Below are 57,671 nucleotides of genomic sequence, written 5' to 3' on the forward strand. Positions count from 1 at the left end.
TATCATATATATGTATTTTGGCTTTAAGCTCAAAAGCTTTATCGATTATTAATAAACAACAAAAACATGTATTAATTGACAATAAAGAGATATAATATTTTTATAAAATTATCACTGTTTTAAGTCTATTTAGTGATTGTAATATTGGAAGTTTTTTTATTATTTATAAATATTAAAATAAAAGGAAGATAAGATGCAACAAAAAAATAAGACAGGTTTTTTTATTTTAGGAGTATTTATATTCTTAGGTTTGAGTACTTTGGGATATTTTTTTAAAAGTGCAGTTGTTGAGTATAAACAATATGATAGAAGTGTAAAAGTAAAAGGTTTATCCCAAAAAGAGTATAAAGCAGATATTGTAATATGGCCTATTTCATATACTGAAGTTAATAATAATCTTGAAAAAATGTATGATTCTATAGATAAGAACAATAAAAAAATTTATAATTTCTTGATTTCAAATGGTATAGAAAAAAGTGAAATAAGTTTTTCTGCACCAAAAATAACAGATAAAGTTGCACAACAATATGGAAATGAAAAGATAAAATACAGATACAATGCAAAGCAAACAATTACAGTATATTCAAAAAATATTGATATTGTTCGAAGTGTAAAAAAATCTATATCAAAACTTGGAAAGCAGGGTATCTTATTTGCAGGAAATAATTATGGTAATAGAACTGAGTATATTTTTACAAAATTAAATGAAATAAAACCTAAAATGATAGAAGAAGCCACAAAAAAAGCTAGAGAAGTAGCTCAAAAGTTTGCAATAGATTCTAAAAGTAAATTAGGAAAAATAAAAAAAGCCTCACAAGGTCAATTTTCAATCTCACAAAGAGATAAAAATAACCCACAAATTAAAAAAATAAGAGTTGTTTCAACTGTTGAGTATTATTTAACTGATTGATATTGTAAAAATTTAAGGAATAAGATGAAAACTATAGGATTACTTGGTGGAATGAGTTGGGAAAGTACTGCTTTGTATTATAAAAAAATAAATGAAGAGATTAAAGAGCAATTAGGTGGCTTACACAGTGCAAAAATTGTGCTTTATAGTGTAGATTTTGAAGAGATAGAAAAACTTCAACATCTTGGAAAGTGGGATGAAACAGCAAAGATATTAAGTAATGCAGCCAAAAACTTAGAAAATGCAAGTGCTGATTTTATAGTTATTTGTACAAATACAATGCATAAAGTTGCATCTATTATTGAACAAAATATAAATATTCCTATACTTCATATTGCAAATGCGACTGGAAAAAAACTTCAAGAAGAAGGTATTAAAAAAGTAGGGTTGTTAGGTACTGCTTTTACAATGAATCAAGAGTTTTATAAAGATACTATCTCAAATAATTTTGATATTGAAGTTATAGTTCCAAATGATGATGATATTCAAATTATTCATAAGATTATATATGAACAGTTATGTCTTGGAATTATAAAAGAAGAGTCAAAAAAACAGTATTTAAGAATAATGCAAAAATTACACAATCAAGGTGCGGAAGGTATTATATTAGGTTGTACCGAAATTGGTATGCTTATATGCCAAGAAGATACTAATATAAAACTTTTTGATACTACACATATTCATGCTCTTGAAGCAGTGAAAGAAGCTTTAAAATAGTTTAACTATTTAAAAGCTTTTGATTTCCAAGTAAAATAGTACAAATACCTACAAATATTATAAGTGTTCCTACAATATCATATTTAGTAAAGCTTTGTTTCTCTACAAAAAATAACCAGAAAAGTGAAGATACAATGTAAATACCTCCATAAATTGCATAGGCTCTTCCTGCAAACTCTAAATTAACTTTCGTAAGTAAAAATGCAAAACATATAAGTGATATCATTCCAGCAAAAAGCCAAAAAGATGATTTTTCAAGTTTAAAAACCATCCAAAAACTATAGCATCCAAATATTTCAAAAAATGCTGCTAAAAAATATATAATGAACTCTTTTATCAAAAAAATCTCCTATTTTAAGTACTTAAAAATACTATAAAAAAAGAAAAAATCTCCTTTTAAAAGGAAATTAATAAAGATTAATTTAGAATATATGCGCTATTAGAAGTCTACAGATAAAATATAGTCTATATTAAAATAATAAAATTCTACAAAAATATTTAATTTAAGTGGCTTACTATCATTTGATTCTTTTGATAGTTCAAAAGATTTTATAGCATAAGGGAGAAAATTTTATGCATACAAATAAATTAGTAGTTATAGGTGCAGGACATGTTGGGTCATATGTTTTAGCAGATGCGATGAAAATCGGATTATTTGGAAAAATTGGTGTAATTGATATTTTAAATAACGTTGCATTTGGTGAAGCAGTTGATCAAGCACAAGCAACTGCTATGACGTATATGAATAATATTGATGTTACAAGTGGTGGGTATGAACAGTGTGAAGATGCAGATATTATTGTAGTTGCAGCTGGTCCTAGTGTAATTCCAGATAAAAATGATTCAAAAGCAGAACCAGATAGAGCACAATTAACAAAAATTAATTGTGAAGTTATAAGAGAAGTTATGACAGGTATTACAAAATATACAAAAGATGCTATTATTATACTTATTACAAATCCACTTGATACTATGGTTTATATAGCTGAAAATGAGTTTGGTTATCCAAAAGGTAGAGTTTTTGGTACAGGAACTATGCTTGATTCTGCAAGATTACGAAAAGTAGTTGCAGATATGTATAATATTGATCCAAAATCAGTAACTGGATATATGATGGGAGAACATGGAAAAACTGCCTTTCCTGTACTTAGTAGATTAAATGTTGCAGGTATTTCTTTTAGTGATTTGAATAAATATTTTGATGAAAAAGATTCAATTATTCATGCTGAAAAAATTCAAAAAGAGATAATTAGTGAAGCATATAAAGTTATGAATGGTAAAGGTTGGACAAATGCAGGTGTTGCGCAAGCAGCAGTTACAATGGCACAAGCTGTATTATTAGATGAAAGAAGTGTATATCCAACTTCAACTACTTTAAGAGGTCAATATGGTCATGATGGAGATGTTGCTTTAAGTATGCCTTGTATCATTGGTAGAGAAGGTGTTATAAAACAAATTGATGTATCTTTAAATGAATGGGAAACTAAAAAATTAGAAGAATCAATTGATTATATTAAACTTGCTATGAAAGATGCAAAAACTGGCTTAGAATTTCTTAAATAACATAAGTTTCTAAAGTTATTAAAATAGCTTTAGAAACTCTACCCAAAAATATTGCAATGGATATAAAAAAACAACTGTAATGATAGCTGTTGCAAATAAGGTTTTTATTACATATTTTTGTTTTATTTTAGAGAGTGCAAGACCTACAATAAGTGGTGGTGCTTGATGTGCAAAAAATATATTTGAATAAGCAGCAACTTCCATCATAAATACTTGATCCAAACTAAAACCTGTTACATTACTTATTTGTTCTGCCATTGGTGTAAATATAGCAGGAATAGTTGGTTGAGTAGTAAATATTCCAGATAAAGACATAAATAAAGTAACTTTAATATAATCAAATACAGCATAAGAAGATGGTGTATATAAATTAATAATATCAGTTAAAAGAGTTTTTATATAGCTATTATGAGCAACAACTGTTCCTAAACCTATTATTGTTGCTACAAATAGAAGTGATGAAAACTTGATACCATTGACATCTTCTGTTTTAATAATACCTACAAATGGAAGAGCTAAGAATAGAACTCCACAAATAGCAATTGTATTTGGTTGTATTTTATGAATAAAATCAGTAGCCCAAAAACATATCATAATTAAGATAGTAAGAAGCAGAATTATCTCATTTTTTGAAAATCTAACTTTTGTTTTATTCTGTTCTATTAATTTTGGGGTGTCATTAAAAAATTTATAAATTAAAGTGATAATTATGATATTTTTTATAATTCCAAATATCAAAAAGTTTGTAATCAAATAGTGAGAATATAAAATTTCTGTATGGTATATCTGAGAAGTTAATCCTGATAATATCATATTTGGTACATTTGCAGGAAGTATAGAAAATCCAGACATTGAAGTAGAAAGAATAAACATAAGCAATATACCAATATATCCTTTATCATGTTCTTTAAATCCAAAACTATTTGCAACAGCAATAGCAATAGGAACCATCAAAACAACTCTTCCTACACTTGAGGGCATAACAAAACTAAAAATAGATGAAAAGATACAAATAGTTATAAGAATATTTAGATAATTAATATTTTTTAAATTTGAAAAGTACTTAGAAAATCTACTAGTTAAATTTACATTTTTTATAGCTGCTGCAATAAGCATACCTGAAAATACTAACCAAAATGCAGAAGATGCAAAACCAGAGAATATTAACTCTTTTGAACTTAATGAAAATACGCTACAAGAAAATAAAAATAATAATGAACTAAAAAAACTAGGAACTAAAGCTGTAGCCCAAAATATAATAGTTGTGGCAACTGTAGTTATAAGAATCAAATCTTTTTGTTCAATTACGAAATTTGAAAGGATAGTATATATGAAAATTGGAATAAAAATAATAGAAATATTTTTTAACATAAAAGTTCTTTTTTTTTAAATTGTATTAGAGTATTATAATTTCTTTTAAGAAACAATATTTTTATTGTTTTGATATAATTTCATCACAACGAAATGAGGTATTTATGAATAAAGAGAAATTAAAAGATGTAGAAGCAGAGTTTTTAGAAGTTTATCCAAAAGCATTTAAAGATGAAAAATTAATACCAATGATAAAAAAATTTAATCCAGAAAAATTAGAAGAAGTAGCAAAAGAGTATTTCAAAGAAGAAAACTTTTCTCAACCACAAATAATATGTGAAGGATTTATGAAAGTAATATCTCGTTCACCTATGGTTTCACTTTTTGATAAAGCAAAATTAAGAGATGCTTTAAAATCAATGGATATTTATCAAAAAGATATGTTAAGTATTGAGTTATATGAATTGATACATGGAAATAAAAAAAATGGATTTAATGGATTAGTTGAGTTTTTAGCAGAATATAATCTTGGAAAATGGACTTTAGTTACACTTATACCTTATGCTTTAAAAAGAAAAAGAGAATACTTTGTAAAACCAACAACAACTAAAATGATTATAGATTATTTAGAGTTAGAAAATTTAACATATAAACCAAGACCAACTTATGAGTTTTATAAAAACTATTCAAAGGCATTAACTTCTATAAAAAAAGAGGTTAAAAAATCACTACTTTACGATAATGCTGCATTTACAGGATTTTTGAAAATGGGAATATCAATCTGCCAAGAGCATTAGTCTTGATTCAAAGATTTTCTTATTCTACTTAAATGTGTAGGAGAAATACCTAAATATGAAGCTATGTGATATTGCGATAGTCTTGATACTATATGTTCAAACTCATTTAAGAATCTTTGGTATCTAGCTTTTGCATTTTCTAATACTAAAGCATTAGAAATATGATCTTTTTGTATTATCCAATGTTTTTCTATATATAAGATATGGTATATTTTCAAATCTTCGTATTTTTCTAATAATTGTCTATATTTGGTGTGATTTATATCAATTACAATTGAATCTTCAATAGCTTGAACAGATGAAGTATTTGCAGTATTTGTGAGTAAAGCAACCATAGGCCCATAAAACCTATTTTCCCAAAAGAAATTGTTTGTGTACTCTTCTGCATGTTCATTTGTTGTAACTGTTCTAAAAAGCCCTTTATATACATATGATATACAATCTACATTATCATAAAGTTCAAATGCATAATTATTTTTCTTTATTTCTCTTATTTTACAGATATTTTTTATATCTTTCCACGTTGTATCAGAAATTTTAGTATATGAATTAAGTGTATCTTTTAAAGAATTAAAAATTTTATTTTTATCTATAGTCATAGTTTCTCGTATTTTTTTATAAAAGCATAGCATAAATTAAAAAAAAATCAACATAGGTAAATGACAAAAAAATATTATTTATATACTATTCAAATAAAAAAGGAAAAAAATGTCAAAAGAGTTAAATGCTCACATGATAATATTACTAGCTACTTTTTTAGTAGGTGGTTCATTTATAGTATCTCAAAAAGTATCAGGAATAATTGATCCTATTTCTATTACATTACTTAGATTTGTTATAGCTTCAGTTTTATTAGCTCCTTTTGTTTTATTAAATAAAAGTTTAAGACAAAAAATAAAAACAACTTTTAAAAGAGCAATGATAATTAGTTTTTTTTATTCACTATATTTTATAGGATTATTTAAATCTTTAGAGTATACAACTGCACTTAATACGGGAACACTATATACTTTGGTTCCTTTACTTACAGCAATTATTTCTATTTTTGTATTTAAACAAAAAATACCGCCAAAATATTATTTAGTATATTTTTTAGGGATTATTGGAACATGTATTGTTGTATTTAAAGGTAACTTACAGATGTTTTTATCTTTGGATTTAAACAAAGGTGATTTGCTGTTTATTGCAGCTATTTTTTGTATGAGTTTATATGCAATAAGTGCAAAATATTTTCATAAAAAAGATGATGAATTAGTGGTATTAGTATTTCTAACTCTTACAGGAGGAATTATTTGGATGAGTATTGCTTTGATTGTTTTTCATATCCCATTAGAATGGAATAAAATTGGAAGTTCACAGTTTTTATCAATAGCATATTTAAGTATTGCTGCAACACTTGTCACTTCATATCTTTATCAAAAAGGTACAATAGTTTTAGGACCTAAAAAAGTTATGTCTTATATTTATTTAAATCCTGCAACTATTTCAATACTTCTATTTGTATTTGAATTTAAATTTATAAATATATGGATGATAATAGGTATTTTAATATCTTCGTTTTCAACATTTATTTTATTAAGAAGTAAAGATTAATTAACAATAGCAATTTTTGGATTGCTTTAATTACTATATTTGGTTAAACTGAATCAATTATAAAATATAGGATTGAATATGTTATTAAAAGTTGCGGATGTTTATGATATAGATGAGGTTTTAAAATTACATAGTAAATATCAAGTTGATACAATAAATCAAGAAGATAAAAAAGATGGTTTTATTACAACTTCTTTTACAAAAGAACAATTAGAAAAATTAGTAATAGAAGAAAAAGGGCTTTTTATTGCAAGAAAAGATGATAAAATTGTAGCTTATGTTATGGCTGCATCTTGGCAATTCTGGTCAGTATGGCCAATGTTTGAACATATGATAAAACAATTAAATAGTGTTGAATTTCAATGTGAAAAATTGACAATAGATAACTCATATCAATACGGACCAGTTTGCGTAGATAAAAGTGTAAGAGGTACTGATGTTTTAAAAACTATTTTTGATTTTGCAAGAAAAAAGATGAATGAAAGATACCCAATTTTAGTTACTTTTATAAATAAAATAAATGGAAGATCATTTAATGCTCATAAAAATAAATTAGGACTTGAAGTTGTAAATGAATTTGATTTCAATAATAACAACTATTATGAGCTTTGTTATGATACTTCAAAACCACTTGTTTTTGAAACTAAAAAATAGTTTCAAAAACACATATAATTCTTAAAAAAATACTTTATTTAATTATTGATTAAATAGTTTTACTAACTTTATGATATTATTTTCCCTTATTTAATTTATTAAATACACATACTTATAAATCTTTGGAGAATTAAATGTTTAAATTTATCAGTGCTTTGGTTCTATTCTTTACAAATGTTGCATATGCAACTACTACAACAGAAACAGCACCAAACTTGACTAATACATGGGTTGGAATAGCAACTCTTGTAATTTTTGTAATAGGGTATTTCGTCATCGCAAATGAAGAAAAATATGATGTAGATAAGTCTTTACCTGCACTTTTTGTAGGTATTTTTACTTTTCTATTAATAGCTTTTTATTTTTATATAAATAATTTGGATATAAAACTTGTACATGAAGAAGCAGAAAGAGTTATATTGGAAATTGCAGAGATTTTCTTCTTCTTATTTGTTGCTATGACATATATCGAATCGCTTATTCATATGGGTGTTTTTGATAAGCTAAAATATAATCTAGTTTCAAAAGGGTATAGTTATAGAAAACTTTTTTGGCTTACAGGTTTCTTATCGTTTTTCATTTCACCAATTGCAGATAACTTAACAACTGCACTTATTCTTTCAACTGTTTTAATTACAATTGAAAAAGAGAAAAAAGAGTTCTTAGTTCCAGGTGCAATTAATATCGTTGTTGCAGCTAATGCGGGAGGTGCGTGGTCTCCATTTGGTGATATTACAACTTTGATGGTTTGGACTTCAGGTAAGGGGCAATTTATGGACTTTTTATATCTATTCCCTGCATCAGTTTTAGGGTATTTAGCAACAGCATTTTTATTATCACTTGTTGTTCCAAAAACAAAACCTGAATTTGATTCAAAAGTTGAAGTTCCTCAAATGAAAGACGGTGCAAAAACTATCATTTTCTTAGGTGTTGTTACAATTGTCATGGCAGTTATTTCTCACCAATTCTTAGATTTCCCAGCTATGTGGGGTATGATGTTTGGTTTAGTGTTATTAAAATTCTGTTCATTTAAATTAAGAAAAAAATATGGAAGTGAACACTTTAATATCTTCTATTCTATGTCAAAAATTGAAAATAATACTTTGATGTTTTTCTTTGGTATTTTAGCAGCAGTTGGAGCTTTATATTTTGTAGGTTGGCTAACTCTTGCTTCAGTAGTATATCATCCAAATCATTTAGGACCAACTTTATCAAATATTGCAGTTGGGTTCTTATCAGCAATTGTAGATAATGTTCCAGTTATGTCTGCTATTTTAAAAGCAAATCCAAATATGGATATTTCAAACTGGCTATTAGTTACATTAACAGCTGGTATTGGAGGTTCTTTAATCTCATTTGGTAGTGCTGCAGGTGTTGGTGTTATGGGGAAATTAAAAGGTGTTTACACATTTAGTAGTCATATGAAATATGCTTGGACTATATTAGTAGGATATTTTGTATCAATTGGTATTTGGTATTTTCAATTTGAGATGCTAAAACTTTATTAAAGTATTTACTCTAACTACTTTTGTAGTTAGAGTAATTTATCAATTATTATTTATTCCCTTTGCATAATTCTCGCCCCATTTAGCCATAACTTCAAAAATTTCAACTAAACCTTCACCATATGTACTTAGTGAGTATAAAACTTTTGGTGGAACTTCTGGATAAACTTCTCTTTTTATTAAATATGAATCTTCTAATGCTTTTAGTTTTCTACTAATTGTTCTTTGTGAAGTATCAGGTATTTTTTGCGCAAGTTCACTTAAACGCAATGCACCTTGTGACAAATTCCATAAAATAAGAAATTTCCATTTATCATCTAATAAATCAATAGGAATTTTGCTTCCACACTCATACTCTTTACCATTTACGCAAAACATTTTTATCCTTTGATTTAGTATAACAAAGTTAATATAATAATTCAATATTGACATAAAAGTCACTATTTGACAAAAATGTCTATAATGTATATAATTTTGAAAATTAAGGAGTAATTATGAAAAAAGTATTAATAAATTTGGTTCATCCAAATATGAAAGAATCAAAAATAAATAAACAATTATTAAGTGAAGCTACAAAGTTAGATAATGTAACTATTAATAATTTATATGAAAAATACCCAGATTTTAAAATTGATTTTGAGAGAGAACAAAAACTTTTAATAGAGCATGATGTTATTATTTTTCAGTTTCCTATGTATTGGTTAAGTTCACCTGCATTGTTAAAAGAGTGGTTTGATGTGACACTGACATATGGTTTTGCATATGGAACAGAATATAATCTTAAAAATAAAGATTTTGTTGTTGCAACTACTACAGGAAGTAGTTCAAAAGAGTTTGCTTCTACTGGTAATAATGAGTATGAAGTTGCGGAGTTTTTAAGACCATTTGAAGGTACAGCAAAATACATACAGATGAAATATAAAAAAGAGTTTGTTTGTTATGAATCATTTGTTATTAGTGATGAAGAACTTGATAAAAGAGCAAAAGAGTATAAACAATATATAGAAGAATTATCAAAATAACATTAGTAAAATTTTATTTGATAAAACTAGCATAAATTTAGTTATGTTATAATACAAGTTAAATAAAATTAAAGGAATTTGATGGAACAACTACCAAATTGTCCAAAATGTAACAGTGAATATACTTATGAGGATGGTTCACTTTTTATTTGTCCAGAGTGTGCGCACGAATGGTCTAAAGATGCTGTAGAAGAAGTTGAAGAAGATGTTTTAGTTGTAAAAGACGCAAATGGAACAGTTTTAGCTGATGGAGATGATGTAACAGTAGTAAAAGACTTAAAAGTAAAAGGTAGTTCTTCTGGAATTAAAGTAGGTACAAAAATCAAAGGAATTAGGCTAGTTGATGGAAATGACGATCATAATATTGACTGTAAAGTACCTGGAGTTGGAGCAATCAAACTAAAACAAGAGTTTGTTAAAAAATCATCATAAGCAAAGAGAGTTTTAACTCTCTGTTGCTTTTCTATAATCTATTATATCTTCTACACTAAGAATTGGCATATTAAATTTTTTTGCAATATTTTTTATATCTTCACCTTTTGCCATAGTTCCATCTTCATTTGTGAGTTCACATAAAACTGCGACAGGTTCTAAATTTGACAATTTCATCAAATCAATACTTGCTTCTGTGTGACCTTGTCTTTCAAACACACCATTATCTCTAGCTCTTAAAGGAAATACATGTCCTGGAGATACAATATGGTTTATTCCATCTTTTTTTATTGCTGATTTGATTGTAGTAACTCTATCTTTTGCACTAACACCTGTAGTAACATTTTCTTTTGATTCAATTGTTATTGTAAAAGGAGTTTGATATTTTGAATTATTTGATTCAACCATCATTGGAAGTTGTAACTCATTTACTTTTTTTGAAGTTAGACATAGGCATACAATACCACTACATTCTTTTATTAAAATAGCCATCTGTTTTTCAGTTATAGTATTTGCATAAAATATAATATCTGCTTCATCTTCTCTATTTTTGTCATCATTTACGATAACACCTTTGCCATTTTGAAGCGCTTTTATAGCAGCTTGAACATTTTGTTTAAAATTTGAATTTGAAATTTTTTGATTCATTTAGTTTATTCCCTTAATTGAATTAACTTATTGAATCAGGGCTTTATATAGTAAGTCATACAAGTGTATATGTATATATTTAATAACAGTAGTAAAACTTTTATATTCTCTTTCATCCAGACTTTAACTGTTGGTTTTGGATTTGCACCAAATCTGCTTGACCTTTACAAATGTAAAGCGCTCGTGGACTTCTATAAAATTATAGTTACCACCAGTAAGGAATTTCACCTTGCCCTGAGAAATAAATTTATAAAATTATAACTGAATCTTACTTATTTAAATGTTATAAATAAGCATCAAAATAATTGACTTTATATATTTGATTTTTGTAATATTTTATTATGAATAACAATATTGAAAAAATAGAAGACTTTTATAAACATAAGTTTAATTCTCTTCCTTTAACATTTGAAAATGAATTAGGGCATTTTAATGTTTTTAAAAGAGGAACAACTAAAATAAAATCCATAAAATTTGGAAGAAGAGATTTTTTTAAAATATCATTATTAAAAGGTAAAATGAAAATTCATTACTCTGAAAAAACTATTCAAAGTGACAAATATGTACTTTTGATATCTGATCCACTTGTGCCTTATTCATGGGAAACATTAGAAGAAAATTTGGGTGGATATTATTGTATATTTAGTAAAGACTTTTTCTTTGATTCTATGGATATTAGGAAATATCCACTATTTAAATTAGATGCTAAAAAAGCTTTTATTTTAACTGAACAAAATGTATTAGAAATTGAGAATATTTATGAAAGAATGTTTAAAGAAATTGAATCTACTTATATTTATAAATATGATGTATTAAGAAATCTAGTTTTAGAACTTATTCATTATACAATGAGGTTAGATCCAAAATTTCTATCAAATAAAAGTGCAGATACAAATATAAATATAACAACAAAATTTAATGAAATATTACAAAGACAATTTCCAATTGAATCGCCTTATCAAAGAGTGGAATTAAAAGCACCTAGTGACTTTTCGTCTATACTAAATATACATACAAATCATCTTAATAAAACATTGAAAAGTACAACTGGTAAAACTACTTCTCAAATTATTGCAAATAGGTTTGCCCAAGAAGCAATAGCTTTACTAAAACATACTTCTTGGACTATAAGTGATATTGCTTATGCATTAAAGTTTGAAGAGACTTCTCATTTTATCAGTTTTTTTAAAAAACATTTTAAACAAACTCCTAAAAAATTTAGAGACTCAATAAAATAAATTATTTGAATTTTACTATTTTTTGATTGAATATTGTATATAAAAAATATAATTTATTTGATAATATTCTTTCAAATAAAATAAAAAGGTTAAATAATTGATTACTAAAAAACAAATTTTTGTAATGTCTGCAACAGCAGGCATTAGTGTTGCAAATATTTACTATAATCAACCAATCTTAAGTGATATTGCAGAAGATTTAAATATAAGTCATTTAGCAGTAGGAAATTTACCTACATTTTCTCAAATTGGATATGGTTTAGGATTATTTTTTGTAAGTCCTCTTGGGGATAAAATGAATAGAAAAAAACTAATTATAATTTTACATATTTTATTAGGGCTCTCTTTATTAGGACTTACTTTTCTAAATAACATATTTGTTTTATATATTTTAAGTCTTTTAGCTGGACTATTTGCAGTTTCAACGCAAGTTGTTATTCCTATGGCTGCAGCGATGAGTGGAAAAGAAAAGGGAAGGGTTATAGGAACTATTTTTAGTGGCTTATTAAGTGGAATATTATTAGCAAGAACATTAAGTGGTTATGTAACTGAGTGGTTTGGGAATTGGCATATGATATTTGCGATATCTGCACTTTTAGTTTTTGTTACAATTATATTTATTTCAAAAACCTTACCAAATATGGAATCACATTTTTCAAATAGTTACTTTTCACTTCTAAAATCATCAATTTATCAGTTAAAAAGATTTTCATTGCTTAGAAGAAATACTTTGCTTATTGCAGTTTCTTTTGGAATTTTTTGTTCTTTTTGGACTACTTTAACATTTAAGTTAAGTCAAGCACCATTTTATTACAATAGTGACATTATTGGACTCTTTGGTGTATTAGCAATAGGTGGAGCAATGTTAGCTCCTTATGTTGGAAAACTTTCAGATAAAATAAATGCAAATGCAATAAAACTAATTTCTGTAGTTATGATTATGATTTCTGTATTTCTAATTAGATTTTTTGATACAAGTTTATATGCTTTTATTCTTGCAACCTTACTTTTGGATATAGGTTTTCAATCAATACAAGTTAATAATATTTCTCAAATTTTTACTTTGGATGAAAAAGCACATAGCAGAATAAATACAGCATATATGTCTAGTATGTTTATTGGAGGTTCAATTGGTACATTTATTGGAGTATTATGTTGGGAAGCTGGAGGTTGGAATTTTGTAACTTTACAATTAATAATATTGTCTTTCATATCTTTAATTATAGTTTTTTATAGTTTGATAAGTAAAAAATAAATAAAAATGTAATTAGATTTATATTTTTAAAATGGCACAATTGCTATAATATTTTGTGCTTACATTTTAATATAAATAAAAGGATATAAATATTATGTTTATTATAAATTTAACATATATAGAGCCACTTGATATAGTTGATAATTATTTGCCATTACATGTAAAATATTTAGAAGAACAATATTCAAAAAATAATTTTATTGCATCAGGAAAAAAAGTTCCTAGAAATGGGGGAATTATTCTTTCTTTATTATCTTCAAAAGAGAAATTAGAAAAAGTATTATCTCAAGATCCATTTTCTATAAATAAAATTGCAGAATATGAAATTATAGAATTTATTCCGAGTATGACATCAAGTGATTTTCAAAATTTAAAACTGAGTTAGCATTTATGCTAACTCTTAATTTTTATTGTTGTTTATTCATGTTGTATTGTAAATATACTACCTTTGTTTGAAGAAACTCTTCAAGGCCGTGTTTACCATCAGCTCCTCCAATTCCTGATTTTCTCCACCCCGCATGAAAACCTTGCATTGCTTCAAAGTTTTCTCTATTTATATATGTTTCACCAAATTTTATCTCTTTGCACGCTCTCATAGCCAAATCAATATTTTGAGTATATATTGAAGAAGTAAGACCAAACTCACTATCATTTGCCATATTGATTGCTTCATCAAAAGTTTCAAATGTAACTATAGGTAGAACTGGTCCAAATATCTCTTCATGAATAATATTCATATCTTGCGTGACATCTGTAATAACAGTAGGTTCATAATAAAAACCATCTTCTCTTTTAGGTATTTTTCCTCCAAGTGCTATAGTTGCACCTTGCTCTTTTGCTTTATTTACAAGTGATTGGACATGATTTACTGCTTCTTGATTTATAAGTGGTCCCATATCCACTTCCTCTTCTAAAGGATTACCATAAGTAGTGCTTTTCATAGCTTTAATCATCTTAGATGTAAACTCTTTTTCTATACTTTTGTGTACATATACTCTTTCTGCACAATTACAAACTTGTCCATTGTTTATAACTCTTGAGTTTTTAATAGCTTCCACGGCTAAGTCAATATCTGCATCAGCCATTACAATTGCAGGTGCTTTCCCTCCTAATTCTAACGATACTTTTGTTACATTTTTTGCAGCTGATTCCATGATTTTTACACCAGTTGGAACACTTCCTGTAAAACTTACAATACCAACTTTTTCATGTCCTGCGAGTTTGTCTCCTACTTCAGATCCTGAACCACTAATAAGATTAAATACTCCTTTTGGTAATCCTACTTCATCTACTAATTTAGCAAATTCAAAAGCATTGTTTGGTGTATCTGAACTTGGTTTTATAACAATGGTATTTCCTGTTACAAAAGCGGGTGCAAGTTTTCTTGCAATTAAGAAAAATGGGAAATTCCAAGGTAAAATACCTGCAGCTACTCCAATAGGAAGTTTAAATAAAAAGATATTTTCATTTGGTCTATCACTTTGTATTATTTCCCCTTCATATCTTCTTGCCCATTCAGCCATATAATCCATATAATCAGCAGTAAAATTAACTTCTATTGTAGCAAGACTCAGAACTTTACCTTGCTCTTGACTTATAGTTTTTGCTAGCATATTAGCATTTTCTCTAATTTTTTGCGCGATTTTTTTGATATATTCTGCACGTTGTATTGCAGGAAGTTTTTCCCAAGAAGACTGTGCTTTGTTTGCAGCTTCAACTGCATTATTTACGTCAGTTTCACTACCTTTTGGAACATAAGATATTGTTTGTTTACTTGAAGGATTAATTACCTCAATATTTTCATTTGTAGATATAAACTCTCCATTTATATAAAGTTTATATTTTTTTATCCCATCACTCATAGTTTCTCCTTTTTAGATTATGTGTAAATTATGTTACTCTTTAAAGATTAATAAAGAGTAAATACATAAACTACTTAGAAAAATTCATATTAAGCTTTTGTTTGTTCTTGAAAAAAGTCTTCTAATCTTTTATCTCCATAGGTAGAAGCAATATTGTCTTTTGCCAAAAGAGTTAAAAAAAATTCAATTGGTCCATATACTTTAGATGAAGTGAAAATTCTAAGAAGTTTTATAATAAGAACTCTAATAAAATCAGGCAAATGTACTATTTTAATCTCTTTGTTCCAAGCTTTTAGTGCAAGTTTAGCTATTTCATTTTGAGTTAGTATATCTGGACCTCCTATTTGTTCCTCTTCATTTCCAGTTGAAATTAGTTTTTTTACACAAAATTTTGCTAAATCTTCTCCATGTATAGGATTAAGTTTATATTGCCCATCTGAGAATAGATATACCTTTCCTCTTTTTGCCATATTTAAAAAATCTTTCATATCTGAAAAAAAGCCATTTGGTCTTATGATACTATATTTTAATGATGAGTTTTTTAATTCCTCAACAAACTTCTCTTTTGCTTCAAATATTTTTAAATTTTTAAATTTATCTCCATCTATAGCAGAGATATATTCAAATTTTGTTACATTTGATTTAATAGCTTCATTTAATAAATTTTTATTCCCTTGATAATCTACATCCATATAAGTTAAACCATCTCTTTGTCTAGTAATACCAATACTTGAAAAAATATAATCAATATTATTAGCTATATTATTTAATGTTTCAGGTTTTGTAACTTCTGCAATAAAAAACTCATCAACATTTGAAAATAACTCTTTTTGTTTTTCCTCTCTAATTAATACTCTTACAAAGTAATCTTGCTTTTTTAATTCTTTTACAATATATTGACCTAAATATCCTGTTGCTCCTGCAACTAAAAATCTTTTTTTCTTCAAGATTCTTTCCTTATATTGATTATTTATTTTGTTTTTATTAGATAATATAATTTTTTTAATTCAAAGAGTATAAAAGAATTTATTACTTGTAAAATATTTTTATATAATATATATTTTACAAGTAATATAACTATTGCATATAATATAAAAAGGAAAAATCATCTTGACTTATGTAGTGCCAAATTATTTTATTGAAAACGAATATAAAAATCTTTTAAAAATAGATGATTTATTGTGTTTAAATTATATTACTAAAACACAAAACTCCAATGTATATGCTAGAACCACAATGCATAGTATGGGTATAGTACTTGAAGGTTCAAAAGTTATTCATCTAAGTAAAGAAGATATTAATATAGAAAAAACAGATATATTTTTTCTTACTCAAAATAACTACTATATGAGTGAAAGATTGGTTAATGATTCTAAATACAAGTCATTATTAGTATATTTTGATGATAAATTTATTTTTGATTTTATAAATAAATATAATATTCAAATCAATATAAAAGATGAAGAAAGTACAGTAAAGTCAAGTTATAAAAGTGATAAATTATTTGAAAATAGTGTGCAAACTTTTCAAGAATATTTAAAAGTTGATTTCAATAAAAATCTTTTAAAACTTAAAATTGAAGAGATATTTCTACAAGCAATAAAACACAATGAAAAGCAAATGTACTCTTTTTTTAACTCCATTTTAGCTACAAGTCAAGATAGAATCAAATATATACTAGAATCAAACATTGATCTTATCCAAACCCTTGATGATATGTGTAAAATCACAAGATTATCAGAAAATAAAATTAGAAGATATATTAAAAAAGAGTTTAATCAAACTCCAAAAATATGGCTTGATACAAAAAGATTAGAAAAAGCAATTTTACTTTTAACTAATACAAATAAAAGTATCTCAGATATATCTACAACTTGTGGATACTCTACTGTATCATGGTTTATTTCCCAATTTAAAAAATATTATAAGCAAACACCTAAAGAATTCCGATATAAAATCTAAGATTTCTTGTACATATATATTTTAAACTCTTGTAAAATACTTATAGATTTACAAAAAGGAAGAGTATGAAAGAATCAAATAGTTGGAATGCAAACAAATATAAAAAACATGCAAAATTTGTATCAAATTTGGCATTAGGGGTAGTTGAATTACTAAATCCAAAAGAGGGTGAGAAAATTTTGGATTTAGGTTGTGGTGAGGGAACTTTGGCTTTAGAGATAAAAAAATCAAAAGCTGAAGTTATTGGTATAGATTTAAGTAAAGATATGGTTGAAAAAACAAAATCTAAAGGAATAATAGCAAGTGTTGGAAGTGCTACTGATTTGAGTTTTGAAAATGAGTTTGATGCAGTTTTTTCAAATGCAGTATTACATTGGGTAAAGAATAGTGAACTTGCAATTGATAAGATAAATAAAGCATTAAAAAAAGAGGGTAGGTTTGTAGCTGAATTTGGTGGCTATGGAAATATTAAGAGTCTAACTGATGCTATGCAAGAAGTTTTTGATAAGTATCCTTCCTGGGGAGAATTTAATAATCCTTGGACTTTTTTAAGTGATACAGAGTATAAAACGCTTTTGGAAAATAATGGCTTCAGAGTAGAATATATAGAACTAATATCAAGACCAACACCAATTGATGATATCACAAATTGGTTAGATGTATTTGCAAATGGTATAACAAAAAATTTAACAGATGAGCAAAAGGTATTATTTAAAGAAGAAGTAAAAAAAATATTAAAACCAAAACTATATAATGAAAAAGATGGGTGGATTGCTGATTATGTAAGATTAAGAGTTAAGGCTATTAAGAAGTAAATAGTATTCACTTCTAATAGGTCAATATTAGTTTTAATTGATTTGTTCTTTGCTTAGTTAAATATGCTTCCCAATTTTCTTTTTTCGAAGAGGGATTTATTGTTAAAAAGAGTTTAGTATTAGCATCTCTATATTTTATCCAAATCCTTTGAACAGTTCTTATATTATCAAAGGTTATTGGATATGACATTGTATATTCTATACTTGATTTTTTTAGTTTTTTTAGAACTTTTTTGTATGTTTCATTTAATTTTTTGTCATAGTATTTTAAAGAATACTTTAATTTTGCAGTAAAACCTTTTTGTACTTTTTTTAGTAGTTTTAAATATTCGTTTTTTTGTTTAGTTTCTGAATTTATTAGAAAACTAGCTCTTCCTGAACCTCCATGTCCTTCTTCTAAAATAGCCTTTTTTTCGATAAATTTATTTGTATATTTTAAAGCATCATTAAGTAATGTTTGATTTTCTTTTGAAAGTTTTTTTCTAAATTGTTTTATCTCTTTTGCTCTTTTTATTTGTTGTTTTTCTTCCTCTTTTTTTGCACAATATCCCATGCCCATACCACTTGTGATAAAATTGCACAAGTCAAATTTAGCAATACCATTTTGCCAGTTATTATATGTAACTTTTACTGCTGCTTCATATTCAGCTGGTACATTTCCACCTCTTACTACTAAATCAAAAACAAGTTTTGGGTTTGCTTTTCCAAATCTTCCATCTTTTGATGCTTCTTGGGCTAATTCCCAGATAAAATAGGGTGATGAATTTGTATCTTTTATCTTATATTTTTTTATAAATGCTTTTGCATCAAAATCACTAGATTTTACCGCTAATTTTAAAGTTTTAACTTTATTTTTTTCATCATATAATTTTAAATTTGGATTGTTCTTTTTAGCTTCTTTATAAATTTCTAAAGCTTTTTTAGGATCTGTAAGTTCTAAGCTATTTGCCCTAAAAAGTAAGTAGTCTAATGTATAAGCTAATGCTTTTTCATGACCTTTTATTGCAGCTTGTGTAAAGTGATAAATTGTTTGTTTTTTTGTAAGTACATATTTATACGCTAGGGCAAAATGAGCTTCTGCTTCCCCTTGTTTTGCTATATCTTCATATAGCTTTTTTGCTTGTATTTTTTTACCAGCCTCATAAAGTTTGTTTGCTTTTGATAATAAAGATATTTCATTTTTTGCAAAACAAAAAGTTAATGAGAAAAATATTAAGATAAATGGGCTTAGAAGTTTCATTATAATTCTTTTTAAATAATTATATATTCTTATAATTTAATATATACTTTTTCATGAAGAATTTACTAGTAGGAAATTTTCCTACCAGTTATTATTTATTAGGTTTTGTTCTTTCATTGTTTGAGTTAATAATTCATAACCTTTTAATTCTTTATGTGTTGTTTTAACCCATTTATTTAAACCTTCCATTTGCATCATTTTTTTTATGATCGGTTCATTTGAATCTTGAGCAAGCATCATTTCTGTAAAAACTTTTTGAATATTATTATCTAGACTATCTAAAACAGTAAAATTACAATGACAATAACCTTCACTTGTATAAAAAGATTCTATTTCATCACTTGGAAACATTCCTTGTTCAATCATTCTAACCCAGGTGCTAATTCCTATTGCTCCTGCATCTACTTTATCATTTAAAATTACTTCTAATATATCAAATTCGCTTTTTCCTGTATCCCCATGTTTCCCTAAGTCTGAATTAAATCTTACAATTTTTACATCATTAATATTCTCTAATTCTTTTTCTAAAAATTTGTATGGAAGTATTGCTGCTTGTGCAGAATCAGCACTTCCTAATGCAAATTTTTTCCCTTTTAAATCTTTAATTGATTTTATATTACTATTTGATTTTGTAATAAATACTGATTTAAAATCAATATCTGTATCTCTCATAAGTAAAGCTTTTACTTTACCATTGCTTTGTTCATGACATCTTACCCAAGCTACATTTGTATTCCAAGCTATATCAATTTTCCCTGATAATAAATACTCAACTTGAGCTTCATAATTAGAAAACATAACATAGTCAAGTCTAACACCTCTATCGTTAAAATAGTCTCTTATAATATCCCAAATTGGTAATACTTTTGGATCATAAGCAACTGCTCCTAGCATAATTGTTTTTTGCATCTATTTTCTCCTTATGGAATAGGTTGATCAGTTAAAGCTTTTCCTAACCAAGTTGAAAGTACATCTGTACTTGGTGCCATGACTTGAGCTGCAAATGCATCTCTTAAAAGTCTTTCAATTTTTATTCTTTTTGCATAGGCAGTTCCACCACCTATTTTCATAGCTAAAGTACATACATCAACTGCAACTTCTGATGCGTTTAATCTTGCAGAAATTATTTGAGCTAATGCATCTTCTTGTCCTGTTGCTCCACTTTTTGCTGCTGCTAAAGTGAAATGTTTAGCGCTTGTAGCTTTAGTATATATTTTAGAAATATGATTTTGTACAGTTGGTATATTACTAAGAGTTGTATTATCTGGATATTTTCTATTTTTTGCATAATCAATTATTGTATTGCATGCATTAAGTGCTACACCACTATAAACAGCACTTAATCCCAAAATAAAAAATGGTCCAACAGTATTAAATATTTGTTCTTCTGCACTACCAGCTTCACCTAATCTATATTCACTACCAATTTGAACATTCTCAAGAAACATAGGCATTGAAGCATTTCCTCTCATTCCTAAACCATCCCAATTTGATTCTTGATAACTTACTCCCATTAAATCTTTATGTACTAGCCAATTATCTAGTCCTTCAGTATCAATACTATTTGCATCAATAAGACAATAATCCGCATATAAAGCAGAAGTAACAAAACTTTTTTTACCATTTAAAATATATTTATTATCTTTTTTAGTTACTTCTAATTCTGGTTGATAAAAATGTGTTCCTGAACCACTTTCACTATATGCTAATGCAAGAAGTATTTCTCCATTTGCAATTTTTGGAAGAAATTTTTGTTTTAGTTCTTCACTTCCATGTGTTACAATGCAATTTGTTGCAACATTATGCATCATATAACAAAGTGCAGTTGTTGCACAAGTAGAAGCAAAAGCTAATACAGTTTGAGCATGTTCTTCCAATGATAAACCCATTCCTCCATACTCTTTGGGTACTAAAAGAGCAGTTATTCTCTCTTTTTTTAAAGCATCAAAACTTTCTTTTGGAAAAGTTGCATTTTTATCTACATCTGTAGTATAAGGTTCAATATGTTTTTTTGCAAATTCCTGCATTTTATTATAAATATTATCCATCTGAATTTTTTCCTACATAAAATTTGGTGTATGTGCTTTGGAGATATCATTTGCTAAATCTTCATCCATACCTATATCAATAAGTCTTTTAATTCTATTTTTATTCATTGTCTTTTTTAGTTCTTCTACTAGGTCAAAACCTCTTTTGTAGTCATCTGGTTCATCACTTCCTCCTGCCAAGATAGCAAGTGATTCTAAAAGCATTGTTGATTCTGTATTTAATTCATCCATAAACTCTTTTCTTTTAAATGCCGTGTTTTTTAAAGAGTTTATTCTATATGGATTTTGTTCAATAGCAGATCTTACATGTTCCATACCATATGCTACATGTCTCATCTCATCTCTTTTTGCTAATTTTATAAGTTTTTTTGTTGCCTCATCTGGCATATACTTTTCTAAAAAACTTAATAAATCAACAAATGTTCCTTCACCCATAACATGAAGTAAAAAAGAACTTTTTATATAATCCTCTTCTTTAAAAAGAGAGTATAATGAGCGTTGAGTTACTTCACTAGAGTATTGAAATCCACCTCCATTTGCATTTGCTCTTTTTGTAAAAACTTCTATATGTCTTGCTTCATCATTCATTAAAGATGATAAAAAAAGTGGAACTTCCATGTAATATGGATTGATTTTACTAATAAATTTACCAGGAATGTATAACGCAGAAAATTCATTTTCTACTAGATATGTCATGATTTGGCATATTGCTTTTTCTAATATTGGATCAAGATTTGGAATCTCATTCCATGCAATATCTGTTGTTGCGTTCCATTGTAAATTTTTACCTTCTTCATAAAGTATAGAAACAGGATCTGACCATATAAGTTCTTTATGGGAAAGTTCAAAATTATAATGAGGTGAACCTTCTTGTGTAACTATTCCTCTAGTTAAAAGACCATTATCTATTGGGGCTTTATCTAATATTTCTTCACTCAAATTTAAATCTTTCAATTTTGGATTTGATGTTTCAATACCTTTCATCTTTTTATTCCAAGATGCTGATGATGAAAAACTATTTTTTGTGATTTTTTGTATTTTGTAAGAGTATTGTTGTTTTAAAACTTCTCTTCCTAAATATAAATGTCCTTTTATTTTTGCCCAACCTCTAAGTTCTGTTTCAATGTTTGGATTTAAAGAAATGATTTCGATGATTTCATAAGTATTTGAAACTAAAAATGCATTTTCTAGTTTTAAAAATAGTGCTTGGGAAGGCTTTAAATGACCTGTAAAAATAGATATACAATGATTTTGATTATTCAAAAGTATCTCCAAAACTAAAATAATTTTGGCCATCTAATAAATTAATAACTTAATGATGGAATCTCATCCTGAGATCTGATTTTGTCATTTTATCGTAACAATTTTAAAATGTAGATTATTTTATAGGAATACTTAATATAAATTTTGCACCTTTTAATTTAAGCTTATTATAAGAGTATTCTATATTTTTAGCTGTTAATGTTCCATTCATATGTTTTGTAATCATCTCTTTAGACATGTATAATCCAATTCCTGTACCATTTTTATTACTCTTTGTTGTAAAATATGGATTGAAAATCTTATTAATAATATTTTCTGGTATTCCATCTGCATTATCTGTAATTTCTAAAATTATTTCATTTGTTTCTTTATTGACCTTTGAATCAAAGAAAATATATTTGTTTTGTTTATTTTTCTCCTCTAGTGCATCAATGCAGTTATTTATAATATTTATTATAACTTGGATAAATTCATTTTTTAGACCAAATATTTTAATTTTTTGTAGATTCTTTATAATAGATATATCTCTATTTTTAATTTTTGATTGAGTCAAAAACAGAACCTTTTCTATACACTCTTCTATATCAAAATAAGTTAATTTTTTATCAGGTTTAAAATAATTTCTAAAATCTTCAATTGTTTGATTTAAATGATTTACAGAATTAGTTATTCTATTAATAGCTTCATCTAAAAACTCATCATCTAATATTTCAAACTCTTTTTTTACTTTTATTCCTGTTGCACTTGATGAAATAACAGAAAGAGGTTGTCTCCATTGATGCGCAATATTTTCAAGCATTTCTCCCATTGCAGCCATTTTTGATTGTTGTTCTATCATTTTATTTTTACTATCTAGTTCTTCGTTCATCTTTTTTATATCTGTTATATCCATAAATATTCCAAGAACACCAATAATTTCGCCTTTTGTATTTGTCAATGGAACTTTTGATGTAAGTATATCTAATCTTCTTTTGTCATGTGTAAGTATGCTCTCTTCAATTTGAAGTATTTTTTCTCCAGTTTTTAAAATATGTTTATCATCTTTTCTATATTGAAGTACATCTTTTGGAGCCCAAGGTAATTTAAAATCGGATTTTCCAATTATTTGTTGTTTAACTCTAAGTCCTGCTAAATTTAAGAAGTATTTATTCCCTCCTAAATATTTGAAATTAGTATTTTTCCAAAAAATTGCAATAGGAATGGAATCAATGATATTATCTAAAAGCAATTTACTCTCTTGAGATTCTTGAATTTTTTCATATAAATCATCTTGTGATTTAATTAGTTTATTTTCAATATTAGATATTTTTTTATTTAATATGAAAATTGTAAATATAACAATGACAAGAATAAATAAACTAAATACGACAGAATATATTTTTGTTTGTTCTATTTGCTCTTTTATTATTTTTTTATCAATTCTATCCATCTGTTTAAATTCATTAAAAATAAAGTTTTCATATTGAAGTAGAAACTCAATTTTTCTTGTTAATGATAAAATTGTTTTATAAAGTTTACTATTTACATCTTGTATAAAAAGTTCACCTTGAAGCATTAAAATAGATCTTTTATGTAAATTATATGGTTGCAAAATATCTTCATTTAGTATAGTTTTTATTTGTTCAATCTCTTTTTTTGAGATATACCAAAGTTTATGAATTCTTTCTCTTTGCTCTTTTGTTATTGTTTTTATGTGATCATCAAAGTTTTTAATTGAGCTTATCCAAATTATTTTTTTATCTTCAAGATGAAGTGTTGATAATAAATTTTCTGTATTCATTTTTAATTCTAAAAATGAATTTTTTGTATTTGAAAGATTAGTTAATGTATTATTTAAAGTTTCAACTTTCTTTAAAAAGAAAAATAAAACAATAGTACTTAATAAAAGACCAATAATAAGTATTATAAAGCTATATAATGTAAAATCTTTTATTTTTTTATTATTAGTCATTAATTGATTCCTTATATAACATAATTTGTTTATTACGTCCTATTTCATCAGTGATTTTTTCCCATTGTTTAGCAATATTATCTAAAGCTTCTTTAGGTGTTAATTCTTTTATTATTGCTTTGTGTAAATATTTATTCATTACTTGATAATAACGATCTGCACCATCAATTTTTATATCTGTAATTACATTTTTATTTGAAAATGAGTCTTTAATAGTTTTTAAATATGCTTTTGCTTCATCTTCTGTAAAACCACTATCTTCCCATTCTTTATAAGAATTTGGTTCTAAGTGAGATATTCTTGATGGATTTACACCACTCCAACTTTTGGATATAAGTTTTTCTGTTAACTCTTTAGATGACATTTTAGCAGCAAATTCAAGTGCAAGTTTTTTATTTTTTGAGTTCTTATTTATTACGATTATCCAGTTTCCTGTTAATGCTGTTACTCTATTAAATTTATTTTCCCATTTTTTTGTAATAGAGTTATATACTTTATTACTTCCTGGTAAGACTGCATATCCAACTTTTCCTTTTACAACAGATTCTTTTGCATTTTGTGCCATAATACCAATATCTCCCCAATCTATTGCTAAAGCCACATCTCCTGCTATAAAACTTTGTCTTACTTCAAAAGGAGAATAGTTTACTATTTGTTTGGGAGCAAATTTCATAATATCAATATATTCTTTTAAAGCTTTTACAAAAGCAGGATTGTTTATTCTTGGTTTAAGAGTATTTTTGTCAAAGTAAAATGCTTTATCTGAAGGATATTTTGCATATGCTGCTGCTCTTGTAAAGAATAGTAAAGTAGTCCCATAATTAGGAACTCTACTTCCTACTAATCCATGTTCGATTTTACCATCATTATCCCAATCCCAATCATTGAAAAATTCAGCAATATCTCTATATTCGTCCCATGTATTAGGAGCTTTTAATTCATAATGATATATATTTTTGAATTTTTGTTTATATAGCTTATTTTGAAATATATCTTTTCTATAATATACTACTACATTATCCCCATCGTATGGTAAAAAATAACATTTATTATTCCAATTATATATATTTTCTTTATATAATGGTAATACATCATTCCAATCAATTTTATCTTTTACCCATTTTGGAATTTCTAATGCATTATGATTAGCTAATATTGCTCCTGCCCATGAAGAAAATAAAAAATATACATCATAATTGATATCTTTATCTTTTAGTGATTCTTTTATTTTTGGAATAGTATCATCCCAACTTGGAGTAATAACTCGAATGGTAATATTTTTTTGTTTAGACATTTTTTTTGCTTCCATTTTTACTGGATCGCTAATTAATCCACCTAAATGGGGTACTATAACAGTAATAGGAGTATTATTTACTTCTTGTTTTTGTTTTGAATCTCTTTTTTCACATGAAGTTAAAGAAACTATAATTATGAAAAAAAAACATATTTTTATAATGTTCATAATAACTCCTATATTTAGGCTATTACATAAATTTTACAGTTTAATTGCTTAATTTTTTTAATATAAGAATTAATAATAATTGTTTTTAATAATAAAAAAATTTAAATTCACAAAAAAATCATATTTAATTCTCATAAATTATTTTATTTTTTTCTTTTGAAAAAGTAAAATGTTTAAAATCAAACTTTATCTTATATGGATATAGTTTTTGTCTATTTTGAAATGAAATAATAGAATCTTTTTTAATTATTCCATCTTCAATATTAATTGCATAATTTATAGTTTTATTTTTATGCCACATTTTTTTTCCTGCTAAAACAATAGGTAAATATACTAATAGTGCTTCTGAAATTGAACGCGTCGCACTTTCCCATAAATAACTAGGGGTGTGGTCAACAGCATAATAGTTTATTGTTTTATATTTTATTATTGGTTTTTTAAATGTGGTAGGTTTTGCAAAAAAAAATCCCATTTTTTCATCACAACTTACATCTATGATTAAGCAGTTTGGTTTTAAACATGAACTCTCTTTTTCAATTACAAAGTTTGTGGGATTTTGTGTATTTTGATAGACACCATTTACAATAATATCTGATTGACTAATTAGTTCAGTAAGTGCTCTTTTTGAGCCATCGTGTTCAACTACTATCATACGAGCTTGATCTTTTTGTCCTTGTTCAATTCTAACATAATGACAATCAAGTATCTCTTCTCTTACTTCGTAATTATTTCTTTGAATACAAATAGTTATATCTCTAAAACCATGGGCTTTAAGAGCATAAATTGCTCCACGACTTACTGCTCCAAATCCAAAAATAATAGTTTTACGTTGATTCCCATAATGACCATCAATACCTTTTAATTGCAGTGCATGAATTACTGCACAGTAACCTGCCATTTCGTTATTTTTATAAAAAGTATGCCTACCAATTTGTCCAGTTGTTGACCATGCAAACATATCTTCAAATGCAATAAGTGTTTGTTTTCTTTTTATTGCAATTTGTGTAATATCTTGTTGTTGGACACAATGTACATATCCCCAAAGTGTTCCACCAATTTTTAATTCTTTTAAATCTTCTAACATAGGTTTATTAATTATTACTATACCAATATTTGCAAGTAAATTATGTCTTGTATCTATTCCTGCACATAAAAGTGAAATTTCATTGTCTGAAATACCAAGCGAAGCACCATAACCCTCTTCAAATATTAATTGTTCTCTTAATTCTTTTGGAATTCGTGATAAATGTTTTGGATGAATCGGAAGCCTTTTCTCATCAATTTTCTTTGAAGTTCCAATGACTCCTATTTTTAATTTATGCATATTATAATTTCCTTTGATTTAATTCACTATCTTTTTTTCCCATATTTTAAAATACTTTATTAGATATGATATATATTAGAAAAGCAAAAAATGCCAATAATTTATATCTATGATAGGTCTATTTAATTTTTGCTCTGTTTTAGATGTATAGATTTTTACTTTTATACAAGTAACGGTGTATCAAGCCTGAGAAGCGACTTTTTAAGGTGCAATACGCGTTTGTTATGCAGTTTATCTGAATTGTGAAATTAAATCAAATTATAAAATTATAAAAGCAAAATCACAAGTGTGATTTTGTCTTTTTTAGAAATTAACTTTGATACCTTTTTTTTGTAATATCTCTACCCAAGATACTTTTTTACCATTAATATCATACATAGTAGGAGTTGCACTAACATTTAACTTTTTTGCAGCATTTATTTGTTCATTAAGTCTTTTTTCTAGTTTAGCATATTCTGCATCATCATATTTTCTATTTTTAAATTCTGCAGATTGTGCAGTTACATTTAATAAAGCATCAACTTTTTCTTTTTTAGTTTTTTTACTCATGTAATACAAAGATAACTCTTTTGCATTTTTATGATAACTTAAAGGGAAAAGAAATATTCTTATTTTTACATCTTTTTCTATTTGAGAGAAATAAGACTCAAATTTTTTACAATAAGGGCACTCAGGATCTGTAAATAATATATATTCATCTTTACCTGAACCAAATGTAAAGGCTTCTTTGCCTAAAATATTTGATAAATCAATTGGCAAGGTATAATTATCTCCATTCTTTGTATTTATTGCATTACCTGAAAAAACTACTTTTTTATCTTTTGTTAAAAAAAGTTCTTGATGAGCATGACCTTGAATTGTTGCATCTAGTACAAATATACTACCTAAATCATAAGCTTTACTAATAGTAATCCCTGATTGTTTTATTAAATTCAAGTTGTTGATTGTATTCAGTTCTTTTTTTGATACTTCTTTACTTTTTTGAGCATATAGTAAAGTTGAACATAAAAGTACTAAAAATAAGTTTTTAATTATGTTAGACATTATTACCTTTCTAATTTAGATTAGAAATATAATACAAAAAAAATGTTTAGAAAGTGTAAAATTTAGAGAGTAAAAAAGTTAATATCCATATTCTTCTTTTAATTTTGCTATTTTATTTCTAATAAGGCTCTCTTTCCATCCATGTCTACTAGCAAATTCAGCAATTTCTTTTTCTCTTTGTTCTTTATCACAAAAAACAAAAATTCTTTTTATAAATGGTTTTGGAATTTGTATAGCAACCATTTGAAAATAGTTGTCTTTACATTCTCTTGAACAAAAAACTTTACTAATAGATATTTTTTTTTGACAATATGGACAATGATTAGACATAGGTATCCCTTTAATGTATTTTAAAATTTGGAGTATAACAAATAAACTTTAAATGCAACTAAGTCGCCGTGAAAATATATAAAAAACTTTTTTATTTAAGCTTTAAATTAAAAAAATATAACAAAAATAAGCATTTATTAATAGAAAAATCAAAAAAATTTTATGTTTTTTGATTATATTAAATTTGATATAAATCATAATTAATTTTCAAATTTTTTTATATAATTATAAAATTAAGGAGAAGAGTTGTTAAAAAAATATTTTTTTAGAATGAGAAGTAAATCTAAATGTACACCTAGAATACCAACTTCCAAAATTATTTGGTCTTTTTTTGGATCTTTTGTAGGGATTTATATAATATCTATATTTGGTAAGTTTTTTTCTATTGAAGATAGTTTTTTTCTTTTAGGTTCATTTGGTGCAAGCGCAGTTTTGATATATGGTGCACCACAAGCTGCATTTTCACAACCAAGAAATTTAGTTGGAGGGCATATTTTATCAGCATTTGTATCTGTAACTCTTGTTAAAGTATTTTCATTTTTGCCTATTGAGATTCTTTGTGCTTTAAGTGTATCAATTTCTATTGTAATAATGCATATAACATGTACAATGCATCCTCCTGGAGGCGCAACTGCTTTAATATATGTAATTGGAAGTGAAAAAGTTCATGATTTAGGTTGGTTCTATCCTTTTACTCCTATTGCAATAGGTTCTTTACTTATGTTAGTTGTTGCATTGTTTATAAATAACCTATCGCAAAATGAGTTAAGACATTATCCAGTTTATTGGTTTTAAACTAATCTTGAAATAACAAATGTAGTTAGAAAAGATATAATAATTCCATAACCTACAATTGCTGTACTAAGTCTTGGTGCAAGTCCAACCATTGCAGCAATTGCACCTGCAGTGATCATTGGGGACATACCAGCTTCAAAAATAGATACATCACTTGCAAGAGTTGTATCCCATCCAAATATAACTGCAATTAAATATGCAATTATAGGTGCCAAAATCAATTTTATTAATAAAGCAATACTTAATGGTTTTAAGTCTGATTTAGGTAGTTTTAATTTAAGTTGAAGACCAACAGCTACTAAAGCAACAGGAATAAGAGTGCTACTAAAGTCTCTCAAAATGCTTGATATAATAGGTGGATAATCTATACCTAAAAAACAAAAAGCAATAAGTAACGACATAAATGGAGGAAATGTTAAAACTTTTTGAACAATAATTCTAGGAGTTGTCCTTTTTGTACTATCTGCATAAATTGCAGTAATTAAAGTTCCATAAGTAGCAAGTGCAATAAATGTACCCAACTGATCATAAATAACTATATAAGGGATTGACTTTTCTCCTATATACATACTTATTATTGGAATACCTGCAATTGAACTATTTGTTAATACAGCAACTAAAAGTAATGAACCTGTTATCTCTTTTGACCATTTTAAATATTTTGCGAATATTAGTACAATAATTGCAGAAAATATTATTACTAACCATGCAATAGCAGCAGGGATAATAATATCAAATGAAATATTTAGTTTGGGAATTTGTAATAATATTATCGCTGGAAGAGATATATAAATAATGTACTGGTTTAATATTATTGGAGTTTCTTGAGAAAAAATCTTAAATTTTTGTAATGCATATCCAATTAGTATTGCAACAATAATTAATGCAAAATTTTCCATTATTTATTTTTTCTTCTATTCTTTTCAGAATAGCACATATTTTCTTCTGTTATTGTCCCAAACTCTTCAACATATTTTACACCCCATTCATACATGTCTTCAAGTAGGGGTTTAAGTCTTTTACCTGCATCAGTCAATGAGTATACAACTTTGGGTGGTACTTCTGGGAAAACCTCTCTATTTATGATATTTTTATACTCTAATTCTTTTAATTTCACAGTTAATGTTTTTTGTGTAATCTCAGATATCTCTTCATGTAAGTCCTTGAACCTTTTGTTATCTTGAAGTAGATGCCATATGATTGATAACTTCCATCTGTCATTAAAGATATCTAATGTCACACTAATTGAACAATTAAATTCTTTATCATTTACATAATACATAATTTTTTCCTTTCTTATTGAAATTATAGCACAAAAAATATAAAACTCCTTTACTTACATAAAATAAAGTAAGGATATATTAAGTAGATAATAGAGATAATTCTCAATCTTATTATAGAAAGGATATAAATGAGAACAATAAGAACATTATTTTTTTTAAATCAAAAAATTACTTCAGATAATAAATATTATATTTTTATTTTTCTTGCAATGGTATCATGGGGTATCTCATGGCCAGCAAGTAAAGCTGCAACAATGCATTCAAATCCTGAAATTGCTGCATTTTGGAGATATGCGATATCTTTTATTTCAATAATTCCAATACTTTTTTATTTAAAGATATCTTTTAAAGCTGATAAAATAGGAATAATATATATGTTTATTGCAGGCATGTTAAGTGCAGGATTTAATTATTCAACTTTTTTAGGTTTAAGTTATGAGCAAGCAGGTTATGGTGGAACAATTATGACTTCATTAGCACCTATATTTACATATTTTTTATCAATAATATTTTTAAAAAATAAGATGACTCTTACGCAGTCAATTGCATTATTCATATGTTTATTATACCTGCAGTTGCTATTTTATCAAGTAATATAATTTATCATGAGAAAATATTATTTTCAACTATACTTGGATGTATATTATCTTTTTTTGCAGTAATTATATTTAATAAAAGAAAGGAAAAGAAAAACAATTTATGAGAAAAGAAGAAAATAAAACAAAATATATAATAGCAATGTTTATATCAATGATTTTTTGGGGAATTGCATGGACATCTGGGAAAGTGACTATGCAACACACTGTTCCCCAAGTAGCTGCTTTTTGGAGATATGCTATTTCTTTTATAAGTATAATACCTGTTGTGTTATATATGAAAGTCTCTTTTAAAGTAGATATTATTGCAATAATTTATATGATATTAGCAGGTATATTAAGTGCCATATTTAATTATTTGTTTTTTCTTGGTTTGTCCCATGGGCAAGCAGGTTATGGAGGTACAATAGTAACTTCATCAGTTCCTTTAATTACATATTTTTTATCAATTATATTATTAGGAATAAAAGTAAATAAAATTCAAATATTTGGATTATGTATTGGTTTTTTTGGGGCATTAATACTGTTAAGAATTCCTATGGAAGGTTTTGCTTTTTTAAATGTAGATAGTTTATATTTTTTATTAGCTGCATTAGTATGGTCTTTTGTGACAATTATTGCACAAAAAATTTCATCACGTGCAAATCCTATGTTATATACATTAGTTGTATTTGGAATAACTGCATTTATAAATATGATATTTGCATTACCTTATCATCCATTTGATTTTGTTGCTTTGGATTCGGTATTTTGGTGGAATATTCTATTTATTGGTTTATTTTCTGGAACATTTAGTATGACATTATTTTTCATCTCTGCAAGTCATCTAGGAGCACATAAAACTGGAGTTTTTATGTTTATAGTTCCAATTGGTGCAATAATATCTAGTTGGATTGTATTTGATGAAAAAATTTTATTATCTACTATAATAGGGTGTTTTTTTGTATTTTTATCTGTTATAACATTTAATTTTAAAAGAAAATCAAAAATAAAAGTGTAATACTTACTAAAAGTAAAGTAAGGGTAAATTAATCTAGTAAAGTGTATAATTTTATAAAAAATAAGGACTAATGATGAAAAAAATATTAATAATAAACGCACATCAAAAATATGAAGGTTTTGCAAATGGAGAATTAACTCAAAATTTTATAGACAAAGCAAATAAATTTTTTGTTGATAATGGATTTAAAGTTAAAAATACTGCAATTGATAAAGGTTATGATGTAAAAGAAGAGTTAGAAAAATTTGCATGGGCTGATTTTATACTTTTTCAATATCCTGTTTATTGGATGAGTGTACCTTGGCTTGCAAAAAAATATTTTGATGAAGTATTATCAGGTGGTGTTGGTACTGTTACATATGAAAATGATGGAAGAAGTAGAACAGATGCAAGCAAAAAATATGGAAGTGGTGGATTAATGAAAGGCAAAAAGTATATGTTAAGTATTACATATAATTGTCCTGAAAGTGAATTTGACAATAAAGATGGTTTTTTTGAAGGATTAACTCTTGATCAAGCAAATTTTGCAGTACATAAAAACTTCCAATTTTGTGGATTAGAAAAATTAAAAACCTATTCAATTCACGATGTATATAAAGGTGATTTAGATTTAGAAAAAGAGTTATCTAAATTTGAAACTACTTTACAAGAAAATTTTAAATAAGGTTGATTAATTGGAAAATATTACAGTAGTTGCAAAAATTAAAGTAAAAGAAGAGTATAACAATGAGATTTATGAAGTTTTAAAACAACTTTACAAAGATACACATAATTATGATGAAGGTTGTATTCAATATGATTTTCATAAGAATATAGAAGAAGAAAATAGTTATACTTTTATTGAAACTTGGGAAAATGTAGAGTACTTAAAAAAACACTCAGAAAAAGAACATTTTAAACTGTTTATTTCTAGTATTGAAAATAAAGTTGAAAGTGTTGATATTAATAAATTACAAAAAATAAAATAAAGGAATAATATGACTAAAGAACAATTCTTAGAAGCAATGAATTTTAGACATGCATGTAAAGTTTTTGATGAGACAAAAAAAATATCTAATGATGATTTGAATTTTATCTTAGAAATAGGGCGAAAATCGCCTTCTTCTTTTGGTATGGAACCTTGGAAATTCTTAGTAATTCAAAATCAAGAATTAAAAGAAAAAGTAAAACCTGCTTGTTGGAATCAAGCTCAAATTACATCTTGTAGTGATTTAGTTATTGTTTTAGCAAAAATTGAAGATTTAAAAGTAGAGACTGGCATTCCTGAAAAAAGATTTGCAAGAAGACCTATGCCACAAGAAAAAAGAGATTTTTATGTAAATCTTTATGCAAGTCATTTAAAAGAAACTTTAAGTAGTGATAAAAATATTTATGAATGGACTGCAAGACAGACTTATATCGCAGCAGGAAATATGATGACAGCAGCTGCTGGTATTGGAATTGATTCTTGTCCTATTGAAGGTTTTGAAAAAGAGAAGTTAGAAGCAATTTTAGAGTTGGATACTACAAAATATCAAGTTGCATTGGTTTTACCTTTTGGGTATAGACTAAATGAACAATCTGAACAATTAAGACTAGACTTTAATGAGGTAGTTGAATTTGTAAAATAAAAGAGATTTTCTCTTTTATTTTATCTTTTGTTTTTCTTTTTCTAGTCTTTTGATAACTCTATCAAAATCATCTTTTGTATTACATTTTAATAATAAGTGTTCAATATCTAAATCTTTCTTTCGTGAAGTTCTTTTTTGTTTTCTTAAATTAATTACATCCGAATCATTTAAAATTGTTATTTTATCTTCTAAATTAAGTGTTTTTAACTCTTGGGTTATCTCATCAATATATGTAGGTTTTAGATGATTTATATATATTTTAATATCATCTCTTGTTAGTTTTGTAAGTTCATCTTTTAATAGTTTTAATGTTAAATGTTTACTTGTTTGTGCAGCTATTTCTAATCTAGAAGGAAAGGAAACATCAATAATTAATTGTTTTATTGATGGATTTTCATTTAACTCTTTCCATATCTCATCACAAATATATGTATCAGCAGTAAAAAATATGGAATTTGTATTTTTTGTAATTACATATCCACAACTTGAAATTGTATGATTTGTTTTTATTGGTTTTATTGAAAAGTTTTTAAATTGTAATACTTTGTTTACTTCAAGTTCAATAAATTCAATAGAGTGCTTTTGATTTATTATATCAATATCTGAGAAATCTGGCCAAATATTCCAATTAAAAATATATCTATTTAGATGGTCAATTGTCTCTTTTAATGCATAAATTTTAATAGGTTTATTTCTTGTTTCATAAAATGATTCTACTAAAAAAGGAATATCAATTATATGATCAAGGTGAGAGTGAGTAAGAAAAATATTATCAATATATCTTGCATCTTCCCCAATAGCTTTAATAATATTACCTGCATCAATTACACTACACCTGTCAATTTGAATAGTTGTATTATTTGCATCTAATCCTTTTCCTCCATGTGCACCTAAGATCTTTATCTTATCATTAAACATTTATACCCTTATAATTTTAATATATTAAATTATATCAAAAAAAAGTTGATATGGCTATATGTATTTTTTTAATATTATTTAATGTTATACAAAAGTTGAAAAAATGACTAATTATAGTTTAGCAGTAATAAAGTAAATAGATATTTTGTAAACAGTTTTATCTATTTTTAGTTATACAAAAATAAGAGAAAAAAATAGAAATAATTTTAAATATATTTTCATATTGAAAATGAAACTGTTAAGTTTTAACTGATTTTATACATTATGTAATATCTTAAATAGTATATTCATTATACACCATTAATTTAGAGGTTTACATCAAAGGTTTTTCTAGTAAATAAATACTAGAAAAACAAATATCATTAAATATTATGTTTACCTTTGAAGTTATTTTTATCTACATTTTTAACGACTTTTTTTGCAATATCAGAAGTTTGTATTGCAATGTCATTTGTTTGTGATGCAACATGTGCATTTTCCTGTGTTTTTTTATCTAAACTATTTACTGCATCATTTATTTGTTCAATTCCATTAGTTTGCTCTTTAGATGCATTTTGGATATTTTGAATTAGTGAAATTGTATTTTCTACGTTATTATTTAATTGGTTATATCCTTCAATCATACTAAAAGAGATTTTTTTACCTTCCTGTGCTTTTATAGATGCATTTTCAACTATTGATTTGATTTTATTTGCAGCATCTGCACTTCTAGATGCTAGACTTCGAACTTCTTGTGCAACTACTGCAAATCCTTTACCAGCTTCTCCTGCTGTTGCTGCTTCTACTGCTGCATTTAATGAAAGTATGTTTGTTTGAAATGCAATTTGGTCAATAAGGCTAGTTGCTTCTGTTATTTCTGCTACTTGTTGATTTATCTCTTCCATTGATTTTGTTGTTTTATTTGCTAAATCTTTCCCTTTGCTAGAAGACTCTCCTAGAATATTTGCATTTTTACTCATTTCTTGAACAAAGTTATTTGTAGAAGCAATATTCCCTGTAATTTCTTCAATTGCTGCAACTGTTTCTTCTAATCTTACTGCTGCATCATTTGATGATCTATTTAATGTATCAACGTTTTTAAGAAGATTACTTGAACTATCTTTAAGTGTATATCCAATATCTTGATTTTCAATTAACATTTGCGTAATAGATTTTCTTAATTTATTAATACCTTCTAATACCTCTTCTAGTTCACCACCTAGATCAAAATTAATATTATGCATACTTACTGTGTAATCATAGTCTGTATATTTTTCTAGAGTTGATAGTATCTCTTTAAATATTTTATGTTGTGTTTCAATTGTATGGTTTACTGAATTTGTTAAAGCTTGTAATTGTGGGTTAGAAGCTTTAGATTTGATTTTACAATTATAATATCCTTGTCTCATTTTATTTAGTACCATTATTGCTTCACCTACACAGAACATATCATTTTCTAAACCTTGATTGATCTTTTTGATATTTTCATTTGCCATTTTAGAAATATGTCCAAGTTCATCATTCCCATATATTTTTATTTCATCTAACTCATTGATTTCTCTATTTAAATAAAGCATGAAGTTACTAATTCCTTCATACACTGCTGTTGTTGATTTAGAAATATTTCTATAAATGAAATATGTTAATCCAATTAGTAAAGATAAAGCAATTATTAAAATACCTATTTGTGTATAAAATGAATTTGTAATATTTTTATATTTTTTATTTATGTCTTTTAGTATAAAAGAAGATATATTGTCATCAACTTTTTTTAATAGATTTATTTTTTTAGTAATCGTATCAAACCAAACATCAGGTTCAATATCAAACTGACTATTAAAAAGTTTTTTTATTGCATTAATTGTTGTTTTATCATTCTTATTTTTAAGATAATCAATTTTATTTGCTTCAACACTATTTAAATAATCATCAAAACCTTTTTTAACTTTATCTAACAATTTTTTCTCTTTTTCACTTGTAGCTGATAGTTTTTTATAATCATTTATATGTTTTATTAACTCATCATGTTTTTGTTTTATTAAATCAATATATTTACTATCTTTTTCATGAATATATTTTTGAACATAGTAAATAATACCACCAAAACCAATATCTTCTTCAATATATCCTAAAACAATAGTTTTTTGTTCAGCTTGTAAAATCTGTTCTCTCATTTTTTGTACATCTTTTACCACTTGCGTATCAAAAGCATCATTTACGTATGAAATTATTTGGCTTTTAGCGTATATAGAAAATTCTTTAATAAACTCTTTTTGAGAAGAGATGAGATTAACAAACTTTGGATACATCCCTTTTGCAAAATTACCTCTTGCTAGAGTATTAGCTCCAACTGCTCTTTCTATTCCTGCTTTTTCTTTTGCAACAAGAAAATTATAATAAGAGAGTATTTCTCTTGTAATACTTGGATCATGTGAACTAGCTGATGAACGTGCAATAAAATCTAATAATTTTGCATTTATATTTGTATAATAAGAAATAGCATCATTTGTTTTTATATTTAAACTACTAATAGCTTCTCTTTTTTCTTTTAGCATATTAAGTTCATTTATTGATTCATCTATATATTTAACAGAGTTTTTTGATAGAAAAGATTTGTTTAAATTTTTATACTCATTTTTTAATTGAGTAAACTTTTCATTCGTTAGTTCTCTTTGTGAGTTTAATTTATCTTTAAATTTAATACCTTTACTTCCTAAGTAGCCAGCTGTCATTCCTCTTTCTTTTTGTGTTTCATGAACAAGCGAAGATATTATAATGTTTATTTTGATAACACTTTGTAAGTTTTCATAACCTTTTTTTTCTTTGGATGCTTTAAATAAGACTACTGAAGAAAGAATAATAACAAAAATAATTGATATTGAAACTAAAATTAAAAGTTTTACTTTTATTGATAAGTCATTGAATTTCATTTTTTATCCTTTACTTCAACATATTTTTATAGATATTTGCATATTTTTCTATTTCTTCTTTTGAAGCTTTTTTTCTACAAGAAATATAGCCTTTTGAACCATCACATGAAGTATAGGGATAAATTGTTGCATAGACCCAGTAATACTTACCTTTTTTTGTACTATTTTTTACAAAACCTCTCCATATATTGCCTGCTTGTATTGTTTTCCATAAATCTTCAAAAACAGATGCTGGGATATCTTTATGTCTTACAATACTGTGGGGTTTTCCAATTAGTTCATTTAAAGGAAATTCAGAATATTTGCAAAACTGTTCATTCGCAAATCTAATTATTCCTTCTTCATCAGTTTCAGAAACTAAAAAAGAGTCATTTGTTAATTCTAATTCATCTTCTTTCATAAAGAATCCTTCGAAGTGTAGTTATTTTAAGTATATGGATTGTGAGAAAATATATTGCTTTAAAAATATAGTTAAATTAAAAATGTAATTATAATATTATTACTAAATTATAAAAAAATCATAAAATTACTTATAAAGTATCTTAATTATAGAAAAAATAAATAATCCAAGTGCGATTTCTTTGTATGACTTGTCATAAAGTAATAAAAAAATGGAACTAAGTATTAAAGAAATTGATAAAATATAAGACTTTACATTTTTACTCAATTCTTTTTTTAAAAACTCAAGTTGATTATCTGAAATTTCAACTTTTAGTTCACCTTCAGTTGCTTTTTTAATAGTTGCCTTAAAATTTTTTACTGTAAAAGGAATATCTTTTATTTCATCAATTATAGTTTCAACTATTGAGTCTTTTGAACCTAAAGCTTTTGGAAGATTATCTTTTAGAATTGGAAGTATATCTTTTATTCCATTAAAATTTTCTATATATGTTGTTCCTAAACCTTCTATAATTGCACTTACTCTTAATATGTATATTGCATCACTTGGTAATTTAAATGGTAGATTTCGAGTACTTTCAAGTACTTCAAAAGCTAATTTTTGCATAGACTCACTATTTAAATTATTATTTGAAAAAATATCAAACATTTTGCTAGTAAATTCTGCAAGATCTGAAGTAGGGGCTTCATATGCAATTGTTCCTAATTTTTTGCTTGCATTGATATATGATTCATAATCTTGCTCATTTGCTGCTTTAATTAATTCAATAATTGCAATTCTTGTATTATTTGGAACTGTCTTTACCATACCAAAGTCAAGTAAAATTATCTCGCTATTTTTTGTAATTAATAGATTTCCAGGATGAGGGTCTGCATGAAAATATCCTTTTATTAACATTTGTTCTGTATAAAAGTTAACTAATATTGATATTATACTTTTAAAATCAATATTATTTTTATAAATATTTTCTTTGTCATCAAATCTAAAACCCTCTTCAAAACTCATTACAAGTGCATCATCACATGAAAACTTTTCATATGCCATTGGAAATTTTATATTACTATCTTTGTATGTATTTGAGAATTTTTTTAGATTTTGAAGCTCTGTATTTAAACTTACTTCTTGAATAATCATAGATGAAAACTCTTTTATCACTGCTTCAATAGAGTTTTTTGTATAGTGGGAAAATAAAGGTTTAAATATTATATTAAAAAAGTTAATAATTTTTATATCAGCAATAACTCTTTGTTTTATGCCTTCTCTTCTTAGTTTTACTGCAACTTTTTCACCTGTATTTAAATATGCAATATGAACTTGTCCAATAGATGCAGATGCTATTGGTTTTTCATCAAAAGAATGAAACTTAATATTTGAAAATGCTCTTTCATATACCAAGTTGAACTCTTTTTTAGACATTGAAGGAAGTTTGTCATGTAGTTGCTTTAGTTCAATAAGATAATCTTCACTAAAAAAGTCTGCTCTAGTTGCTAAAACCTGCGCAAGTTTTATAAAACTTGCACCCAAATCAACTATAGTATTTTTTAAATCTTTTGCATTTAAAGGTTTTACTCCTAAAAAACTATTTTTTTTCTTAATTACTAAATATATAGTAAGTAAGAATCTAAATATTTTGTATACTCTTTTATAAGAATATAGATTTATGTTTTTGAAAAAATTAACTATTTTAGTTCCTTTTTTAACTCTTCTAAATCATCTTTTGTCACTAATCCTAATTCACTAATTGCTTCTTTAATACTTTTTTTTAGTTGTTCTTTAAATTCTTTGTCTTGTTCTTTTCCTTTTTTTTCTAAAGACTCTATAAAACCTTTTATATCACCTTTATCAATTTTGCCTTTTTCTTCAAGTTTTTTTAATTCATCTTCAACTCTATCTTTTAATAGTGCTGTTGCACCAATACCAGTATATAAAAGTTCTTTTAGCATTTTTCTTCCTTTTTATTTATTATATCACTTTTAAATAGTATTTAATAGTTCTGTTTTGTCCACTTATTGTAAGCCTTTTATTTATATATTTTTCCAATAAGTTTATTTTTTTAAATAATTTCTCTTTTTTGTCAATATCATCTTTTTTCTTGTATTGTCCAAATTAACTTATCAGTTGAAAATCCAAGGGATTTTATTTTTACTAATATTTCATCAAGTGTTTGTTTGTTCAATTTTGGTGTTCTTGATAAAATCCATAAATATTCTCTTGATGGAGTCCCTACTACTGCATATTTATAATCTTTATCTAAATCTATAATCCAATAATCACCATAAAATGGTCTAAAAAAACTAACTTTCAATTTGCTATTTGCTTCATTTGTTGCATAAGCTATTCCATTTGCACTTGTTTTTTCATTTGTATCTATTTTTTGGCATCTGTTTATAACTTTTAATTCATTATTCTGTTTTAAAGAATATGTGGCCGTAACATTTTTACAACCTTTTTCAAAGAAGTGTTCATATCTTGCAATTTCATACCATGTACCAAGATATTTTTGTATATTTACACTATTTACTGTAGGTAAATGTTCATGTTTTGTACTACAACCTGTAAAAACAAATATAGTAAAAACTACATATAATAAATATTTCATTTTTTCTCCTTATTTCATATATTATAAAACTATATTAAGATTTTTAGTATAGATTTTTTGTAAATTGATATATTCATTCGATATAATTTTATAAAGGCTAAAAAATGAAAATAGAAACAAGCTTTAATCAAACAAATAATAGTTCATTAGAAAATAAAAGTCAAAAGAGTACAACTAGCTTTAAGGATGTATTACTTGGTGATTTTGAAGATTTGAGTGAAGATTTCTCTTTTGAAACAATACAAAAAATACCACTTAATAAAATTGAAGATATTTATCAAACTGAACACAATATTAAAAAAGCTAAAAACTTAAAGATTGCAACTATGTTTACAGAAGATAAAAGTTTATCAAAAGCTTTGTATGAACAAGTACTAAATAAACAAGCTTCAAATAAAGATGAAGAGTATTTATTTGATATGATACAAGATAAAATTATATTTTTAAGTAGTGACTCAACAACACTAGAAAGCTTACTTCAAAAAAGTGTAGAATCAAGAGTAGATTTATCTTCAAATGAAAAAATTTTACAAAGAGTAACTCCTAGTGAAATCAATGCTGTTTTATCTTATGTAAATGCAATTAATTTTATAAGTTCTATGGGAAATACATATGAAAGTTTAAATAATAGATATCTTAATAAAGATGATAAATACTCTATTTTTTATAATAATCACTATTTAGAATATCATTTTTTAATAGCAAAATTTAAAGAGTATGATAGACAAATAGAAAAGCTTAGTCAGCTTTGAAACTCTGTCATATATGTTCTATAGAGTAAAGGGACAAGGTTTTTTTGAAGTTTTACATTTTTTCTTGATTCTATAGTAACAGCTTGAAAAAAACTACTCCAAAGTTTTTTAAATTTTTGTTCATTTTTTGATAAAGTTGGTTGTTCAAATGATGCAATACTTTGAACTCCCAGAAAATTTTCATTTTTTATAAATGCTAATTTCCTATTTATATCATGAATTATATAGTTTTGATTATTTAATCTTTTATAAAAATGTATACCTAGAAAATAAGATAGATTAAACTGGCTTTGTATTTTTGCATAAAGTGTTTTATCTTCAAGCTCTTCAAATCTTAAGAAACCAGTCATCTTATGTTTTGCACTAAATAGCTGTTTTTCAAGATTTTGTATAAAAAATATAGAACTATTATTTATATTTGAAAGTTCCTTTTTGTTTCTAAAGCCTAATATTATAAAATTTAATAAGTGTAGTTCAAAATTATGATTATCACACATAAAGATATTTAAAATAGTATGAAAAGTATTTTTAGAAAAATGTTTTTTTATACTCTCAAGAACTTTACTAGCTTTTTTTTCATCTGTTTTTATTTCTAATAACTCTTCAAGTATTAAAATATTAGGTTTTTGTTTTAGTATTGTGTTTGGTTTTAACTTTTTGTAATAAACATCATAAACTAAAGTTAAAAAACCTTCAAAACTATTATCATAAATTAAAATCATATTTCACCTGTTATTGCACTAAAATCCATATCAAATAGTGATGGTTGAAGTATCTTTTTTTTAGGTGGAGTAATTATTGCTTGTTTTATTTTATCATCACAAAAAGATATCTTTGCACAATATTTACCTTTGCAAGTTATAAAGTATTGTGCTTTTTTCAATGATATTTTTAGTTTTTTTAAATCATAAAAATCTAAAGTTTTAAATTTTCTTGCTTTTAATATTTTAAAAACTGATTTTATTCCTATACCTGGAATTCTAAGTAGTTCATCTTTACTTACTTTATTTATTTCCATAGGAAAGTATTTTAAGTTATTTAAAGCCCAAAAAGTTTTTGGGTCTAGTTCTTCATCAAGGTTTGGAAATTCATCATTTACAATTTCATCATAAGTAAAATCATAAAACCTTAAAAGCCAATCTGCTTGATATAACCTATGCTCTCTTAACAATGGAGGTTTATTTATAATTGAAGGAAGATTTTTATGGTCATTTACTGGAATATATGCACTATAATATACTCTTTTTAATAACGCTTTATCATATAAAACAGAACTAAGTTTTAATATATCTTTATCACTTTCAGGTGTGGCTCCTATTATAAGTTGAGTACTCATGCCTATTGGTCTTGTATTTTTTTCTAAACTTTTATCTCGTGCATGCTTTAGTGGTTGTAATATCTTTTCTTTTGTTTTATTTGGTGCTAATAGCTTCAATGATTTATCACTTGGTAACTCTATATTTGAACTAACTCTATTTGCTAAAGCAACAACTTCATCAATAAGTCTATCATCAGCACCTGGAATTAGTTTCACATGGATATAACCATTAAAATGATATTCGTATCTTAATATTTTGAGTGTTCTTAGAATTAAAATCATTGTATGATCTTCATTTTCAATTATTCCTGAACTTAAAAAAAGACCTTCAATATAGTTTCTTTTATAAAAATTTATTGTGATATCTGCAAGTTGTTTAGGTGAGAAAGCTGCTCTTTTTATATCATTGCTTTTTCTATTTATACAATAAGCACAATCATATATACAAAAATTAGTAAGCAATACTTTTAATAAAGATACACATCTTCCATCTGATGTAAATGTATGGCATATCCCACTATTATGAGTCGCTCCAAGTTCTCCTGTTTTGTGATTGTTTTCACTTCCACTTGAACTACAACTTACATCATATTTTGCACTATTGGCTAAAATTTGCATTTTTTCAAAGATATCTTTTTTCATAGTGATATTTTATATAAATTAAAACAAATAATGTAAATATATTACGATTTGTAATATAAAGTTTTTTAACAAATCTCTCTTATTATTTCTGCAGCAGGTTTAGCAAAGAAGTAACCTTGTGCGTAATCAACCCCAATACTTTTGACAGTAGCTAGTTCATTTGCCGTTTCAACACCTTCTGCTAATATTTTTATATCATTCTCCATTGCAAGAATTCTTAAGGCCCTGTATACAGATCTCTTCATTTCATCTTTATCAATATTATCAATAATATTTCTATCGACTTTTATTATGTCTGGTTTTAAATCAATTATCATATTTAAAGATGAATATCCTTCTCCCACATCATCTAATGCAATTAAAAAGCCTTGCTCTCGATAATAGTTTAAAATTATTTTAAGATGATTTATATCTTTTACTTTTTGTGTCTCAACTACTTCAAATACAATATTTTTAGGATCAAATTCTAATTGTTTTGCCCATTTTACAGTTGATGCAAGACAAAACTTTGGATCATAAATAGTAGTTGGAATGAAATTAATAAATACTTTTGCATCTACTTTTTTTACAGCAGTAGTTTTTAAAGCATTTTCTCTACATAATCTATCAAAATTAAAATCCATATCATTTCTTGCAGATTTTTCAAACAAAACATCAGGGTATACTAAATCACCATTAGGCATAACACCTCTTACTAAAGCTTCATAACCAAAAATAGAACTATCTTTCATATCAACAATTGGCTGAAAATGTGTTGTTATACTTTTATTTTCTAAAATATCAAAAAATGATCTATCTTCTATATAGTTTAAGTACTTTTGAAGTGATTTTGCATAAAGAATTGTACTAAAAGATAATTTATTATTTTCATTTTCAATATATATTTTTATCTCATCTGTTTCTAGTGAATTAAAATATGATTTGAAAGTACTTATATATTTTTGAAAAAATTGTTTAGGATTATCTTCTTTTATGGAGATTATATTCTCAACTATATTATAAGGTATAGATAATTCTTTCAAAAAAATAGTTAGTTTTTTATTTATTTCAGGAATTACACTAATAAAGTGAATATCACTTTTATTTTCACATATTTTAAATAGTTGTGTACACTTACAAGCCATATAAAATTCCTTTTTTATTGTTTTAATTTATTTTATAGGAATTTTATATTAGTTTGTAGTGATTATTTATTCTTTAATTTTTAAATTACAGCCTATATTAGACATACCACATGAGTACATACTACTAGTAACTATTCCATCAGCATTTAATTTAGCATACTCTTGTATATTTGATAAGTTTATTCCACCTGCTAGTAATATTTTGATATTGCTATTTTTTTTGTTTTTATATTCAATTATTTTTTTAGTTGTATCAATGTCAACTTTATCTAATTGAATTACATCAATATTATTATTTATAAGCTCAATACTATCTTCTAACTGTTTTGATTCTACAACTAACCTTTTTTCTGGAAGTCTATTTTTTAGTAATACCATTTGTTTATAAAATTGTTCATTTGAGTTATACAATTTTCTATGATAGTCAAAATATAAAATAGAATCACTTAATCCTAATCTATGGGGTAATGCACCACCACTTAAAATAGCTTTTATACACATTTTTTTATTAAATGGAATGGTTTTTCTTGTAGTTAAAAGTTCACATGAATTATTATGACTTTTTAAAATTTCTATCATTTTATATGTTGTTGTTGATATCTTACAACTATATTCAAGTAGTATTTGAGATAGTTTAATAGTTTTATGTATATCTTCATATTTACCTTTTATTTTTAGAATAGTATTACCTTTTTCTAACTTTGTACTTGATGCAATAAGTTTTTTTACTTTACATCCTAAAAGTTCAGCTATTCTTGCTGCTTCTTCACTACATGAAACTATTATATCTTCTCTTGTATATATTTGTAGTGTTGCTTTTTTATCTTTTGTATCTTGTAAAAATGTTGTATAGTCTAAGAAGGGTAAATCTTCATTAATATATTTATATAGTTCATTATCATTTAAATTAAACATCTTTTTCCTTTTTTATAAATTTGTTTGTTTCTTTTGTAAAAAATTTAGTAGTATAAAAAATATAAGTGAAATAAGTACTAATATTGCACTTAATATTAAAGCAAGATTATAGTCTCCATCAAATACTGCATTATAAATAGCTAGTGATATTGTATCTGTCTTTCCTATTATATTTCCACCTAACATAAGTGTTATTCCAACTTCACCTAACGATCTTGCACATGCAATTATTAAACATGCTAATAGACTTTTTTTTATTGAAGGAATTATTATATAAATAAGTGTTTTTAATCTACTTTTGCCACTTAAGTATGCAGCTTCTTTAATATTTTTTGGAAATTGTTCAATGGCTGATTGTAAAGGTTTAACCATTAAAGGAAGACCTGCAATAAAACCTGCTAAAACCAAAGCTTTAAAAGAGAAAATAAAACTTATATCATAATTATAAAAAAAAGCTCCAATAAATCCATTTCTACCTAAAAGTAAAAGTAAAAAAAAGCCAATAGCAATTGGTGGAAAAATTAAAGGTAAAGTAACAACTGTATTAAGAAGCCATTTAAACCTAAAATCTTTTTTAGATAATAAAAATGCCAAATATGTACCTAAAAAAATAAACAAGATAAAATTAACACCAATAGTTTTTGCGCTTAATATAAGTGGATCAATAATTGATGAATAATTTATTTTATAATCCATAATTTTTAAATATAGTTTTTGCTTTTTCTGATTTTAGAAATTGCAAGAAACTTTTACACTTTTTATTACAATTTTTAGTAATTGCAGCAACAATATCAATTTTTGAATATAAATTATCATCAATTAAAATATAGCCTTTAAATTTAGACTTATTTGCTAGTGCTGAGGTAAGATTTATTATTCCTGCATCTACTTCATTTGTTATTAGATATGTACTTACTTGCGGTACAGTTGCAACAATTAAGAGCTTATTTTTTATTTTATTTAATAATTTACTATTTTTAAGTATTTGCATACTTGCAATTCCATAAATTGCTTTTTGAGGAGCAGGAATAGCAATTCTTTTTATTTTATTTGATAATAAATCTTCAATAGAATCTATATCTTTTGTATATGCAAGAACAGCTTTCCCTTTTCCAATTGTTATGTATTTTTTAAAATCAACGCCACTTTTTGTTTTTAAAAAGTTTTTATCTCCAATTACTAATTGCAGATCCATATTTTTTGCTTGAGTAGATACTTGTCGTAAATTCCCATAAAATGAATCTATTTTTGAATTAGTTTGTTTTTCATATAATTTAATAATTTTTACTAAAGGTTTTTTATATCCTGCACCTGCTGCAACTTTTAGATTTTGTGCATTTGCAAAATAGAAAAAAAGTAAAAATACTAATAATATTTTTTTCATTTTTTTCCTTATAAAGAAATCGTTGGTGAAAATGCTTTTGTACTTACTCTTACTTTTGAGCCTATTTCTAAGCCTTTAGCTTCATCTTCACTTAGTGCAACTTCAACTAATTGTTGACCAATTGAGATAATTGCAACATAAATTACATCAATTTTTACAATATCTAAAAGTTCTCCTTCAAAAGAGAATTTTGCACTACCACTAGTTTTTAATAATACATCTTTTGCATTACCTTCTTTTATTACAATACCATTTTGTAAAACAACTACTTTATTACTTAATCTATATATTTCACTTGGGTCATGACTTACCATTATTGTTGTTATATTGAATTTTTTATGAAGAGTCAAAATCTCATCTTGCAGTTTTGTTCTAATTGCAGGATCTAAGGCACTCAAAGGTTCATCCATCAAAAGTAGTTTTGGTCTATTCATTAATGCTCTACATAGACTAACTCTTTGTTTTTGTCCTCCACTTAAAGTTGTAACATTTCTATTTTTTAACTTACTTAGTTCTGTAATTTCTAATAATTCATTGGCTAATTTAATATCATTTTTTACAAATAAAAGGTTTTCAATAACACTCATATTAGGGAATAATGCATAATCTTGAAATACAAAGCCTATTTGTCTTTTTTGAACTGGAATATTTGTTTTTTCATCTTGCCAAATCTTTCCATTAACGCTTATATGGCTATTTGACTCTTCTAGACCTGCAATGATTCGAAGTAGGGTAGTTTTACCACTTCCACTAAGTCCTGTTAATGCAACAAAATCACCTTTATATATATGTAAATTAACATCTAAGTTCATTTTGCCATTTGAACCAATTAACTCTTTATTTATATCAATTTTTATCATAGAAAACTCTTTTTTTGTTTTTGATTAAATATATAGACACTTAAAAGTACAATAAAACTTATTATTAACATAATTGCACTATAAATATGAGCACTTTCATAATCCATAATTTCAACAAATTCATAAATTGCAACAGATGCAACTTTTGTTTGATCAGGAATACTACCTCCTACCATTAAAACAACACCAAACTCTCCAACAGTATGTGCAAATGTAACAATCAATGCAGTAAGTAATGATGGTTTGATATTTGGAATTGCAATTTTTAATATTGTTTGAAATTTACTTTTACCAGAGATAAAACTAGCTTCAATCATATTTTTATTTAAACTTTCAAAGCCACTTTGTAAAGGTTGAACCATAAATGGCAAACTATAAACACAACTTGCAATAACTAATCCTGAAAAGTTAAATACTAATTGAATATCAAAATAATCTTCAAAAAATTTACCTAAAAATGAGTTTTGTGATAGACTAAAAAGAATATAAAATCCCAAAACAGATGGTGGTAAAACTAAAGGTAAAGCTGTTATAGCTTCCAAAATAGGTTTTAATTTTGATTTTGTTTGAGATAAATACCAACTTAAAGGTAGTGAAATAATAAAAAGAATAATTGTTGTAATAAAAGCTAATTTAAAAGATAATATAAATGGCTTAAAGTCTATATTTGATAATATTTCAATCATTGCAAACCTCTTTTATTGACAATTCGCTAGATTTAAAAATTGCATTTACTATATCACCTAATTTTAGATTCATTCTGTTTGCAGATTTTGAAGTTATAATACTTGTAATAACTGTATGTTTATGTTGAATTCTAATACTTGTAAGTAATTTTCCAATATCAAGTGTTACAATCTTTCCTTCAATTGAGTTAGCAAGGCTTATTTGGCCTTGAAACTCTTTTGCTATTGCTATATTTGATGCTTTTGCTGTCAATACAACTTTTGTTCCTACTGAAATGTTATGTAAATCTAAACTCATCATTGACAAAGTAATATCGTAAAATTTAAATTCAACAATATTCAAAGTATCTAAAGTATCAATTTTACTTACAGTAGCATTTAATAAATTCATGGCACTAAGTATCCAAAATCGTTAAATATTTTTTTTGCTTTTTTACTTAAAATAAAGCTATAAAAAGCACTTGCTTCACTATTTTTTTGAGCTTTTTTTAGTAAAACTATACCTTGATTTATTGGAGTATAAAGTTTACTATTTACTGTATACCAGTTTATTCCTTCTTTATATTTTTTCATTTTTGGTGAATATAAAGATGATTTTGCAATAAATCCAACATCTGCGGCTGTTAAAGCATATGTTACTGTTTGTGAAATAGATTCAGCATAAATTAGCTTACTTTTTATATCTTTATAAACTTTTGCATTTTTCATTGCTTCAACACTTGCTGTTCCATATGGAGCAGTTTTTGGATTTGCAATTGCAATTTTCCTAAAATTAGGATTTTTGATAAAATTTATACCTTTTTTAAAATCTTGTTTTTTGGCACTTAAATAAGCAAGAGATCCTTGAGCATAAACTAGTGGTCTAGTCACTGCTAAATCTTCTTTATATAAAGCGTTTGGATATTTCATATTTGCAGCCATAAATATATCATATGGTGCACCATTTCTAATTTGTGCAGTTAATTTTCCACTACTTGTAAGAGTTACATTTACTTTAGTATCTGGATAGAGCTTATTAAACTCTTTTTTCAAATTATTTATTGCATACGATACATTTGCTGCAACTGCTACATTTATTGTCCCTGCGAACATACTACTTATACAAAGTATACTTCCTAGAAAAATTTTTTTTAACATAAAAACTCCTTAATTTCCAATCATAATATCTGATGATTTTATCACGGCAAAAACTTTTTGCCCAACTTTTAAATCTAATTGTTTTGCAGCTTCATTTGTAATTACTGAAGTTATTGTTTCATGAGTTGATATTTCAAGAACTACTTCACAGCTTACTTCACTAAAATTTAAACTTTTAATTATTCCTTCAAGTTTATTTCTAGCGCTTAAGCCTAAAAGTTCAGTTATTGAAATCATTACATTATTAGATTTAAAAATAGCGATAATCTCATCTTCTTTTTTTAAACCAAGTGTTTCAACACTGTTCTTTGATATATTAGATATCATCTTTTGTTTGCTTTTTGTTTGTAAAATAATATTTGCATTAACATTATCTTCAATAATATCAATAATTTTTACTGCCAATTGATTTCTTGCACTGATTTGCATGGAAAACCTTTTTAATGATTTTAAGCTACCTGTATTAAAATCTGTTAGATTTGTAAGTTTTTCTAAAAACTTTTTGTGTTCATCTTGTAGTGTAGAGTAGGTTTGAATAAGGTTTTTACCATATTCAGTAAGTATTGCACCACCACCACCTTTTCCTCCAGTTTCCTTTTTTACAACAATTTTAGGACAAAGGTTATTAATACTATCAACTGCTTCCCATGCTGTCTTATAACTCATTGGCACAAGTTTTGCTGCTTTACTAATAGAACCTTCTTGTTCAATTGCTTCTAAAAGTTTAATTCTTTTTTCCAATAAAAATGGAATATCAGAATTTAAAATTGTTAGTGTTGATTCAAACTGCATATGTTTCCTTATATACTTTGTTATATAACGATAAAATATTATCGTTATATAACTTAATATATAATGAAAAAAATAAGAAAATAAAAAGATTAGATTTTAAATGGCAAAGTAATAATTATATTTGCACCTTCATATTCTTTATTTTTATAATCAAACTTACTATTTATCGCTTTTATTTTTCCATACATAGAATCATTTATGATTTTATATGTAATATTTAAACCAAGTCCTATACCTTTGGCTTTATGTTTTGTAGTAAAATATGGTTCAAATATTTTATTTATATATTCAGTTTTTATTCCACCGGCGTTATCTTTTATAGAAATTTCTATAAAATTATTATTATTTATATGAGTATCAATAATAATAATTTTTTTAGTATCAATTTTATCTAAAGCTTCTTTTGAATTTTGAATTAGATTTATTAATGCTTGTATTAAACTATTAGGCAAATTAATAAGTTCAATTGAATCATCTAAATTTGTTACTATATCAATATTGTTCTCTTTTATTAAGTGTTCTTTTGTATCAAGAGTTTTATGTATAATTTCTGAAAGATTAAATTTTGATAAATTATCTTTGTATGAATAATCGTTAAAACTATCTATCATCTCAGATAACTCTTTAGTTGTGTTCATTATGCTTTGAATTGAATTTGAAACTTCTTCTTCTTTTGAAATTCCAAGTTGAATATTTAATTTTACTCCTGAAGCCAAAGTTGAAATCAATGAAAGAGGTTGTCTCCATTGATGTGCAATATTTCCTATCATTTCACCTAATGCTGCCATTTTACTTTGTTCTATTAATTCTAATTGTTGCTTTTGTATCTGTTTTTTTAATTCTATTTCTTTTTTTAATGCTTTGTATAAATTGTCATTTACTGCTTCAAGTTGTTTATTTTTTATTATTACTTCTATATATAAAGATAGTTTATTGATTAGTTGATGATTTTCTATTGGTTTTGTTAAATAGTCAATAGCACCAATTTGAAAACCTTTTTGTTGAAATTCTTCTTCTTTAAATGCTGCAGTTAAAAAAATAATTGGAATATTCTGTGTTTTAGGATTGCTTTTTAGATATTTTGCAGTATCAAAGCCATCTAATCCTGGCATTTGAACATCTAATATAATAATATCAATCTCTTCTTTATAGGTTATTTTTAGTGCTTCTTCACCATTTGAAGCTAAGACTAAATCAATATTTTCCAAATATTCTTGAATTAAATATTGTAATGATACAAGATTTGCTTCTATATCATCAACTGCTAAAATTTTTATTGGTCTCATATTTTCCTCTTATATATTTTGTTTTTACTATCAATAGTTAAAAACTTATCGTTTGTTTCTAGTGATTCACTCTCTCCTAAAATAAGGAATCCATAAGAATCTAAAGAATCTTTAAATAGATTAAAAATAGTATTTTTTAACTCTTTGTCAAAATAGATAATAACATTTCTACAAAAAATTAATTGAAAATCATTTATTTTTTTATCTTCAACTAAGTTATGTCTAAAAAATAGAATTTTTTCTTTTATCTCATCAGAAATTTGAACAAACTCACCTAAGTCATTAAAATAACTACTAAAACTTTCACTTCCACCTGCTTGATAATAACTTTTCATAAATTGTTTATAATCTTCTTTTGAATACAAACCATTCTTTGCATTTCTTAAAATAACATCATTTAAATCAGTTGCATAAATTAGACTTCTATCAAGTAATCCAATCTCTTTTAAAAATATTGCAATAGAGTAGGGTTCTTCGCCACTACTGCAGCCTGCACACCATATTTTTATATCTAAAAAACTATCAAGTTTTGGTAAAATGTTCTTTTTTAGTTCTTGAAAAACTTCAGGGTTTCTAAAAAAAGTAGTAACATTAACTGATATATTTAAAAATAGATCTTTAAATATATTCTTATTTTTCAAAATCAACTCTTGGAATTCATTAAAATCTTTTGGTTTTAATGTACTATAAAATAGTTTCACTCTTCTATTTATATGTTCTAAATTATAACCTCTATAGTCATATCCATATTTGATATATATTTTTTCTAAAAGCTTTTCTACATCTTTTTTTGTAAAAAGATCACTATTTAAAAAGTAGTTTATATAAGAGCTAATTTCATTAATGTTTAAAATGCTGTCATAATTATTAGTTCTTATGGCACTTTCTAACATTTGATTTGCTTCGCACTCTATTGGATCTTCAATTATTACGGTTGTTCTATTTTCTTGTAATAGTCTTAAACTGTCACTACCATCATTGCCATAACCGCATACGAGTACTGCAAGTAAGTTATTTTTATATTCATTTGAAAGACTTTCGAATGTTGTGCTAATAGAAGGTCTTGAAAAATTTCTTTTGGGTTCATTTGTTAGGAAAATAAAACCTCCTACAATTATCATATGTTTGCCAGGAGGTGCTGTATATATTGTCTTTGGTTCTATACACATATCTGATTTTGCTTCTACTACTTTAAAATATTTTGTTTTGCTTTTAAGAATTTTACTTAAGCTACTTTCCTCACTACTTTTATAATGCATAATAATAAAAATTGTGATATTTGATTCAGGTATATTTTCTATTATTTTAATAAATTTTTTTAAACTTCCTGCACTTCCACCAATTGCTAGATATTCAAGGTTTAATGTTTTTAATTTTTCAATTTGTTTTTTTACCAACTTTACAGTAAAACCAAGGTTTATAAGATATGTTTTTAGTGTATTTTCATTCGTAATTATTTTTGTTTTATATTTTATATTTTTTAAAGCAATTATAATAGAAATAGGTATACATTGTACTCCTAAAAAATTTATCTCAACAAACTTTTTAGAATTTAATAGTTTAAGAAGTAATGAAATATCATTTTGTTTTTCTATTTCTTGAACTACAATTTTTAAATTCTCTTTATTCTCATAAAAAACTATTTTTTTCATTTATGTTTTTTATTACTCCATAATTTAATTAAGTTTGCTAATATATTTATATCTATGGGTTTTGATAAATAATCATCTGCACCCAATTTTATACATTTTTCTCTATCATCTTTCATGGCTTTTGCAGTAACTGCAATTATAGGGATATCTTTTGTTTTATTATTTTGTCTTATTTTTCCCATTGCTTCATAACCATTCATTATTGGCATCATTATATCCATAAGTATTAAATCAACGCTGTTTTTCTGTAAAAAATCTAAAGCCTCTTGCCCATTAAATGATGTAAACGTAGTTGCATTAAACTCTTTTAATGCTGCATCCAAAACAAAAATATTTTTTATATCATCATCAACAATTAATATTTTTTTATTTGTTAAATCCACATTATTAAAAATTTCATTTGATTTATCTTCTTGTTCTTTATTTAAAAAAAGATTGATTTCATTTAATATTCTTTCATTAGAGTTAGCTGTTTTTACAATAATACTATTACTATACTCTTGAAGCTTGATTTTTTCTTCTTTTTGTAACTCTTTTGCAGTATAGATAATTATAGGAAGTTTAGGATATCTATTTTTTATATATTCGCAAACTTCTTCTCCTGATCCATTCATTAGTGCTAAATCCACAACAACAGTATCATAAATATCTTTTTTTATTTCATTAATTGCCTCTTGTGCACTATTTACAGTTAATATATTTATATCCTCTGAACCTATTAATTCTACTAATGCTTCTTTTTGAATATTATTATCTTCAATAATAAGTAGATTTTTTATTTTCTTTTTATTTATATCTTCAATAGAATTTATAATATTATTTATATCTCCATCTAGTACAGGTTTTTGTAAGTAACCAATAGCTCCTAGATTAAGAGTTTCACTATTCTTATCTTTTGAAGATATAATATGAACAGGAATATCTTTTGTATTTTGTTTTGATTTTAACACTTTTAAAACTTCAATTCCATCCATATCTGGAAGAGTTAAATCTAACATAACACCTTTTATTTTATATTTTTTTATAAGTTCTAATCCATCTGTTCCATTTAAAGCAATAAGTCCATAGTTTTCACTTTTTTTAATCTCTTCATAAACAATAGAAGAGAATACTTTATCATCATCAATAATTAAAAAAGCCTCTTTTGAATTATCTAGAATATTTCTATCATCATTTAATATTTCTGTTTGCTTAGGCTTAATACTATTTTGTTGAATATTTTTAGGTTTTTTTATAATAATTTCATCTTGTTTAATATTTTGTTTTTTTTGTAAATTTGGAAGAGTAATCGTAAATGTACTTCCTTCATCTATTTTTGATTCTAAAGATATATATCCTCCTAAAAGTCTACTTAATTCTTTTGAAATAGATAAACCAAGTCCTGTTCCACCATATTGTCTACTTGTACTTCCATCAGCTTGAGTAAATGCTTTAAAAATAAGATCTTGTTTTTCATTTACTATTCCTATTCCTGTATCTTTTACACTAATAGTAAAATCTTTTGTTTTATCTTTAGATGGATTTATAGATAATGTGATTTTACCTTTACTTGTAAATTTTAAAGAATTAGAAACTAGGTTTCTTATAATTTGAGATATTCTATCTCTATCATTACAAATAGTTTTTTTATAGTTGTCTTTAATCTCAAATTCTATACCTTTTTCAATTGCTTGATAGCTAAATATCTCTTTCATTTGTTCTAATAAGTCAATACTATTAAATTTATCAACAATTATATCCATTTTCCCAGATTCTACTTTTGATAAGTCAAGAATATCGTTAATTAATCTTAATAATTCATTTCCAGATTCAAATATAGTTTTTGCTTTTTTTATATCATCTATTGTTAAAGTATTCTTGCTATTTTTTTGAAGTAGGGAAGATAGTAAGATTATTGAGTTTAATGGAGTTCTTAATTCATGGGACATATTTGCAAGAAACTCTGATTTATATTTTCCTGAAAGCTCTAGCTCTTTTGCTTTTTGTTCTATTTCTTTTTTTGTCTCTTCTAAAAGTCGATTTTGCTCTTTTAGATGTTGTTCTGATATTTTTAGTTGTTGCTGTTGTTCTTCCATATTAGCATTTGCTTCTTCTAGTTGCTGTTGTTGCTCTTCTAGATTTGTATTTGCTTCTTCTAATTGTTGTTGCTGTTCTTCCATATTAGCATTTGCTTCTTCTAGCTTGATTTGATTTATCTCAAGTTCTTCATTTGCTTTTTTTGTCTGTTCTAATAACTCTTCTACTCTTTTATTTTTTATGGCACTAGATATTGCAATACAAACAGTTCTATTTATACTATCAAAAAAATCTATTATCTTTTTATCAAATTTTTCAAATGAACCAATTTCAATAACACCAAATAATTCATTATTATAAATCAATGGATAAGTATATGTATTAAATGAATTTTGAGTTACTAACCCAGTTGTAATTAAAGCTTCATCATTTTTTATATTTGTTAATAAAATAGGTTTTTTTTGATAAGCAACTTGTCCAATAATTCCTTCTTTTAAATCAAATGAATCTGATAAATTATTTTTATTACTATATGCAAAACTTGAATATCTTTTTAATTTTTTATCATTTGTATTATAAATATATAAAACTGCAAATCCTGCATTTATATAATTACTGATAAAATCAATAGATTCATCTGTTACTTTTTTTAAATCTTTTAGGTTAATCAAAATTTGATTTAACTGTGTTATTCCATCTTTTATCCAGTTTTCAATCTCTATTTTCTCTATATTTTCTTGGGTTCTTATGATTCCTTTATTTACAGCTTTACTCATTAGTGCAATTTCATCGTTTGAGTCTATTTTTAATAGTTCTACTTCATTTGTTTCTCTATTTAAAAATTTAAAGAAAGTTAATAGTCCTTCTTGAAAAGTATTTAAAGAGTTAATTATATATTTTTGAATAATCAAATAAAGTATAATTGATACTACAAGTAATGTAATAAGAGTAATAATAATCAAAGTACGTTTTAGTTCTTCAGGTGTTTTTAAAATCTCTTTTAAATCAACTTGTGAGATTATTGCCCAAGATAAGTTTTTATCTAAATTAAATATAGTATAAGAAGATAGTACTTTTTTACCTCTAAAATCTATATTTATTTTTGTATCAGTTATGCCTTTAAAAGCTTCTTGAACTGGTTTTGTATTAATAAAACCAGTTTTGGGATTTTTAAATGAATTTTCTAAAGAATGAGTATTACTTGATAAAAAGCTATCACTTCTCATTAAGTAATCTTTACCTACTAAATAATCCTCATGAGTTTTTGCATATCCAGCTCTAAATTTCATTATATTTTGAATACTACTTAACTTTAATTTTAAAATAACTATGGATTTAAACTTTGCATTTATATAAACAGGAGCTGCTAAGAACATTGCAGGTTCATTATTATCAGGGCTGTAAGGAGCAATATCACTATAAACTATTTTTCTTGTATCTTTTGCTTTTTGCCAAATCTTTGCAAGAATTGATTTATTTAGTATTCCTGTTGAAAGATTTTCTCCATAATCTGATAGCTTTTTATATGTATAAATAACTTGTCCATACTTTGATATTATAATGACATCACTAAATGGATATGTTTTTGTATACTCTTTATAAAAATTATCCCACTTTGATAAGGTTTTTTTTATCTTTTTATTATTTACAGGATATTTTTCATATTTGTTAAATCTAATTTGTTTATTTAAAGATTCGAACTGTTTTGTAAAATCTTTTACATAAGAACTATCAGACAGAAGGTTTATTTGTTTTGTATATTGTTTAAAAAGCTCTTTTAATTGCTTTACTTTTGAATCTCTTGTTGCAGTTAGTGCTTTATATTTTTGTTCTATTAAAGTATTTTGCGTTTCTTTTATAGAAATTATTCCTAAAATTGATGATAGAAAAATTAAAGAAAATATTGAAAGTATTAATAGTTTTAATTTTATAGATAGGTTTTTCATCTAGCCTCTTTATATATTTATAAATTAATTTTATCATTTAATTACTTTATATTTTAAAGTAAAGGGCTAATATTTATTAGTTGTTTTTATATTAATTTTCAAATT

General features: G+C 25.5%; 59 protein-coding genes and 1 riboswitch. Of the genes, 21 read left to right on the forward strand and 38 right to left on the reverse strand.

Features of this window, described 5'->3' with window-relative positions; all coding sequences use genetic code 11:
- The first annotated feature begins 193 nt into the window (after positions 1 to 193).
- Together CRU93_RS08075 and CRU93_RS08080 are read left to right on the forward strand one after the other, a co-directional pair.
- Positions 194 to 910 carry an SIMPL domain-containing protein gene (locus CRU93_RS08075; RefSeq protein WP_129103688.1) on the forward strand — a complete coding sequence of 239 codons (717 nt, stop codon included), beginning with the start codon at positions 194 to 196 and terminating at the stop codon, positions 908 to 910.
- Positions 911 to 934: 24 nt separating this feature from the next.
- Complete coding sequence (locus tag CRU93_RS08080; RefSeq protein ID WP_129103689.1) at positions 935 to 1,627, forward strand: aspartate/glutamate racemase family protein; 693 nt, start codon at positions 935 to 937, stop codon at positions 1,625 to 1,627.
- A 1-nt stretch (position 1,628) separates the two neighbouring features.
- Here CRU93_RS08080 and CRU93_RS08085 read toward each other — a convergent pair whose 3' ends face one another.
- Positions 1,629 to 1,967 carry a YnfA family protein gene (locus CRU93_RS08085; RefSeq protein ID WP_258238865.1) on the reverse strand — a complete coding sequence of 113 codons (339 nt, stop codon included), beginning with the start codon at positions 1,965 to 1,967 and terminating at the stop codon, positions 1,629 to 1,631.
- Positions 1,968 to 2,200: 233 nt separating this feature from the next.
- Between CRU93_RS08085 and CRU93_RS08090 the strand changes: the two genes are divergently transcribed.
- Entirely contained in the window at positions 2,201 to 3,190 is a 990-nt protein-coding gene (locus CRU93_RS08090) for an L-lactate dehydrogenase (protein ID WP_129103690.1), read from the forward strand.
- Positions 3,191 to 3,208: 18 nt separating this feature from the next.
- Here CRU93_RS08090 and CRU93_RS08095 read toward each other — a convergent pair whose 3' ends face one another.
- Positions 3,209 to 4,561, reverse strand: coding sequence for an SLC13 family permease (locus CRU93_RS08095; protein WP_129103691.1), 1,353 nt, complete (start codon positions 4,559 to 4,561; stop codon positions 3,209 to 3,211).
- 104 nt (positions 4,562 to 4,665) lie between these two features.
- On the opposite strand from CRU93_RS08095, the gene CRU93_RS08100 reads away from it, so the two are divergent.
- A complete protein-coding gene (locus CRU93_RS08100; protein WP_129103692.1) occupies positions 4,666 to 5,298 on the forward strand; it encodes a hypothetical protein in 633 nt (210 codons plus the stop codon).
- Here the strand turns inward: CRU93_RS08100 and CRU93_RS08105 are convergent.
- Entirely contained in the window at positions 5,295 to 5,897 is a 603-nt protein-coding gene (locus tag CRU93_RS08105; protein WP_129103693.1) for a Crp/Fnr family transcriptional regulator, read from the reverse strand. The genes CRU93_RS08100 and CRU93_RS08105 overlap by 4 nt on opposite strands.
- A 109-nt stretch (positions 5,898 to 6,006) precedes the next feature.
- Between CRU93_RS08105 and CRU93_RS08110 the strand changes: the two genes are divergently transcribed.
- From CRU93_RS08110 to nhaD, 3 genes are all read left to right on the forward strand, one after another.
- Positions 6,007 to 6,891, forward strand: a complete 885-nt coding sequence (locus CRU93_RS08110) for a DMT family transporter (protein ID WP_129103694.1) — start codon at positions 6,007 to 6,009, stop codon at positions 6,889 to 6,891.
- Positions 6,892 to 6,969: 78 nt separating this feature from the next.
- Positions 6,970 to 7,545, forward strand: a complete 576-nt coding sequence (locus CRU93_RS08115) for a GNAT family acetyltransferase (protein ID WP_129103695.1) — start codon at positions 6,970 to 6,972, stop codon at positions 7,543 to 7,545.
- 134 nt (positions 7,546 to 7,679) lie between these two features.
- A complete protein-coding gene (nhaD, locus tag CRU93_RS08120; RefSeq protein ID WP_129103696.1) occupies positions 7,680 to 9,053 on the forward strand; it encodes a sodium:proton antiporter NhaD in 1,374 nt (457 codons plus the stop codon).
- 39 nt (positions 9,054 to 9,092) lie between these two features.
- On the opposite strand, the gene CRU93_RS08125 is transcribed toward nhaD, so the two are convergent.
- Positions 9,093 to 9,428 (reverse strand): helix-turn-helix domain-containing protein, encoded by a 336-nt coding sequence (locus CRU93_RS08125; protein WP_129103697.1) that lies wholly within the window; start codon positions 9,426 to 9,428, stop codon positions 9,093 to 9,095.
- Between the two features lie 116 nt (positions 9,429 to 9,544).
- On the opposite strand from CRU93_RS08125, the gene CRU93_RS08130 reads away from it, so the two are divergent.
- Positions 9,545 to 10,072: an NAD(P)H-dependent oxidoreductase gene (locus CRU93_RS08130; RefSeq protein ID WP_129103698.1), complete on the forward strand. Its 528-nt coding sequence runs from the start codon at positions 9,545 to 9,547 to the stop codon at positions 10,070 to 10,072.
- A gap of 81 nt (positions 10,073 to 10,153) precedes the next feature.
- Positions 10,154 to 10,504, forward strand: a complete 351-nt coding sequence (locus tag CRU93_RS08135; RefSeq protein ID WP_129103699.1) for a zinc ribbon domain-containing protein YjdM — start codon at positions 10,154 to 10,156, stop codon at positions 10,502 to 10,504.
- Between the two features lie 12 nt (positions 10,505 to 10,516).
- Here the strand turns inward: CRU93_RS08135 and ribB are convergent, their stop codons facing one another.
- Positions 10,517 to 11,152, reverse strand: a complete 636-nt coding sequence (ribB, locus tag CRU93_RS08140) for a 3,4-dihydroxy-2-butanone-4-phosphate synthase (RefSeq protein ID WP_129103700.1) — start codon at positions 11,150 to 11,152, stop codon at positions 10,517 to 10,519.
- A gap of 100 nt (positions 11,153 to 11,252) precedes the next feature.
- Positions 11,253 to 11,398, reverse strand: a riboswitch (FMN riboswitch).
- 95 nt (positions 11,399 to 11,493) lie between these two features.
- On the opposite strand from ribB, the gene CRU93_RS08145 reads away from it, so the two are divergent.
- From CRU93_RS08145 to CRU93_RS08155, 3 genes are all read left to right on the forward strand, one after another.
- Positions 11,494 to 12,390, forward strand: a complete 897-nt coding sequence (locus tag CRU93_RS08145) for an AraC family transcriptional regulator (protein WP_129103701.1) — start codon at positions 11,494 to 11,496, stop codon at positions 12,388 to 12,390.
- A gap of 97 nt (positions 12,391 to 12,487) precedes the next feature.
- Positions 12,488 to 13,645 carry an MFS transporter gene (locus tag CRU93_RS08150; protein ID WP_129103702.1) on the forward strand — a complete coding sequence of 386 codons (1,158 nt, stop codon included), beginning with the start codon at positions 12,488 to 12,490 and terminating at the stop codon, positions 13,643 to 13,645.
- Positions 13,646 to 13,739: 94 nt separating this feature from the next.
- Positions 13,740 to 14,030 (forward strand): YciI family protein, encoded by a 291-nt coding sequence (locus CRU93_RS08155; protein WP_129103703.1) that lies wholly within the window; start codon positions 13,740 to 13,742, stop codon positions 14,028 to 14,030.
- Positions 14,031 to 14,052: 22 nt separating this feature from the next.
- Here the strand turns inward: CRU93_RS08155 and aldA are convergent, their stop codons facing one another.
- Both aldA and CRU93_RS08165 read right to left on the reverse strand, forming a co-directional pair.
- Positions 14,053 to 15,495, reverse strand: a complete 1,443-nt coding sequence (gene aldA, locus CRU93_RS08160; protein WP_129103746.1) for an aldehyde dehydrogenase — start codon at positions 15,493 to 15,495, stop codon at positions 14,053 to 14,055.
- Positions 15,496 to 15,596: 101 nt separating this feature from the next.
- Positions 15,597 to 16,454, reverse strand: coding sequence for an SDR family oxidoreductase (locus CRU93_RS08165; protein WP_129103704.1), 858 nt, complete (start codon positions 16,452 to 16,454; stop codon positions 15,597 to 15,599).
- A 163-nt stretch (positions 16,455 to 16,617) separates the two neighbouring features.
- Between CRU93_RS08165 and CRU93_RS08170 the strand changes: the two genes are divergently transcribed.
- On the forward strand, positions 16,618 to 17,469 hold the full coding sequence (locus CRU93_RS08170) for an AraC family transcriptional regulator (RefSeq protein WP_129103705.1): 852 nt from the start codon (positions 16,618 to 16,620) through the stop codon (positions 17,467 to 17,469).
- Positions 17,470 to 17,534: 65 nt separating this feature from the next.
- Entirely contained in the window at positions 17,535 to 18,284 is a 750-nt protein-coding gene (locus CRU93_RS08175) for a class I SAM-dependent methyltransferase (protein WP_129103706.1), read from the forward strand.
- A gap of 13 nt (positions 18,285 to 18,297) precedes the next feature.
- Here the strand turns inward: CRU93_RS08175 and CRU93_RS08180 are convergent, their stop codons facing one another.
- The 9 genes from CRU93_RS08180 to CRU93_RS08220 form a co-directional block, all read right to left on the reverse strand.
- Complete coding sequence (locus CRU93_RS08180) at positions 18,298 to 19,524, reverse strand: lysozyme inhibitor LprI family protein (RefSeq protein ID WP_129103707.1); 1,227 nt, start codon at positions 19,522 to 19,524, stop codon at positions 18,298 to 18,300.
- 81 nt (positions 19,525 to 19,605) lie between these two features.
- Positions 19,606 to 20,433 (reverse strand): phosphate/phosphite/phosphonate ABC transporter substrate-binding protein, encoded by an 828-nt coding sequence (locus CRU93_RS08185; protein ID WP_129103708.1) that lies wholly within the window; start codon positions 20,431 to 20,433, stop codon positions 19,606 to 19,608.
- An 11-nt stretch (positions 20,434 to 20,444) separates the two neighbouring features.
- On the reverse strand, positions 20,445 to 21,572 hold the full coding sequence (locus tag CRU93_RS08190; RefSeq protein WP_129103709.1) for an acyl-CoA dehydrogenase family protein: 1,128 nt from the start codon (positions 21,570 to 21,572) through the stop codon (positions 20,445 to 20,447).
- Between the two features lie 12 nt (positions 21,573 to 21,584).
- Positions 21,585 to 22,835: a ferritin-like domain-containing protein gene (locus CRU93_RS08195; RefSeq protein WP_129103710.1), complete on the reverse strand. Its 1,251-nt coding sequence runs from the start codon at positions 22,833 to 22,835 to the stop codon at positions 21,585 to 21,587.
- A 115-nt stretch (positions 22,836 to 22,950) separates the two neighbouring features.
- A complete protein-coding gene (locus CRU93_RS08200) occupies positions 22,951 to 24,786 on the reverse strand; it encodes an ATP-binding protein (RefSeq protein ID WP_129103711.1) in 1,836 nt (611 codons plus the stop codon).
- On the reverse strand, positions 24,779 to 26,248 hold the full coding sequence (locus tag CRU93_RS08205) for an ABC transporter substrate-binding protein (RefSeq protein WP_129103712.1): 1,470 nt from the start codon (positions 26,246 to 26,248) through the stop codon (positions 24,779 to 24,781). Before CRU93_RS08205 ends, CRU93_RS08200 begins: the two co-directional genes overlap by 8 nt.
- A gap of 124 nt (positions 26,249 to 26,372) precedes the next feature.
- On the reverse strand, positions 26,373 to 27,572 hold the full coding sequence (locus tag CRU93_RS08210; RefSeq protein WP_129103713.1) for a N(5)-(carboxyethyl)ornithine synthase: 1,200 nt from the start codon (positions 27,570 to 27,572) through the stop codon (positions 26,373 to 26,375).
- 303 nt (positions 27,573 to 27,875) lie between these two features.
- Complete coding sequence (locus CRU93_RS08215; protein ID WP_129103714.1) at positions 27,876 to 28,616, reverse strand: thioredoxin fold domain-containing protein; 741 nt, start codon at positions 28,614 to 28,616, stop codon at positions 27,876 to 27,878.
- A gap of 78 nt (positions 28,617 to 28,694) precedes the next feature.
- A complete protein-coding gene (locus CRU93_RS08220) occupies positions 28,695 to 28,946 on the reverse strand; it encodes a DUF2116 family Zn-ribbon domain-containing protein (protein ID WP_129103715.1) in 252 nt (83 codons plus the stop codon).
- Between the two features lie 246 nt (positions 28,947 to 29,192).
- On the opposite strand from CRU93_RS08220, the gene CRU93_RS08225 reads away from it, so the two are divergent.
- Positions 29,193 to 29,741, forward strand: a complete 549-nt coding sequence (locus tag CRU93_RS08225; RefSeq protein WP_258238867.1) for an HPP family protein — start codon at positions 29,193 to 29,195, stop codon at positions 29,739 to 29,741.
- Here CRU93_RS08225 and CRU93_RS08230 read toward each other — a convergent pair.
- Together CRU93_RS08230 and CRU93_RS08235 are read right to left on the reverse strand one after the other, a co-directional pair.
- Entirely contained in the window at positions 29,738 to 30,640 is a 903-nt protein-coding gene (locus CRU93_RS08230) for an AEC family transporter (protein WP_129103716.1), read from the reverse strand. The genes CRU93_RS08225 and CRU93_RS08230 overlap by 4 nt on opposite strands.
- A complete protein-coding gene (locus tag CRU93_RS08235; protein ID WP_129103717.1) occupies positions 30,640 to 31,023 on the reverse strand; it encodes a helix-turn-helix domain-containing protein in 384 nt (127 codons plus the stop codon). Before CRU93_RS08235 ends, CRU93_RS08230 begins: the two co-directional genes overlap by 1 nt.
- Before the next feature lie 129 nt (positions 31,024 to 31,152).
- Here CRU93_RS08235 and CRU93_RS08240 point away from each other — a divergent pair, with 129 nt between their 5' ends.
- The 5 genes from CRU93_RS08240 (at position 31,153) to CRU93_RS08260 (ending at position 34,230) form a co-directional block, all read left to right on the forward strand.
- Positions 31,153 to 31,623, forward strand: a complete 471-nt coding sequence (locus CRU93_RS08240; protein ID WP_129103718.1) for a DMT family transporter — start codon at positions 31,153 to 31,155, stop codon at positions 31,621 to 31,623.
- Positions 31,624 to 31,723: 100 nt separating this feature from the next.
- Positions 31,724 to 32,620, forward strand: a complete 897-nt coding sequence (locus CRU93_RS08245) for a DMT family transporter (RefSeq protein WP_129103719.1) — start codon at positions 31,724 to 31,726, stop codon at positions 32,618 to 32,620.
- A 73-nt stretch (positions 32,621 to 32,693) separates the two neighbouring features.
- Complete coding sequence (locus CRU93_RS08250; protein WP_129103720.1) at positions 32,694 to 33,284, forward strand: NAD(P)H-dependent oxidoreductase; 591 nt, start codon at positions 32,694 to 32,696, stop codon at positions 33,282 to 33,284.
- A gap of 10 nt (positions 33,285 to 33,294) precedes the next feature.
- Entirely contained in the window at positions 33,295 to 33,588 is a 294-nt protein-coding gene (locus CRU93_RS08255; protein ID WP_129103721.1) for a putative quinol monooxygenase, read from the forward strand.
- Positions 33,589 to 33,597: 9 nt separating this feature from the next.
- Positions 33,598 to 34,230 carry an NAD(P)H-dependent oxidoreductase gene (locus tag CRU93_RS08260; protein ID WP_129103722.1) on the forward strand — a complete coding sequence of 211 codons (633 nt, stop codon included), beginning with the start codon at positions 33,598 to 33,600 and terminating at the stop codon, positions 34,228 to 34,230.
- Between the two features lie 15 nt (positions 34,231 to 34,245).
- Here the strand turns inward: CRU93_RS08260 and CRU93_RS08265 are convergent, their stop codons facing one another.
- From CRU93_RS08265 to CRU93_RS08290, 6 genes are all read right to left on the reverse strand, one after another.
- Entirely contained in the window at positions 34,246 to 35,148 is a 903-nt protein-coding gene (locus CRU93_RS08265; protein ID WP_129103723.1) for a 3',5'-cyclic-nucleotide phosphodiesterase, read from the reverse strand.
- A gap of 362 nt (positions 35,149 to 35,510) precedes the next feature.
- Positions 35,511 to 38,057 (reverse strand): methyl-accepting chemotaxis protein, encoded by a 2,547-nt coding sequence (locus tag CRU93_RS08270; protein WP_129103724.1) that lies wholly within the window; start codon positions 38,055 to 38,057, stop codon positions 35,511 to 35,513.
- Between the two features lie 10 nt (positions 38,058 to 38,067).
- Positions 38,068 to 38,457: a PAS domain-containing protein gene (locus CRU93_RS08275; RefSeq protein WP_129103725.1), complete on the reverse strand. Its 390-nt coding sequence runs from the start codon at positions 38,455 to 38,457 to the stop codon at positions 38,068 to 38,070.
- A gap of 126 nt (positions 38,458 to 38,583) precedes the next feature.
- Positions 38,584 to 40,119 (reverse strand): AarF/ABC1/UbiB kinase family protein, encoded by a 1,536-nt coding sequence (locus CRU93_RS08280; protein ID WP_129103726.1) that lies wholly within the window; start codon positions 40,117 to 40,119, stop codon positions 38,584 to 38,586.
- Positions 40,120 to 40,136: 17 nt separating this feature from the next.
- Positions 40,137 to 40,400 carry a hypothetical protein gene (locus CRU93_RS08285; protein ID WP_129103727.1) on the reverse strand — a complete coding sequence of 88 codons (264 nt, stop codon included), beginning with the start codon at positions 40,398 to 40,400 and terminating at the stop codon, positions 40,137 to 40,139.
- Positions 40,401 to 40,537: 137 nt separating this feature from the next.
- Positions 40,538 to 41,056 (reverse strand): lipocalin family protein, encoded by a 519-nt coding sequence (locus CRU93_RS08290; protein WP_129103728.1) that lies wholly within the window; start codon positions 41,054 to 41,056, stop codon positions 40,538 to 40,540.
- Positions 41,057 to 41,160: 104 nt separating this feature from the next.
- Between CRU93_RS08290 and CRU93_RS08295 the strand changes: the two genes are divergently transcribed.
- Positions 41,161 to 41,808, forward strand: coding sequence for a hypothetical protein (locus CRU93_RS08295; protein WP_129103729.1), 648 nt, complete (start codon positions 41,161 to 41,163; stop codon positions 41,806 to 41,808).
- On the opposite strand, the gene CRU93_RS08300 is transcribed toward CRU93_RS08295, so the two are convergent.
- The 14 genes from CRU93_RS08300 to CRU93_RS08365 all read right to left on the reverse strand — a co-directional run bounded on the left by CRU93_RS08300 (position 41,799) and on the right by CRU93_RS08365 (position 57,566).
- A complete protein-coding gene (locus CRU93_RS08300; RefSeq protein WP_129103730.1) occupies positions 41,799 to 42,530 on the reverse strand; it encodes a TIGR03915 family putative DNA repair protein in 732 nt (243 codons plus the stop codon). The genes CRU93_RS08295 and CRU93_RS08300 overlap by 10 nt on opposite strands.
- Positions 42,527 to 43,768, reverse strand: a complete 1,242-nt coding sequence (locus CRU93_RS08305; RefSeq protein WP_129103731.1) for a putative DNA modification/repair radical SAM protein — start codon at positions 43,766 to 43,768, stop codon at positions 42,527 to 42,529. The genes CRU93_RS08300 and CRU93_RS08305 overlap by 4 nt, the downstream gene beginning before the upstream one ends.
- 65 nt (positions 43,769 to 43,833) lie before the next feature.
- The gene (locus tag CRU93_RS08310) at positions 43,834 to 44,892 is read right to left on the reverse strand and encodes an EAL domain-containing protein (protein WP_129103732.1); all 1,059 of its coding nucleotides are present in this window, start codon (positions 44,890 to 44,892) and stop codon (positions 43,834 to 43,836) included.
- Positions 44,893 to 44,958: 66 nt separating this feature from the next.
- Positions 44,959 to 45,807, reverse strand: coding sequence for a molybdenum ABC transporter (locus CRU93_RS08315; RefSeq protein ID WP_129103733.1), 849 nt, complete (start codon positions 45,805 to 45,807; stop codon positions 44,959 to 44,961).
- Positions 45,808 to 45,819: 12 nt separating this feature from the next.
- Entirely contained in the window at positions 45,820 to 46,503 is a 684-nt protein-coding gene (gene modB, locus CRU93_RS08320) for a molybdate ABC transporter permease subunit (RefSeq protein WP_129103734.1), read from the reverse strand.
- Positions 46,493 to 47,191 carry a molybdate ABC transporter substrate-binding protein gene (gene modA, locus CRU93_RS08325; protein WP_129103735.1) on the reverse strand — a complete coding sequence of 233 codons (699 nt, stop codon included), beginning with the start codon at positions 47,189 to 47,191 and terminating at the stop codon, positions 46,493 to 46,495. Before modA (CRU93_RS08325) ends, modB (CRU93_RS08320) begins: the two co-directional genes overlap by 11 nt.
- Positions 47,192 to 47,199: 8 nt before the next feature.
- Positions 47,200 to 48,051: an ABC transporter ATP-binding protein gene (locus CRU93_RS08330; protein ID WP_129103736.1), complete on the reverse strand. Its 852-nt coding sequence runs from the start codon at positions 48,049 to 48,051 to the stop codon at positions 47,200 to 47,202.
- The gene (gene modB / locus CRU93_RS08335) at positions 48,048 to 48,737 is read right to left on the reverse strand and encodes a molybdate ABC transporter permease subunit (protein WP_129103737.1); all 690 of its coding nucleotides are present in this window, start codon (positions 48,735 to 48,737) and stop codon (positions 48,048 to 48,050) included. The genes CRU93_RS08330 and modB (CRU93_RS08335) overlap by 4 nt, the downstream gene beginning before the upstream one ends.
- Positions 48,730 to 49,128 (reverse strand): molybdopterin-binding protein, encoded by a 399-nt coding sequence (locus CRU93_RS08340; protein WP_129103738.1) that lies wholly within the window; start codon positions 49,126 to 49,128, stop codon positions 48,730 to 48,732. The genes modB (CRU93_RS08335) and CRU93_RS08340 overlap by 8 nt, the downstream gene beginning before the upstream one ends.
- On the reverse strand, positions 49,125 to 49,874 hold the full coding sequence (gene modA / locus CRU93_RS08345; protein WP_129103739.1) for a molybdate ABC transporter substrate-binding protein: 750 nt from the start codon (positions 49,872 to 49,874) through the stop codon (positions 49,125 to 49,127). The genes CRU93_RS08340 and modA (CRU93_RS08345) overlap by 4 nt, the downstream gene beginning before the upstream one ends.
- 9 nt (positions 49,875 to 49,883) lie before the next feature.
- Positions 49,884 to 50,666 (reverse strand): TOBE domain-containing protein, encoded by a 783-nt coding sequence (locus tag CRU93_RS08350; RefSeq protein WP_129103740.1) that lies wholly within the window; start codon positions 50,664 to 50,666, stop codon positions 49,884 to 49,886.
- 89 nt (positions 50,667 to 50,755) lie between these two features.
- Positions 50,756 to 51,952, reverse strand: coding sequence for a hybrid sensor histidine kinase/response regulator (locus CRU93_RS08355; RefSeq protein WP_129103741.1), 1,197 nt, complete (start codon positions 51,950 to 51,952; stop codon positions 50,756 to 50,758).
- Positions 51,949 to 53,604 (reverse strand): CheR family methyltransferase, encoded by a 1,656-nt coding sequence (locus CRU93_RS08360; protein WP_129103742.1) that lies wholly within the window; start codon positions 53,602 to 53,604, stop codon positions 51,949 to 51,951. Before CRU93_RS08360 ends, CRU93_RS08355 begins: the two co-directional genes overlap by 4 nt.
- On the reverse strand, positions 53,601 to 57,566 hold the full coding sequence (locus CRU93_RS08365; RefSeq protein ID WP_129103743.1) for a response regulator: 3,966 nt from the start codon (positions 57,564 to 57,566) through the stop codon (positions 53,601 to 53,603). Before CRU93_RS08365 ends, CRU93_RS08360 begins: the two co-directional genes overlap by 4 nt.
- Between the last annotated feature and the right edge of the window lie 105 nt (positions 57,567 to 57,671).

The organism is Arcobacter sp. CECT 8985, from assembly GCF_004116495.1.
Taxonomy (GTDB): domain Bacteria; phylum Campylobacterota; class Campylobacteria; order Campylobacterales; family Arcobacteraceae; genus Malaciobacter.

Bases quoted from the DNA above. Each gene is read 5' to 3' on its own strand.
- CRU93_RS08270 (WP_129103724.1), bottom strand. From the start codon at position 38,057: ATGAAATTCAATGACTTATCAATAAAAGTAAAACTTTTAATTTTAGTT.
- CRU93_RS08275 (WP_129103725.1), bottom strand. From the start codon at position 38,457: ATGAAAGAAGATGAATTAGAATTAACAAATGACTCTTTTTTAGTTTCT.
- modB (WP_129103737.1), bottom strand. From the start codon at position 48,737: ATGATTGAAATATTATCAAATATAGACTTTAAGCCATTTATATTATCT.
- CRU93_RS08285 (WP_129103727.1), bottom strand. From the start codon at position 40,400: ATGCTAAAAGAACTTTTATATACTGGTATTGGTGCAACAGCACTATTA.
- CRU93_RS08145 (WP_129103701.1), top strand. From the start codon at position 11,494: ATGAATAACAATATTGAAAAAATAGAAGACTTTTATAAACATAAGTTT.
- CRU93_RS08185 (WP_129103708.1), bottom strand. From the start codon at position 20,433: ATGCAAAAAACAATTATGCTAGGAGCAGTTGCTTATGATCCAAAAGTA.
- CRU93_RS08190 (WP_129103709.1), bottom strand. From the start codon at position 21,572: ATGGATAATATTTATAATAAAATGCAGGAATTTGCAAAAAAACATATT.
- CRU93_RS08315 (WP_129103733.1), bottom strand. From the start codon at position 45,807: ATGTTTAATTTAAATGATAATGAACTATATAAATATATTAATGAAGAT.
- CRU93_RS08260 (WP_129103722.1), top strand. From the start codon at position 33,598: ATGACTAAAGAACAATTCTTAGAAGCAATGAATTTTAGACATGCATGT.
- CRU93_RS08230 (WP_129103716.1), bottom strand. From the start codon at position 30,640: ATGGAAAATTTTGCATTAATTATTGTTGCAATACTAATTGGATATGCA.
- CRU93_RS08135 (WP_129103699.1), top strand. From the start codon at position 10,154: ATGGAACAACTACCAAATTGTCCAAAATGTAACAGTGAATATACTTAT.
- CRU93_RS08245 (WP_129103719.1), top strand. From the start codon at position 31,724: ATGAGAAAAGAAGAAAATAAAACAAAATATATAATAGCAATGTTTATA.
- CRU93_RS08350 (WP_129103740.1), bottom strand. From the start codon at position 50,666: ATGCAGTTTGAATCAACACTAACAATTTTAAATTCTGATATTCCATTT.
- CRU93_RS08100 (WP_129103692.1), top strand. From the start codon at position 4,666: ATGAATAAAGAGAAATTAAAAGATGTAGAAGCAGAGTTTTTAGAAGTT.
- CRU93_RS08115 (WP_129103695.1), top strand. From the start codon at position 6,970: ATGTTATTAAAAGTTGCGGATGTTTATGATATAGATGAGGTTTTAAAA.
- CRU93_RS08265 (WP_129103723.1), bottom strand. From the start codon at position 35,148: ATGTTTAATGATAAGATAAAGATCTTAGGTGCACATGGAGGAAAAGGA.
- CRU93_RS08365 (WP_129103743.1), bottom strand. From the start codon at position 57,566: ATGAAAAACCTATCTATAAAATTAAAACTATTAATACTTTCAATATTT.
- CRU93_RS08090 (WP_129103690.1), top strand. From the start codon at position 2,201: ATGCATACAAATAAATTAGTAGTTATAGGTGCAGGACATGTTGGGTCA.
- CRU93_RS08095 (WP_129103691.1), bottom strand. From the start codon at position 4,561: ATGTTAAAAAATATTTCTATTATTTTTATTCCAATTTTCATATATACT.
- CRU93_RS08205 (WP_129103712.1), bottom strand. From the start codon at position 26,248: ATGAACATTATAAAAATATGTTTTTTTTTCATAATTATAGTTTCTTTA.
- modB (WP_129103734.1), bottom strand. From the start codon at position 46,503: ATGGATTATAAAATAAATTATTCATCAATTATTGATCCACTTATATTA.
- CRU93_RS08200 (WP_129103711.1), bottom strand. From the start codon at position 24,786: ATGACTAATAATAAAAAAATAAAAGATTTTACATTATATAGCTTTATA.
- ribB (WP_129103700.1), bottom strand. From the start codon at position 11,152: ATGAATCAAAAAATTTCAAATTCAAATTTTAAACAAAATGTTCAAGCT.
- modA (WP_129103739.1), bottom strand. From the start codon at position 49,874: ATGTTAAAAAAAATTTTTCTAGGAAGTATACTTTGTATAAGTAGTATG.
- CRU93_RS08290 (WP_129103728.1), bottom strand. From the start codon at position 41,056: ATGAAATATTTATTATATGTAGTTTTTACTATATTTGTTTTTACAGGT.
- CRU93_RS08360 (WP_129103742.1), bottom strand. From the start codon at position 53,604: ATGAAAAAAATAGTTTTTTATGAGAATAAAGAGAATTTAAAAATTGTA.
- CRU93_RS08355 (WP_129103741.1), bottom strand. From the start codon at position 51,952: ATGAGACCAATAAAAATTTTAGCAGTTGATGATATAGAAGCAAATCTT.
- CRU93_RS08250 (WP_129103720.1), top strand. From the start codon at position 32,694: ATGAAAAAAATATTAATAATAAACGCACATCAAAAATATGAAGGTTTT.
- CRU93_RS08295 (WP_129103729.1), top strand. From the start codon at position 41,161: ATGAAAATAGAAACAAGCTTTAATCAAACAAATAATAGTTCATTAGAA.
- CRU93_RS08300 (WP_129103730.1), bottom strand. From the start codon at position 42,530: ATGATTTTAATTTATGATAATAGTTTTGAAGGTTTTTTAACTTTAGTT.
- CRU93_RS08180 (WP_129103707.1), bottom strand. From the start codon at position 19,524: ATGAAACTTCTAAGCCCATTTATCTTAATATTTTTCTCATTAACTTTT.
- CRU93_RS08210 (WP_129103713.1), bottom strand. From the start codon at position 27,572: ATGCATAAATTAAAAATAGGAGTCATTGGAACTTCAAAGAAAATTGAT.
- CRU93_RS08330 (WP_129103736.1), bottom strand. From the start codon at position 48,051: ATGATAAAAATTGATATAAATAAAGAGTTAATTGGTTCAAATGGCAAA.
- CRU93_RS08310 (WP_129103732.1), bottom strand. From the start codon at position 44,892: ATGGCTTGTAAGTGTACACAACTATTTAAAATATGTGAAAATAAAAGT.
- nhaD (WP_129103696.1), top strand. From the start codon at position 7,680: ATGTTTAAATTTATCAGTGCTTTGGTTCTATTCTTTACAAATGTTGCA.
- CRU93_RS08220 (WP_129103715.1), bottom strand. From the start codon at position 28,946: ATGTCTAATCATTGTCCATATTGTCAAAAAAAAATATCTATTAGTAAA.
- CRU93_RS08125 (WP_129103697.1), bottom strand. From the start codon at position 9,428: ATGTTTTGCGTAAATGGTAAAGAGTATGAGTGTGGAAGCAAAATTCCT.
- CRU93_RS08240 (WP_129103718.1), top strand. From the start codon at position 31,153: ATGAGAACAATAAGAACATTATTTTTTTTAAATCAAAAAATTACTTCA.
- modA (WP_129103735.1), bottom strand. From the start codon at position 47,191: ATGAAAAAAATATTATTAGTATTTTTACTTTTTTTCTATTTTGCAAAT.
- CRU93_RS08155 (WP_129103703.1), top strand. From the start codon at position 13,740: ATGTTTATTATAAATTTAACATATATAGAGCCACTTGATATAGTTGAT.
- CRU93_RS08075 (WP_129103688.1), top strand. From the start codon at position 194: ATGCAACAAAAAAATAAGACAGGTTTTTTTATTTTAGGAGTATTTATA.
- CRU93_RS08215 (WP_129103714.1), bottom strand. From the start codon at position 28,616: ATGTCTAACATAATTAAAAACTTATTTTTAGTACTTTTATGTTCAACT.
- CRU93_RS08340 (WP_129103738.1), bottom strand. From the start codon at position 49,128: ATGAATTTATTAAATGCTACTGTAAGTAAAATTGATACTTTAGATACT.
- CRU93_RS08110 (WP_129103694.1), top strand. From the start codon at position 6,007: ATGTCAAAAGAGTTAAATGCTCACATGATAATATTACTAGCTACTTTT.
- CRU93_RS08130 (WP_129103698.1), top strand. From the start codon at position 9,545: ATGAAAAAAGTATTAATAAATTTGGTTCATCCAAATATGAAAGAATCA.
- CRU93_RS08080 (WP_129103689.1), top strand. From the start codon at position 935: ATGAAAACTATAGGATTACTTGGTGGAATGAGTTGGGAAAGTACTGCT.
- CRU93_RS08105 (WP_129103693.1), bottom strand. From the start codon at position 5,897: ATGACTATAGATAAAAATAAAATTTTTAATTCTTTAAAAGATACACTT.
- CRU93_RS08305 (WP_129103731.1), bottom strand. From the start codon at position 43,768: ATGAAAAAAGATATCTTTGAAAAAATGCAAATTTTAGCCAATAGTGCA.
- CRU93_RS08175 (WP_129103706.1), top strand. From the start codon at position 17,535: ATGAAAGAATCAAATAGTTGGAATGCAAACAAATATAAAAAACATGCA.
- CRU93_RS08235 (WP_129103717.1), bottom strand. From the start codon at position 31,023: ATGTATTATGTAAATGATAAAGAATTTAATTGTTCAATTAGTGTGACA.